Here is a 57,671-nt window from a genome sequence, read left to right as displayed (position 1 = left end):
AGGTGATTTTCTTGAATAGAAAATCAACAGTACTATCAGTATTACTTGCTACAACTATTTGCTTCACTAACATAATTGGATCATTTTCAGTTTATGCTGATGATTTAGATGATGAAAGACAAGCTATCTCAGAAAGCAAGGCCCAATATGACTTACTAGATGAACAAATATTGTCCCTTAATTCTGAAATTGCAAATATAAATATAGAAATAGACAATATCAATACTAAGCTAAAAGATAACCAAACACAAATTGCAAATACAGAAACAGAAATTAAAAGTACAAAAGCTTTATTGGAACAAACAGAACTAGAAATATCAGAAAAAGAATCTATTTTAAGCAAAAGACTTAGAAATATCCAAAAAAGTAATCTAATGTCCAATATGCTGGCATACTTGCTTGCTTCTGAAAGCCTAACTGATATTTTTGACAGATTTGATGCTGTAAGCAAGATAGTATATCTAGACAAAGAATTAATTAGTGAAGTAAAAGAAAAAAAAGAAACTTTAACAGTTACAATGGATGAGCTTAGCAGTAAAGAAGCTTCTTTACAAGCTCTAAAAGAAGAAACTGAAAGTTCTTTAAAAGAATTAGAAAGCAAGAAATCTGAACAAGAAACAAAAATAGCACAACTTAATGAAGAGCAAGCTAAAGTTTCATCTGTAATAGAAGCAAATGAGCAAAAACTTATTGCGTATTCTGTATCTATTATAGAAAACTCTAATACTATATCTGAATTACAAGAATCAATTTCAACTTTAACTTATTTAATACCTACTTTAAATAGCTCTACAGTTATTGAAGCTGCTAATAATAGTATTTCTCAAGGTAATCTTAAAGTTGAAAAAATTAATGCTGAAGAAAAGGCCAAAGCAGAAGCTGCCATTCCATCAAGAGGTGAATCAATGACTGTCACATTTACACCTGGGGCAAGCTCAGGTTCTACAGCATTATCAACATTAACTATGCAATCAACAGCTTATACTGGTGGTACATTAACAGCTACTGGTACTAAACCGGTTTATAATCCTGGTGGTATAAGCACCATTGCTGTAGACCCTAGCGTTATTCCTTTAGGATCTAAAGTTTACGTTTCAGGATATGGAATAGCCATTGCTGCTGATACAGGGGGAGCTATAAACGGAAATATTATTGACCTTTACTTTAACTCAGAAGCAGATTGCATTGCTTGGGGAAGAAGAAATGTTACAGTTGAAATACTAGCTTTACCTGGTCAATGGTAATTTTTTAAAACTTTGCCGAAGTTTCATTATGAATTTCAGCCTTTTACTATAAAGTAAAATGGCATTGGATTACAGTCCAATGCCATTTTATCTTAACTATTATTTCTTTAATATATTTAAATATTCTATGAATCCATCTCTAAGGTCTTCTCTTCTTAATGCATACTCTACAGTTGCTTTTAAAAATCCAAGCTTATCTCCCACATCATATCTTGTTCCTTCAAAGTCATATGCATACATAGCTTCTTCATCAATAAGCTTTAATAATGCATCTGTTAATTGTATTTCTCCACCTTTTCCTGGCTTTGTTTCTTCAAGAATTTTAAAGATTTGTGGTGTAATTATATATCTTCCTAAGATAGCTACATTACTTGGTGCTTCTTCCACTGGTGGCTTTTCAACAAGACCTTTTACTTTATAAACTCTATCTTCAATATGAATTCCATTTACTATTCCATATTTATTAACATCTTTTGCTTCTACAGTTTGAACACCTAAAACAGAAGTTTTATACTCATCATAACAATCAATAAGTTGCTTTAAACAAGGTTTTCCTTCATTGTATACTATATCATCGCCTAAAAGAACTGCAAATGGTTCATTACCTACAAAAGTCTTTGCACAACTAATAGCATGTCCAAGCCCCTTTGGTTCCTTTTGTCTAATAAAGTGAATATCTACCATATCCGAGATTTCTCTTACCATTTTTAACATTTCTTCTTTTCCACTTTTTTCAAGTTCTAGCTCAAGCTCTACAGATTTATCAAAATGATCTTCAATACATTTCTTACTTCTTCCTGTAATAATAAGTATCTCTTCTATTCCTGAAGCTACTGCTTCTTCTATAATATATTGAATTGTTGGTTTATCTACTATTGGCAGCATTTCTTTAGGTTGTGCCTTTGTTGCTGGTAAAAATCTTGTTCCTAGACCCGCTGCTGGAATTATAGCTTTTCTAATCTTTTTACTCATAATTATTCCCCTTCTAAAAATATCACTTATAATTATACCGTATTTAATATTAAATACGCAATTATATTCTTCATAATAATATTTATTATGATATAATGAATATTATTATACATTATTATATTTAGTAAACATTTTGTTATACTAAATGATATAAGAATATAGCAAGGAGTTTTAAAATGAATAAAGATAAAAAAACAAAAAAACTTCCTAAATGGACAAAGATAGTATTATGTATATTTTCAGCAATTATTCTAACTATAGCCGCCTTATGTACTTATAGCTATTATACTGTTAATAATATAGTTAATAAGTCTGAAAAAATTGATCTTAAAGAAGATGAGTTAGGTGTAGTTGATGAAGAAGAACTAAAACAATATGATGATTATACAGAAATAATTAATATTGCTCTTTTAGGAATAGATAGTACTGATAGTACATCAGGAAGATCTGATTCAATTATGGTAGCTACTTTAGATCCAATCCATAATAAACTTAAACTTACATCTTTTATGAGAGATTCATATGTAAATATTTCTAACTATGGATATGATAAATTAAATCATGCTTACGCTTATGGCGGAGCTAACTTAGCAATTAACACTTTAAATACAAACTTTGGTTTAAATATAACTGATTTTGTTGCAGTAGATTTCGCTTCTCTTCCTAAAATTATAGATAGCCTTGGCGGAATAACTATTGATATAACAGAAGAAGAATTAAATTATATAAATGGATATATAAACAATATAAATTCTGTTAGTGGTACTAACTCTCCTATTATAACAACGCCTGGAGCTCATCATGTTGATGGCGCTCAAGCACTTGCATATTCAAGAATAAGATATACATCCGGAGGAGACTTTAAAAGAACTGAAAGACAAAGAACAGTATTAACTGCTTTATTTAATAAAGCTTTAAATGTACCTGCTACTCAATATCTAGATGTTATTTCAACTTTAGCTCAATATGCAACTACTAATTTAAATACTAATGAAATATTAAAACTTGCAACAAAAATAGGATCTATGGGCTTAAATGGAGTAACTATTGAACAAGAACGTTTCCCTATTGATGGCTATTGTGAAGGAACTATGATTGATGGAATATATTATTTGACTTTTGATGCTACTGCTACAAGAACTCAAGTTATGAATTATATATTTAATGATCAGTTACCTCAATAAAAATAAAATGATGTGTCAAAGTACTCTTTGATTCATCATTTTTTATTTAAACACTATAACGAAAGAGGTTCATACATTATGAAAAAATTAAAGAAAATCTTATTACTCTCATCTATTGCAATTATTTTAATAGCTTTATCAATATTTGCTTTTATAAAAACACTTAGTTCTAAAGTTGAACGTATTGATATTGATAGATCTTCTATTACTGAAGTTTCTAAAGGAACTGTTCCTGAAAATAGCGATGAAGTTATTACAATAGCTTTACTAGGTGCTGATTATAGTAATAATAATGGTGCAGCTGATGTAACTATGCTTTTATCCATTAATAAAAAAACAAATGAAATTAATTTATGTTCTTTGATGAGAGATATGTATCTTGATCTTCCTGATGGTGGAATGTCAAATTTAAACTATACATTAAATGATGGTGGTGCAGAACTCTTACTTAAAACTATAAATTATAATTTTGGCTTGGCTATAGATAAATTTGCACAAGTTAATCTCCACACTCTTCCTATAATAATAGACAAGCTAGGTGGTTTAGAACTTAATATTTATAGTGATGAATTAAACTATATAAATAATTATATTGATAATATAGATTCAGAAAATAATACATCTACAGAACATATAACTACCACTGGAACTCAACTTTTAAATGGTACCCAAGTTGCAGCATACTGTAGAATAAGATATACATCTGATGGTGATTATAAAAGAACTGAGCGTCATAGAACTGTTATAAATACACTATTTAATAAATTTAAAGATATATCATTAACTGAAGGATTATCTTTAGTTAATGATATTTTAGGACTTGTTTCAACAAACCTTACTGACAGTGAAATCATTTCCATAGGATCAACTCTTTTATCTATGAACTCTGCCTCTATTAACCAAGGAAGATTTCCTGAAGATGGCGATCACTATACTGAATGGACAGACATGTATCATATGATAATAGATAAAGAAACTACAAGAGAAAAACTTCAGTCTTTCCTTTATGAATAACTATTTTAAGATTTAAAGGACTGTTGAAAGAATTGTGTAATATCACTTCTTTAAACAGTCCTCATAGTATATTATATATCTTCCTAATATGGCTACATTTGTTGGTGCTTCTTCCACTGCAGGCTTTTCCACTAAGCCTTTTACTTTATATACTCTATGTTCAATATGTAATCCATCAACTATTCCATATTTATTAACATCTTTTTCTGATACTGTTTGCACACCTAAAACTGATGTCTTATATTCATCATAACAATCAATAAGTTGCTTTAAGCAAGGTTTTTCTTCGTTATATACAATATCATCTCCAAGAAGTACTGCAAATGGCTCATCTCCTACGAAAGTCTTAGCACATTGAATAGCGTGTCCAAGCCCCTTTGGTTCCTTTTGTCTTATAAAGTGAATACCCACCATATCTGATATATCTCTAACCATTTTAAGCATTTCTTGCTTTCCACTCTTTTCAAGTTCAAGCTCTAATTCAACAGATTTATCAAAGTGATCTTCAATGCACTTTTTACTTCTTCCTGTTATTACAAGTATTTCTTCAATTCCAGGGGCTGTATCAAAATAATATTTGATACAGCCCCTCATAATATAAATTACTAAAAGTTAAAATTACATGTTTTGAATTTTTCTAAAACTACTTTATTGCAATTGTCACTAATATATAACTTGCTAATAGCTAACTCTATATTTTTATGTAACTGATCTTCATCACTTTCCATAGTTACATACTTAGTTAATTCATTGCTTATTTCTATAATAACTTCACAACATCTAGATTTCATACTTTCTTCAATTAAATTAAGTATTACTGATCTATAAATTATATAGCCATAAGTTGAACATAATTTTAAGTAATCTATAATTTCTTGTGATTTTATCTTCTTAAATCTATATTTGATTCTCATAATATCAGCTTGACTACAATTATCTTCGTTAATTATAAAATGTATAGCTGCATTTATAAATTCTTCTTTTATTTCTTCTGTTATATTGTTTTCTACGTAATTTAATATTAATTGTTCCATATTTAAACTCTTCATATCTCTACCCCATTAAAAAATTTCTCCAGAAAAAAGTTAGTGCTTAAATTTTTCTGGAGAAGTTATAAAATTATAGTATAGTTTTTAAATACTCAATAAATCCCTCTCTTAACTCTTCTTTTCTAAGAGCATATTCAACTGTAGCCTCAAGAAATCCAATCTTATCCCCTACGTCATATACCAGTTCTTTAGCTTTGTATACTCTATCTTCAATATGCAGTTCATCATGTAGTTCATCAACTATTCCATACTTATTAACATCTTTTTGAGCTACTGTTTGAACTCCTAAAACTGAAGTTTTATACTCTCCATAACAATCGATTAATATACTTAATAAAAATTGTCTATAAAGTTTTCTTCATCTTTTAGTCTATCTAATCATTATCTCTATTATTATTTTTCTTACCCTTAATCTTACTTACATACCTTATCATAATATCATCTTTAATAATGAATAGAATTAGTATATAGATAATTATTCCTACAATTACTTGTATAACAGTACTAATAAATGATACTGAAATATATTTTCCTACTATTTCTACAATAATAGTCATAATTATAGCCGCTATTAATGGTTTATAAAGCTTAGATAGTAAATACTTAAATGATATCTGTTTCTTTACAAATATAAAATTAATAATAGACATTATTGCCATAGAAACTACGGAAGCAATTACAGCACCAACTGCTTTAAATTTAATTATTAATATAATATTTAAAATAATATTTATAATAGCTCCAATAGAAACTGAAAAAATAAAATCTTTTTCTCTTTTAACTGATAATAAATACTGCCATCCAATAACACTATTAATTCCTAAAAATACAACTGTTGGTGCTAAAAGTTTTATTAAAATTATAACTCCTTCATAACCTTCACCAAAAAACCAACCTACAAAATTATCAGATATAGATACTAATCCACACATTATTGGAATAGCTATTATAAAAATAAACTCAAAAGACGAATGTAAATATCTTCTTATCTGTTTGTTATCACCTGTCGCAAAACTAGATGCAATTCTAGGACTCATTACTAATCCCATAGATGTTACTATAGTTACGGCCATTTTTATTATTTTATCTGCTTGACTATATAATCCTACTTGGGTTATAGTTGATATTTTACCTAACATTATCTTATCCATAATCATATATACAGAATCTATACACTGTGGTAAAAACAGTATCAGAATCGGTGTAAAATGCTTCATAACTGTATTAAATTTAAATATAGGTTTTCCTATAAATTTTTTTGCACTAATCCATAATGATAAATTTCCTAATAGTAAAATTAAAACATGACACCAAATATATATATTTAAATCTGTACTACTTCTAACAAAAATGAATATACATCCTACTCCAATAATCTTAATAATAAAATTTCTTATAGTAATTACTTTAAATTCTTCTATCCCATAATATAACCAAGATATATCAAATATATTTGCAATTAATTCAAATAAAAATATAAATAAATATATTTTATATTCTGATTTTGGAAAATAGAAACTAAAAATTAATATACTTGTCCCTACTGTAATTAATCTAATAAAAAATAACTCCCAAAATACTAAGTTTGTTTTTTCTTTGTCATTTTGCACATACGCAATTTCACGTTGAGCATATATCGTTGACCCTAACACTCCAAACAATACAAAATATGATATTATAGAATATGTATAATTATATATTCCAACATTATCTACTCCAAGCACTCTAGCTATATAAGGAGTGGTTATCAATGGAGTAATTAATGTTAGAATTTTATATGATACATTATATAAATAATTTTTTGTAATTGATCTATCTTTCTTCATAATTTTATCCTCAGCCTATTATCTTTAATTTATATAAAAAATTAATCAATTTTTCTAATCTATAATAATATTTTTTACTTTAATTTTTATAAATATTTTATTCATTAATTTATCAATACTATTTTGTTTTATAATATCTATAAGTGATGAAAAAATTAAAATTATTAAGGCTACTATAAAAGCGTATATCCATAGTAAATTAGAATTGAAGAATTGATTATTTTTAAATATATCATTCCATAAAACATTTCTCATTAGAGGATTATCATGTATTAAATATACACCAAATGTAGCACTTCCTAATAAATTTATATATGGTTTATATTTAAATTTCCAATCCTTAAAAATTAAGAATACACTTAGTGAAAATAGCACTGTTGGTATTCGATTTCGTCTTTCAAAGAATGTAATATATTTATTAATAACTGAAATCTTATCAGCTAAACTTGTTAACACTATTACTGATATTAAAATTGTTAAAAAACTTATAACTATTATACTTACCTTTACTTTTAAACTACTAGTAATCTTAGGCTCATAAATCTTTATATAAGAGATAAGTATATACAAAGTAATAAACCAACTCAATTCATTATACATTAGCTCAAAAGGAGTAATTGTAGGAATTATGCACCATAAAGTTAAGCAAATACATAAAATCCTAAAATGAATATTTCTATTAATACTTTTAATGAAAATATTTATAAATGGTACTAGTATATAAAATATAATATATGAAGTTGCAAACCAATATAAATTGCTCAATATAGGAAATATACTTTTTATCAATGTATACAGATCTTGATTATAAATTTTAAAGGTCACAAATATAATTATAAATCCTACTGAGTAACTCCATACTTTATATGATATCTTTATTACTCTCTCTACTTTGAAATTCCATTCAACCATGAAATAACTTGAAATCATAACAAAACAATTTATACCAAAATCTCCACCAAACTGTACAAACTCTAAAAAAACCTTATTAATTGAAAAAGAATGTTGAGATAAATTAAAATTACCATGATAAGAAAAATGCCCCAATATTATAGCAAACATACTTATTACTCTTAAAAGTTCAAAATTAGAATTTCTTTTTAACTTATTATGCTGTTTCATTGTTTTTTCCTCTTATACCTGATATTTTTTCTCTTTTTGTCAATAATTGATTTCTTCTTTTCTTATGAATAGTAATAAATATTGATAAAGGTAAATACCTATATATTCCTCTTAATATTTTGTGTCTTATTGATGAAGGCTTAACTATTTTAGTAAAACTATCATCATAAGGAGATTTCGCTTTCATTTCTTCCCAATACCTTGAATAATCATTTATATTATCTTCATACCATGGTCTTCCTACAATACTATCAACATAATGGATAATTATAGGTTCTTTTAAAGCATTTATTAGTTCTTCATTCGAATAATATTCATGATTAAACCCGTTTAACCAACGTATATTTTTTTCTCCCCACTTATATTCTGGATAAAACACCATATATTTAGGGCTTAATGTTAATATTTTATTTTTACATATTATATTAATTAAATCTTGATCATGAAAAGAATAATTACTTTTAATATTTTTTATATGCTCTATAATTTTATTCGTATAATTTTCTTTTTTCCATATCTCACAATTAAATAGTAATACTCCAGAATTATAATAATTATCTTGCTCTGAAAAATTTATATATTTTTTATGAAACTGAGGTAAAATATCTAAAATTCCCGCCAATGCATATTCCTTCATGTCAATGCTAAATAATTCATTTAATGAATTTACAACACAAGTATCACAATCTATATATAATATTTTATCAACATAGTCTGGTAAATATTCAGTAATAAAAAATCTAGAATATGCTGCATATGATCCAAATTTCCCTTGAGAATTCACATTCATTTCCTTTAATTTTTTTAATTTATTTGTAACATCCACAAAAAATATTTTTCTTTGATATTTTTTTGTTAAAGATCTCATAATATTCTTAGTTTTTTCTTTTATTCCACCATCTAATATGTATATCTCAATTTCTGTTGCATATCTATTTTTTTCGAAAACTGACGTAATTGCTACTGTTGCTAATTGAGCATAATTTTCATCTGTAGCTAAGCAAATATATAATGGTCTCATTGTTTTCCTCCTAGAATCCACCTTTTGAAAATTCGTAAGGTTTAATCTTTAAAATTTTTATCATTTTAAATCGAAAAATACGATTTTTCCAATAAATATAAGAAAAAAGTTTTTTAAAAAAACTTTTTTGTCTATTTTTAGAAATCTTTTCTCTTAATTCTTCACAATAATACTTATTTTTATTTAAATCACAAATATCAATTATTTCTTCATTAGATAAATCCTCTTTATTGATAAACTTATTAGGAACAATCATATATTTATCGTTACAATTGTCATTATTTTGCATACTCCTTTTTTGGAAATGAACATATGCAACCTCTTCTTCAATTCTTTTATTATCTTGTAATATTATATTAAATAACTTTCCTTTATCCCATTTAAATACTTGAATGATTTCTTCTGAATCATCATCTTTACTTAAATATGAGTATAGCTTTCTAAACGTAAAGAAAAAACTATCTAAATCAGCAAATATCCCTTCATTATAAACTTTAATATTCTCCTTATTAGCAATTCTTGATATTCCATAAGGATATTCATCAAAATTATTAAATAATAGGCCAGCTGAAAAGGCATCTTTATAGTTTATACAATCGAATTTTTTAACTTTATATAACTCATTCATTTTTTTGTTGTTTTTTAATAATGTAAGATGTCCATGTGATAATATTTTTTCATTATTAGTAAGAATATCGTCAGTCAAAAACTTTCTTAAATCTCCAAATATTAAATCAATATCGCACCAACCCCAAAAATCATATCCTCTAATTTCATCTTGAAATATATCTCCATATGCTGGTTTAAAAGTGGAAAGTCTATATGGAGTTGGAATTTTTATTTTAAATTTATAGTTTTTTTGTATTCTATTTACACATTCTTCAAAACTTATATTAATTATTTTTATATTATTAGGTTTATCCGTTATATCATTATCTGTAATTAATAAAAAATCTATATCTGAATTATATTTAACAGATTTCATCCACAAATCAAAATAATTTGGGAATTCACCAAAATAAGGTATTATTATAATAATTTTTTTCATTTATTTTCTCTCCGTTAGAATATTATAAATATTACTTAATTTAATTGAATTTTCCTTCATATCACATCCACTACTTTTAATACTACTTGTTATATTTTTTAGATTTCTATCATGGGGAACTTTACATTCTAATATTTTCTTTGCCCATATCTTCTCACTATTAACAATAGATATAAAATCTGAATTTTCTGTTACATCAACTTCTCTAGTAATGGTATTAGAGAATATACATTTTAATCCATTAGCCTGAGCTTCAATTCCTACAATTGGATTCCCTTCAAAACAAGACGGTAAAATAAATAGATCCATTGTAGATAATAAAGGAGCTATATTTTTACTAATACCATAAAATATAAACTTTTCATAAATGCCTAGTTCCTTTGCTTTTTCCTTAACATCATCTAAAAGCTTTCCTTCTCCCACCCATAAAAACTTAAAATTATCATTTAATTTATTTAGTTCTGATATAATTTTCACTATATAAAATGGATTCTTTTGTTGTGTAAATCTACCTATCGTTCCAATTACAAATTCGTTTTCTATACCCAATTCTTTTCTAATTTTCTCTCTATCGCTTTTATTATATTTAAATTTTTCAATATCAATACCGCAACTAAAAACAGAATATGGCTTGTTTTTTAATGTACTTTTCTTAAACATCCATGATAATGTTATATCAGAAACAGCAATACAGTAATCGACATTATTTCCATAAATAAACTTACAAACTTCATGAAATGCTCTCTTTAATATTTTTTTTGGAGCTTCTACATTACTACCATGGCAATGCATTACTACTTTTATATTTGGCAACTGTTTCTTAACACTATGAGCAAGTATAAAAGCATCTGCAGTACCAGCATTAATATGAACAATTTCATATTTATTCTTATTAATCAATTTGACTAATTCTTTTTTTCTAGAACTAGTTCTTTCAAAAATATTTCCTTCTACTTGGTTAAGAGAGAAAAACTCTCCCCCCCTATCTAAAATTGGTTGAGTAAAAACAGATTCCTTTTTACATTTTCTAATAGTAAGTATATCAAATATATATTCATCCATTTCATTTATATAATTACTAATATACCTCTCTACACCGCCAGTTCCCCAACTAGAAACAATATGTAATATTTTTTTCATTAATAATTCCTCACTTTACTTCTCCCAAGCATAAATGGAAAATATCTATTTATAATAATTGTTACTGGTATTAATAAAATTACTTCAAGTATTAAGTATATAATTAATAATAAAATCATCTTTCCATTTATAACTTGTTGTGATAATACCTCACTTTTTTTTAATACTACTAATATTAAGCTTTCAACTTTCCCATGAAATGCATAATAAATGAACGAATTTCTTCCTATAAAAGATAATAGCTTTATATTAGGAATTAAATTCACAATTTGGAGTATCATAGCCAGACCAAGCCCAGATATTGTAAAATATCTCAATATACTTTGTCCGTAATTATAAAATACAATTGGGTCTCCCTGTTTATATACATATTGCATTGATACTATAATAAAATACATTATTAAAGTAAGCATTAATGAATAATAATTTATAAACTTTCTTAATTTATTTTCATTTTGTTTATATAATGATCCTAGCCCCATATAAAAACATGCTGATCCATACATTTGAATATGCCATGGTAATGGTATACCAATTGTCTTATCATAAATTATGCTACAAAAACATAATAATAAAATAGTAATAATAAAAATCTTTTGCTTATTAATTAATTTATTAACAAAATAAAATACAATACTTGCTCCAAATATGCATGCTATAAACCATAACTCATCATTTTTCCCTCTAATCTGAAAAAAACAATCCTTAATGTCTTGACTTATAGTTTGGTCATTATTGAATGTTAATAATAACCTACTTCCAATATTTATTAAACTAAAAATAAACATCGGGACTAGTAAAGTCTTAACCTTATTTATAAAAAATTCACTAAAGCTTCTCTTATTATTAAATGTGTAACCTGATGCAAAGAGAAATGCAGATAAAAAAAATGGGCCATAAAAATAACTCCATTGACTAGGACAAAAATCAATATGTCCTAACATTACAAATAACATTGATATAGCTTTAAGTAGATCTATCCATAGAACTCTCTTTTTTATATTATCCACCAAAAATCCACTCCTAACTAATAGTCTTTACTTCCTTAATTCTTATCAAAAATTAATATTAATATTATAAAGCTAAATAAATACTGTTGTGCTCCATAAAATCCATTAATATTTGCATTCCATAATATATATACAGCTATTAAACTTAACTTCATTATTATACTCTTATCATTTTTAAAAAATAATTGCCTTCCAAATTTGAAAAATAAATTTAAAATAATCAGTATATATCCTATAAGTCCTATCCAGCCTACAGATAATAATATATTTAAAAAATCATTATGAGCACCAATTTTTAATCCATAAAACTGTTCATTTATCTGATAAACAAATGCAAATCCCTTTCCTAAAATCTGTTCTATTATGCTTAACTTTGCGAATTCTTGTATATCAATTTTCCACCAAATTAATCTACCACTGGATACAGCTTCCCAGAAATTACTGGACACATAAGTATTATTCCCCATAGATATAAACCTTTCTAGAACATTTGAATTAATAATTAAATACACAGTTGCCACCAAAATAATAGGTGTAATTATCCATTTTGTTCTTAATTTCCCAATGTTAAATTTATAATATACAAATAATAAGATTATTTCTGGTATACAATAAGTTCTTGAACCTGTCATTAAAAGTATCATAAATAATATTCCAAGAATACATACCTGGTATAGTTGAAATTTTCTTTTTTGATATATAAATATAGTTAATGCTGTAACAAAGCAAATATTTCCTGCTAATTTATGACCACTTTCTGCAAATCCATAGTATAGATTGTCACCATTAATATACTTATAACAACTTGGCATAATTAACCCAATTAACAACAAACCTACTATAAAAAATACATATCTATTTAATAGTTTAATTTTATTAGATAAAACTTGCTTCAAATTAATACGTACATTGCTTTCACACAATTTCCATATAAGTGATGTAGTTGATATAAAAAACATTAAATGTTCAATTGTAATAGAATGCTCTACTGAGTGTAAAATAGCTAACCCTGAAAATATCCCCAAAAATATACAAAAAAATATATCTTTTATTTTTAAAGTTTCTTTAAAAATTATTGCAATATTTATTAATAATAATCCACCCAAAATTTTCCCTATTTGCAAAAAACCCGGATAAAATTTATTTGTAATTGAAATAAATGAATTTATAATTATTAGATATACTAATAATCTGTAACATGATTTGTTCATTATACCACCTTTATCTAGTATATATATTATAAAAATGCTTCTCTAATTTTCTATTTATTTTTTTTATATTAAAATATTTATCTATTTTAGCAATATTATTTTTAGATATTTTCTCTAAAATCTCTTCATTTTCATAAACATATTTTATTACTTCTGCAAGTTTTTTAATATCTCCCGGTTCTATTAAAAAACCATTTTCCTCTTCTATAATGACTTCAGGTATTGCTCCAACCGTAGTACTAATTATAATTTTTCCACTTGCCATTCCTTCTAAAATAGTCATTGGTAATCCTTCATTATAAGATGGTAACACTATGACTTCTATGCTTTTTAACAATTTCATTTTTTTCTTTGTATCAATCCATCCTGTAAATTCTAGTTGATTCAATACTCCTAATTCTTCAGCCAACATTTTAGCTTTTTCAATTTCGCCATCTCCAGCAAAAATACACTTAACTAGTACTCCCATATCTTTTAATGCTTTAATCGCATAAATTAAATCATATGTACCTTTCCTTTTCCCTAATCTCCCCAAAAACAGCAATTTATTTACTTTTTGATTCCTATTAATATTTATGTTTTTAAATTCTTTGGTATCTACAGCATTATTTAATACTACAACATTTTTAAATTTTATCTCATTTTCAAAAAAACATTTCCATGTTTCTGATAATGCAATCACCAAATCAGCTTCATTAATTGTGTCAGTTATCATTTTTTTTCTTTTATCATTTAACGCTCTGTAAAACTCCATATATGCTGCACCATGCACATGAACTATTACTTTTTTATTATTTCTTTTTAAAAATTTTATGTACTTAATCTTACGAAAAGTACTCCCATATGAAGCCATATGAATATGAAAAATATCGTATTGCTTATATAATAAATGAAATTTTATATAAGCATATATACAAAACATTAATCTCTTCAATTTATTTCCATCAATAAATGAATCAAATAAATCAATTTTATATCCTTGAAAGCTTACCTTATCTTTATATATTCCATCAATAACAGTTGCCATTCCTCCTTTAGATCTAGTTACACTAGGTCCTATTTCTAATACTTTAATCAATTTATTATTCATATATTTAGTCCTCATCTTATATTCTAATACTAAAAAGTATTCTTATTATATTTATATAATTCATCATTTTAGCTACTTATAAATTTTTTCATCAAGTTCACATAATATACGATCATTATTAGATATAACTCTTACTTCTTCAAAATATACTTTTCCATTTGAACAATCTAAATCAACAACCCTGATGAATTCAAAATCTCCTGATAGCAACTTCACTACTGATAGCATATCAATATTTTTATAATAATTATCTAATACTGTTCATATTTATAAAAATACTTTATTATAATGCGCCACTATTATAAATATACTGATACAATTTACCTTCAAAATATTAACTTTAAATTCTTATTCTTAAAATAATATTTATTTCTCAGATAGTTTAATCATACTTCCTAACATATTTAGACCATTTTCATTATAATATCTTGCTGCACACCCAGCCGGTGTAAATGTCATTTCACCTAAAATTGGTTTACCATTTAAATCATAAAAATCCACTCTTACAAATGGAAATGGCTTGGATAATCTTTCAGCTATTTTTAACATTTCATCATAACACTCTGGTTTATTAGGATATTCATCACTTAAGAAATCTGGATTTCCTATATTCATTTCTTTCCATTTCAAATCCATAAACTTCATTTTTACTTCTTTAGCTCTTTCCGTACATACTAGTGTTAATTTAGGTTTACCATTAAAGCAATAAATCTTATAATCATTAGGTAATACTCCATCTTTTGTTTCTATATATTCTTCACATATTATTCTCGGTATCATTTTATCGTATTGACTTTCTAATGCTTCAAATACATATCTAGTTTTTAACCATTTTTTCAACTTCTCATTTGCTTCATTTATATTTAATTTCGACTTATCATCACAGATTATATTAAATCCACATCCATGCGTACATTTTATAGCAAATTTTTTAGGAAACTTACTCCACTCTATATCTTCACTTTGCTCATAAATACCATATAATTTAGGTAATAAGTTTTTATATCCTAAATCTTCTACATACTTTCTAACTTCATATTTATCTGCACACTTCACTACTAATTCGTTATTATCATATAATTTAAGCCACATAAGCTTTTCATTAAATGTCTTCGGTTCTTTCAAATTTAGTTTTTTTCCTGTTGAAATTCTAAATAATATTTTTGATGAAAAAACTGGAGAAATATTATATATTATCGGTGTAATCCTTCTCCACACGAATTTAACAAGTCTTCTAACTCTCTTATTCTTCATACATCCTCCAATTTGATATTTACTATACTTTATCTATAAATTCTTCAATATATTTCAAAATACTTTTAGTATTGGAAACATATGAATTAAATTTAAGTTTATCAATTTTAGTTAATGCTCCTTCTAATTCATCTATTCTCTTTATACCTTTAATAAAATTCATTTCTTCAAACTGTTCAATAATCTGTAACTGATGATCATCAACATGTTCTCCAAATTTAGATAATCTAGATACAGCTATAACTTTCTTCTCTTTTTTAACTGCACCAATTATAGCTCCAGTTCCACCATGAGTAATAACCTTATCACACTTCCCCATAATATCGCTAAATTCATCTCTATCTAAGAAATTCTTATATTCATAATTTTTTGGTTCATAATCGCTATATCCTGTTTGAGCAAATACTTCTTCTGTTATTTTTCCTTCTTCAACTAATCTATCAATTTCAATTAATAATCTATTAAATTGAAATTTTTGAGATCCTAAAGTTACAAAAATCAATATATTCCCCCCTCATATATAGCCTCTGGATAATATTCCTTCATTTGCTCCCATTGAACATAAAATTGATCAGCAAATTTATAAATTAATTTACCTGTTAATGTAGGTGAAGTTACCTTTGCAAAAGATTCAATAAATATAATCTTTTTCTTTAAAACCTTAGCAAATATACACATAGGTATTGTTGCTAATGCACCTGTTGATATAATTACATCTGGTTTTTCTCTAAGAAATATTTTAAAACTCTTAAAAGCATTAGTTATCATCTTAAATACGAAGGTTTTCTCATGTCTATTTACTTGATTTAAGTAATAAATTTTTCTATTGTCTTTTATCACCGAATATCCTGTTTTTTCTGTTACAATAAAACTATCATACTTATCCATAAGTGGCTTCAACATCATTAACTGTTCAAAGTGTCCTCCAGTTGACGCAGTAAAACAAACTTTCTTCATTCCTATTGCCCTCTTTAATATTTATTAGTCTATACCAAATAAATCCCTAGTATAAACTTTCTCTTCTACATCAAATAACTCTTCTGCTAATCTATTAGAAACAATAACATCACTAATAGTCTTAAATTCCTCTAAATCTCTAATAACTTTAGAATTAAAGAAACTTTCTTCCTTAAGAACAGGTTCATAAACTACAACTTCAATTCCCTTAGCCTTAATTCTCTTCATTATTCCTTGAATTGATGAAGCTCTAAAATTATCTGAATCAGTCTTCATAGTTAATCTATAGATACCAACTACCTTTGGATTTTTCTTAATTATTTGTTCTGCAATAAAGTCTTTTCTTGTTCTATTAGCTTCAACTATAGCTCCAATAATTTCATTTGGAACATCTTCATAATTAGCTCTTAATTGTTTAGTATCCTTTGGTAAACAATATCCACCATAACCAAATGAAGGATTATTATAATAATTTCCTATTCTTGGATCTAATCCAACACCTTCAATAATTTGCTTAGTATTTAAACCTTTCATTTCAGCATAAGTATCTAATTCATTAAAATAAGCAACTCTTAATGCTAAATAAGTATTAGAAAATAGCTTAACAGCTTCTGCTTCAGTACTATCTGTAAATAATACTGGAATATCTTCCTTAATAGCTCCTTCTTTTAAAAGATTAGCAAACTTTTCAGCTCTTTCAGATTGTTCACCAACAATAATTCTTGAAGGATAAATATTATCATATAAAGCCTTTCCTTCTCTTAAAAACTCAGGAGAGAAAATTATATTATCAGTTTCAAACATTTTCTTAACTTTTTTTGTATATCCAACTGGCACTGTAGATTTAATTACCATTGTTGCCTCTGGATTAATTGAAAGCACATTTGCAATTACATCTTCAACACTTGTTGTATTAAAACAATTCATTTCTGGATCATAATTTGTTGGCGTTGAAATAATTACAAACTCAGCATCTTTATATGCTTTATAAAAATCTGTTGTTGCTACTAAATTTAACTTCTTATTTTTTAAATAATCTTCTATTTCTTTATCTACTATAGGTGATACTTTATCATTAATCATATCTACCTTTTCTTGAATTATATCAACTGATACTACTTCATTATGTTGAGCTAATAAAATTGCATTAGACAATCCAACATAACCTGTTCCAGCCACTGCTATTTTCATTTTCAATTCCCCCATTTTTATACTATTTTATATAAAAACTAAGATGCATTTTTATCTCCCAAAAGCACTAATACAGTTTTTAATATAAGTTTCATATCTAATTTAAAGCTTCTTTCCCTTACATATTTAATATCAAGCTTCATCCAATCCTCAAAATCAATATTATTTCTTCCACTTATTTGCCATATACATGTTAATCCTGGTTTAACTTCAAGCCTTTCCATCATCCATTGTTCAAACTTTTTAACTTCCTTTGGAAGACTTGGCCTAGGCCCAACTAAGGACATATCACCCTTAATAACATTAATAAGCTGAGGTAATTCATCTATAGATGTTTTTCTAATAAACTTACCTACCTTTGTTATTCTAGGATCATCCTTTATTTTAAACATAGGTCCTGACATTTCATTTTGACTTTCCAGTTGTTCTTTAAGTTCTTCTGCATTAATTACCATTGATCTAAATTTATACATATAAAATTCTTTTCCATTTAAACCTACTCTTTTTTGCTTAAAAATCACTTCACCTTTAGATTCTAATTTGATTAACATTGAAACTATTAAAATAAGTGGAGATAGTAATATAAGTCCTGTAAAAGATGCTACTATATCAATTATTCTTTTAATTACTTCATATAATATATTACTTCTTTCATTTTCGATTACTTCACTCATTTAACCCCTCCATTTAAATATTTATTGTTATTCCCCGTAATAATAATAGTTATTCTTCTTATTTTCTACCCCATTTAAAACAGTACCAATAATTTTTCCATGTACCTTTTTAATTAAATCCACAGAATTTAAAACCATTTCCCTTTTAGTAGATCCAGCTCTTACCACTAGCAGTACCCCATCTGCTTTAGTTGATAATACTTGTGCATCTGTCACTGCTTGTAGTGGTGGTGTATCAAGAATGATATATTTAAATTCCTTCTTCATTTCTTTAATAAAAGCTGTCATAGCTCTAGATGATAACATTTCTGAAGGGTTAGGTGGAATTTTTCCTGCTGTTATAATTGTTAAATTTTCATTATAACAATTGGCAACATCTTCAAAAGATTCCTTCCTTAATAAAAGTTCCGCAGTTCCAGACATATTTGATATTTTAAATTTTTTATGTATTGAAGGTTTTCTCATATCACAATCTACTAATAAAACCTTATTACCACTTTGTGCTAAAGAAAGAGCTAAATTCCCACTGGTCGTTGATTTCCCTTCCCCTGGCACTGAACTTGTTACTACAATTGCTCTATATTCATCATCAAAAGAAGAATATTCAATATTACTTCTTAAACTTCTGTAAGCTTCAGCATCAATTGACTTTGGTGCTTTTTCCATTACAAACATTATATTTTCCTCCTAATCTAAATCAGACATTGGAATAACTCCAAGTACAGGTATATCTAAATCTTTTTCTAATTGTTCTTTGTTTTTATAAGTATTATCTAAATATTCTAATAAAAACACTATACCAAGGCCTACCATCATTCCTAAAATGAAAGCTATAGCTATATTCATCTTTTTATTTGGTGCTACTGGTTCTTCTGGTAATTCTACAGTTTCTAGAACTCTCACATTACCATTAGGTACTAATTCTTGTGCTGTTGTAATAAATTCATTTGTTATATTCTCCAACATATTTTTTGCTATATTGGGACTTGTACTTTTATATGCTATTTGTATCATTTGTGTATCAGCCACTGTTGTAATAGATACATTATTTAATACATCTTCTACCTCCAATTCATATTCACTATTAGTTATAGATCTATTAATTAAATCCTTAGTTTTTATAAGCTCTGAATATGTTTTTAAAAGTTTTTGATACATTGTTATATCATTATAGTTATAATTTTCTACACTACTTTCTTCTTTACCTATAAAAACTTTTGTACTTGCTTCATATGTAGGTGCTATTATAAAAAAGGTAAAAATCCCTGATACCAATGTTGCTATTAAAGTACATAAGGCTATTATTTTCCACCTTTTCTTTACTGCATCTATTATTTCAGATATACTAATTACTTGTTCTTCCATATACTTTTCACACTTCCTTTTTATAAATATTATACGACTTTTTCTATTATATAACTTTAAATCATAAAAATACTACACAAATTTCAATTTATTATTAAATTAAATTAAATCCACTGTGATTTTGAATGTTTTTATTTGTCACTTTACATAATATTTTATATTATTTCTTTATTATTTTTAAGTATTTTTTATTTCTATTAAAACCAATTTAATGTATTTGTACTAAATAATTTAGATTTAAAATATTCCAAATAACTTTTTTCTTTCTTTTATAAGTGCTAATTTTCTTATTATTTCTTTATCTTCTAATATTAATTGTCCATTTTTACCAAATTCACATTTATAGTCTCTTAAAACTCCTGAAATCACTTCTGATATATCTGTGTTTCTATTTACATTAGAATGAGCATCTGAACCAACAACAGAATACACATTATTTTCTAAATAGTTTAATGCTAATCTTTTTACATCCTTACCAAAATCACCAATTACACTTCCTGTATTTAATTGAAATAAATATCCTTCTTTTATAAAATCATTAATTAAACTAGGATTTTTAATAAATGGTATATACCTTTCGGGATGAGCAATAATTGGTATAATTCCCTTTAATGTTAGCTCATATAAATTGTCAATAACACTATTAACATCAAACTCCATCATTGGAAGTTCAATTAACATATATCTGCTATCATTTATAGTTCCAATAGCACCTTCCTCATAATACTCTAATATATTTTCCCTATAATAGACCTCTTGTCCACAGTATATTTCTATATCTAATTTTTCTTCACTTACCATTTGTCGTAATTCATTTACTTTATCTTTTACCTCACTATATTCAACATTAAATCTTCCTTTCATATAATGTGGCGTTGCCACTATTTTTTTTACTCCACATTCAATAGATAACTTTAACATTTCTAAAGTCATTTCCTTACTCTTAGACCCATCGTCTATTCCATAAATAATATGTGAATGCATATCTACCATAATCTTCCTCCATATAACATATTATTAAATTATAAGCCTCTTAAATAATATATCATATTTTATATTTTTTTGTATAATTACATTCTTAGTAATTTTAATAACCCTAAATGAAAAAATACCCTATATTTATACATAGGATACCTTTATTCATTTATCTTTATTCATAATAGTTATATTTCTTTTCTACAGTATTTTTAACTGCATTTAATACTGTTCCCATTACTGTTGCATTTACTTTTCTTAATAATCCCACCGATGAAGCAACTTGATTTTTCTTGGTAGATTCTGCTTTCACAACTAATAATGTTCCATCAGCTTTACTGCCTAAAATTTGTGCATCAGTTACCAATTGTACTGGTGGTGTATCTATAACTACATAATCAAAATTTTCTCTAGCTTCCTGTAAAAATATATTCATAACTTCACTTGCTAATAGTTCAGATGGATTTGGAACCTTAGAACCTGAAGTGATAACTGTTAAGTTTTCATTATATTTATAAGAAACTTCATCAAAAGATGATCTACCCCTTATTAACTCAGTTAATCCTTTTGAATTAGATATTTTAAATTTTTTATGTAAACTAGGTTTTCTTATATCACAATCTATTAGTAAAACCTTTTTTTCAGTATCAGACATAGAAATAGCTAAATTCCCTGCTGTTGTACTTTTCCCTTCCTCAGGAAAAGAGCTTGTAACAACAATTACTTTATATTTATCATCAAATGATGAATATTCTATATTAGTTCTCAATCTTCTATAAGATTCTGCTTCAGTTGATTTAGGTTTTCTAGCTATTGCAAACATTATAAGCACCTCTCCAATAATAATTCTTCATAAATTATATATCACCTTCTCCATTCTGAAAAGATTGGCATTTTATATTTATTACGACAAATAAGTTATTTTTTTCCTTATTTAATCCTTCTTATTTTTATGTTATTCTATTTATTATTAAATTTATAAATTAAAAGTGCTTATAATCTTTATTTTAAATATAATTTTTAATAATTCTTAATAATTCTTATAAAACCCTTAATATTTCATTGTCATTTATTGTCTTAATTTTTTTTATTATCTCTTATCTACTATAATACATTTATGGATTTTATTTTTAATTTTTATATTGATTTTATGCATATTAATAACGATAATAAATATAGTTAATAATTAATTTTTTATAAATACATACCAATGGGAGGAAATATAATGAACTCAAAATTTTTAAATAAAGCAATTTTGATGCCACTATTCTGTGGAATTTGTTGCTTTACTTTAACCTTTTTGCTAACTAAAGGTATTAAACATGATGAAGGTAAATATCTTGAAATAACAAGTAGAAACAAAAAATTATTATCAAATTTGCAAAAAATAGACTTGGAAATCTCATCTTTAGAAAAACAAATACTTGATGCTAATGAAGATATTTCTAAACTAAAATCTCAAAAAGAAAGTCTTCAAATTTCACTTGGATTAGACATTGAAGAAACTACAGAAAATGAAAATGGTGAAGGTGAAAATGTGAATTCAAATTTAGCTCTTCCATTACAAGATACTGAAAAAGATGTAAGCTATCCTAGCTACTCTGAACAAGAAACTTCTTATTCAACTAATAATTCATATAGTAGTAGTTTAAATGGTGGAAACTCATCAATAGTTGAAAGTACTCCTCAAACACCAGAGCCTCCAGTAGTTGTTCCTCCAGAAAACAATAATCCAATTGAATCCAATACCGAGCCGGATAATAATTTGGATACTGACTCTATTCCACCTACATCAGCTGAAGATGATATACCTTCTGATTCATCACCTGATAGTGATACAAACTAAATATTATGAAATTAAAAAAATATATGCTAAATTAGTAGTAAACATGTAATAAATAAAATATAGAGCGGAGGTGAAAACTGTTATCAGTTTAAAAAATATATACTTATAAATGTTTATGCATTGGTAACGGTTATTATGGATACAAAAAAAATAATACGCAAAAGAAAAAATATAAAACTAACTAATTATTTAACAATAATTATAATATGCATCATTTCCATCTTTGCTGGTTTCTTTACAGAAAAAATATATTCATCTTTTTCAAAAATTTCTTCATTAGAGAAGTCTAATATAAAAAATGAAGAATCCCTTAAAGAAAAGCAAACTGAGCTTTCTAAATTAAAAGAAGAACTTCAAAATAAACTTGATTCCATTAAAGAGTTAGAAGAAACTATTTCTAAACTAAATTCTCAGTTAGAATAATCATACTCTTGGGAGGAGGATTATTATTTAGAATAAACTTTATACTCTTATACTTAATAAATAAAAATGAGTTATATCAAATTTGATTTTGATATAACTCATTTTTATTTATTGCTCCATTTGTAAAATACATTTATAGCTGATTGATAATTATATAAAACTCCATCAGAACCTAGCATATACTTTTTTACTGTATTATTTGCTTGCCCTAAATGTACTGTAAAATAATATATATCTTATTGTTGTATTTTTTAAGTTATAATTTAAACTTTTTAAATATAGCTGGGTATAGTCCAATACCGAAGAATACAACCATAAAGTATCTGATGAAATCAAATACTAATTTTTTAGGTAAAATTGCTTTTAAACCAACCTTTAAAATAATTAATATTGCAAGTCCAATTACTACTCTTAAAATTTTATTAGATAACTTTCCTTCCACAGAAAAATTAATATACTTCTTTTCCACATAAATACCTAGAACAAAGCCTAAGAATGTTCCCATTCCCTTAATAAAATCTGCTGAATGAGCATAGAAAAATGCTGGTAGAAAAATTGTAAATGTAGCAAAATATAAAGCAATCCTATTATTAATTTTACCAAATAACTTATATGTAATAAAAGATGTCAACAAACCAAAGATAGCTCCAAACAAAACATCTTTGGGATAATGTACTCCTAGATATAATCTTGATATTGCTACAGAAACTATAATAATACCTGAAATAGCATACATATAATTCTTCTTTAAATAAATAGCTATTGCTCCCCAAAAAGAAGCTGTCCCTTGTGTATGTCCACTTGGAAAAGAATATCCAGTGGCAGTTTCAACTCTTAGTGATCTTATGCCTGGCTCTCCTATAGGTCTTTTTGCTTTAAAAACATCCTTAACAGCTCCATTTATCAATACACTAGTTAAAGAAGAATAAGCAATATACTCGCCCATTTTCTTATTAAATGTCCAATAAATAACAGCAATTAAAGGAATTAAAATTGCTTCTTCTCCAAACATAGTTATTAATTGAAATAATCCATCCAAAAACGGACTTGCTATACTTTGTATTGACCTGATAATATTTAATTCAAACTCCATAATTATCCCCCCTTACAATTTAATAACAATATTATATCACTCATTAAGAAAAATTTTTAATTCACTTACCAAAATTTTCTTAAAATTATAAAGCTAATATTTTTAGATAGACATATTAATCTTATGATTAATATCTAAAATACTTACCTCAACCTTCTTGCTTACAATTAATCTAAAGTTCTCTTACACCATATTATTTAAATTATTTTTTATATTTATGAATAAATTACTAATAATATACCTATAATAATTAATGAACGTTTATCCTTTTAAAAATCAATATTTATACTTGTGCTAAACTAAAAGAAGATGCTGCATCAAATGTTATTTTGATACAGCATCTTTCTGAGTTCTAAAGTATTTTATTTATACTAAATACTAAATTTCAAACTTAGTTACTTTTCTTTCAGTTACTTGTGCTGCTGACTTAGCTACAAAGTTTCCCTTAGAAGTTTGAAAAATATCATTTGCTATTATAGCATCCATAAGTGTCACTGCTTCATCTTGTGTTAGATTCTCCTTCACATTAGAAACTGACATTGTTGTTTTTTCCCCTGTAGAAGTTAAAAAAGTCATTGATAAAGTAAATTCCATAAAAAACACCCCTTTTTAATTGATAATTAATGAAAAAACCCCTTAATTTTTCATTTTCAATTTTCCATTTTTATTGTTCTGATTTTAGTAGTGATACTTCTGTTAAGTAGTAGTATCTAGTGTTTGCCCCTATAACACCTTTGATTGCTTCTGCTACTGCATAAACCTTTTCTGGATCTGCCCCATCTTTTACCCCTGAAAAGCTCTTTTTGCTGTAAGTAGCATTACCACTTGAATCCACCCCACTTTCCACTTCAATTGCTAATGATGTTGTTGAAATTTCCTTGCTTACTGCCATTTTACAGTCCCCCTTTTTATTTATCTTGTAAGTCTTTCGCCTTACATATAATAAATATGCACCTAAAAAATTTTGTGAAATTTTTTTAGGAATTTTTCAAATTTATTTGAATATTTTTCATATAGATGTAAATACTTATAATACCCTTTTAATTTAAAACCTTCGTGTTTTTAAATTCATTTTCCTTTTTATTTTTTGTTTTATTTAGTGTCATTAAACTTAAAAAGCTGATTACATAGAAACCTAACCTTCCATGTAACCAGCTTTCTGCTTAAATTAGCTTATATCATTTACTTTAGTTTTTTAAAAATTGGCTGATGAAATGAGTTCTTGCCGAGTACACTGATTTTTAAATTCTTATTTGTATTTACTTCATTTAAAAACAACTTATCAAGACTAAGTTTAGTACCAACTGTCATCCTATTCCAAGTATATCCTTTGAACAAATCTCTTACTAAAAACTCTTCACCTTCATTTAAATTATTAACCTCGGAAATAGCTTGTTCTAAATATTCATTCATATCTATTCCTCCAAAATAATTAATATAAATAAAATATAATTTTAATGTACCGGCTTTATATCCATCTATTTTGTTTATATTAAAAAAATAATAATTTTATTCCTATAATATGTCTTATTCTCACTAAAATAATTTGTCGATAAGATTTTTTTACAAATTGGTAAAAACTGAATATTTATATAGTATAATAAACACATGTTCTATTATGTGTTTTATTTTTTAAAAAGGGGGAGTTAAAAATGGATAAGACCATAGTAAAAAAATTTAAAGAAGGAAATAAAGATGCAGCTCTAGCTGTACTGCACAAATATGAACCACTTATTAATAAGTATTGCTTAAAGACAAACTTAAAGGGATTTGATAAAAATGATCTTAGGCAAGAAGCTAGCCTTTCAGTACTTAAAGCCTTAAATGCTCTAGATTTAAATAAAGACAGCATAACATATGATGCTTATATCATGAATACCATCAGAAATACCTTTAATCTACTTATCCGCAATCACCACAAATCTAATTTAGAATCCAGTCTCAATATTAATGTAGTAGGTGATTATGATATCATTGATTTATTAGAAGATAGTGTAAATCTAGAAGAATTACTAATTTCAAGTTCTATACACACAACACTAAAAGAAGCATTATCTACCTTATCATCAGATGAACTAGAAGTACTTTATCTTATCTTTTACAAATTCAAAGGAAAACTTAGGCCTTATTGCTTAGAAAAAGAAATCACACGATATGAAGGAAAAAAGAACTTAGATTTAATATTATCCAAGCTTAGAAAATTTTTCATATAATATATTATTATATAAAAAATGCGTGTTGGCACTTGCTCAATCACGCATTTTTTTATTAACTTAAGTTACATTATTGTCCTTTTTTCTTCTGACAAATTTAAAGCCTATTAAAATAGCTGTAAGTGCCACTACTAGTGCCACAGCCTTTGAATTCCCCCCTGTATTAGGAAGGGTTCTTCTATAATTTTTGCTGGTGTTAGTACTTAACTTACTAGCCATAGAAAGTCCGCTTAATTTGTTAATAGTGCTTCCACTGCTGACATTACCATTACCACTTGGAAAAGTTAATTTTGGCATAAGTGAATTTTCCTTAAATACCAAAACAGGTCCCTCATTATCTTTCGAAATAGTAAATTTAACTGGAATCATATCCAAAACATAACCTGCTTCAGGTGCTATTTCTATAAAGTAATAATCTCCTTCAATCAAATTATCAACAGTAATTTGCCCTTGTTCATTGGTGGTGTAGATATCTCCCATCTTATCTAGATTTTCATCAAGTAAAATGAACATAGATCCTACAAGAACCTTTTCATTATTTCCTCTTTCAACATTGGTTAATACTACAGATCCCTTATAAAACTCCTCTGCTGGTTCTTCTGGATTAGGCTCTGTATTAACTTTTGGAATAGCTGTAATGCTTGCACCAATTAAAGCTGCTCCATTTACAAGTACTTCTGTGCCTTCAGTAACACTTTCCTCTGTATGTGCTATAGTACCACTTATGGTAATTTTCCCAATGTATATTGATCCTACATCTAAAATTCTTTCTTTAAAAATAAGTTTTACAGTGCCATCATCTGCAACACTTTCTTCACTGAAATCAGTTTTTTCATATTTTATATCTTTTACAGTGATAAATGTAGGAATCTTAATCTCTAATGTATCTCCAGCCTTTATTTTATCCTTAGTACAGTACATTACACTTAAATCAATATCATCGTCTTCATTTAAGCTAATATTGTCTTCATAGTTTACTTCTTCATCATTAATTAATAATGATATCTTCATTTGTTCAGTATCTTCTTCATCTTCTTTAGGCTCTTCACTTTCAGTGTCACCTTCATTTAGTTTTTCTGTAGATTCTCCAGGCACTATAACTTCTTCTTTATCTTCAGTTATAGCTCCTTCAGATTCTTTTTCATATTGAAAAATTTCTTCTTGTTCATTAGCTTCCTCTGCAGTAGGAAGTTCTTCTTTTGTTTCTTCAACAAACTCTTCATAACCATTACTTACATTAACTGTCGTAACCTTATGATTTTGGGTATCTTCATATTCTTTTATTTCTTCTGTAATAAGAAGTTCATTTTCAGCATCAAATTCTTCATTACTTTGAATTTCTGCCTGCTCTGAAACTACTAGATTAACTTCTCCATCTTCTAGCTCATCTGCTTTTACTGTAATATTAGAAAATAAGCTTATAAACATAAAAATGCTTATAAATATTGCTATGCTTCTAACATTTGCGAATCTTCTTTTTACCCCTTTCATATATTCACCCTTTTTGTTGATATATTTATAAGTATACTTATATCTAGATTATATACCAAATAAATACTCTTTTAAATTTATTTTCATAAATTTTATTAATATTACTTATACTATGAATATATATCTTTACTTATATTTCACTAATTATATACTCCATGTACTTTTCTTTAAATTCTTTATACTTTCTTTTTGAAAAATATATTATCTCACCAGTGGATAGTTCCAATAACTCCTTGTTTATCTTTGATATGTATTTTAAATTTACTAAATAGCTACTATGTGGTTTATAGAAATTATATTTTGTTAATACTTCATTCCAGTATGATAATGGCCTCATAGAATAATACTTACCTGAATTACAATGAAATACTACTTTTCTATTTTCAATTTCCAAATATCTTATATTACTTATAAAAATCTTATTTATTTCATTATTATAATTTAATATTATATATTTGTTATTTCTTTTAATTTCATTAACTACAGTAGATATTTCATTATATAGTTCCTTTTCCTTTACAGGTTTAACTAAATATCTAAATGCATTTACTTTAAATGCTTCTGCCCATAACTCCTTTGATGCTGTTAGAAAAATTATCTTAACCTCTTCATTGGTTTCCCTTATTTTTTTTGCTGTGTCTATGCCTGATATTCCATTCATTTTTATTTCTAAAAAAATCACATTATATTTACTATGGTTACTATTTAATAACTCTTCACCACTGATAAATTTATCTATCATAAAATCCATATTCTCTTTTATTGAATACTTCTTAATCACATCTACTACATATTTTATTTGCATTGCATTATTTTCACATATTGCTACATTAATCATTAGTTAATACCTCCCTAAATTCAAAATCTAACACTTAAAACCTAAATATAAAAGAACCCTATAAAATAGATTTATTTAACACCTATTCTATAAGATTCCTCCATAATATAATTACCAATACATATCCTTTATAATTAACTTTAATTTATACTCCTATAATACTCATTAATAAGTTTGTCCAATCTAACACTTAATTCTAAAATCTTATTGTCACTTAAAGAACTACTTTTGTCAATTTCATATTCTAGAATTTCTCTTATCTTATCAATTTCATCATATATCTCCATAAAACCACCTCTTCAATAATATTATTCTAAGATTACAACATAAATTTATTTAAATGTATCTTTTTGTAATATTGTTGTTTTTTTTTGTTAAAATGTATGGATATATTTTTATTCTCTTAATTCATATTTTCAACTTAATTGTTTAAAAAAGTATACTGTAAAGAATATAAACGAAATCTATAGTTTAGGATTTTTCTTTAAAATTATTTTAAATTGTGTACTAAATTTCTTAAGAGATTCTGGTTCAAGCTCTATGGTTCCTTCATGAAGATCAACTATTGTTTTAGCTATAGCAAGACCAAGACCTGATCCCTGTTTGCTATTTCTTGATTCATCACCTACTGTAAATGCTTCAAATATATTATTTGCTATATCTTTTGAAATTCCCTTTCCATCATCAGCAATTATTATTTCATAAATATCATTTTTTTCTTTCAATGATACATATATATTAGTACCTTTTTCATTATGTTTAATGCTATTGCCTAAAATATTATCAAATACCCTTTGTAACTGAACCTTATCAATTTTTATTTCCATTTCCTCTTCTGGAATATCCACTTCTATATTAAAGCCACTTTCAACTATATCTTCATATTTTAAAGCAATATATGCTCTTAAATATTCACTTAAATCAACTTTTTCAAAAATAAGATTAAAGTCTGGATGCTCTAGTTTACTGTATTCATGAAAAATATTAATAAGCTCTGTAAGCTTCTTTGATTTTTCATAAATAATCTTTATATACTTATCCTTATCTTCATCAGAAATTATTCCATCTGAAAGCGCTTTAGCGTATCCTTGAATACTTGTTATAGGTGTCTTTAAATCATGTGATATATCTGCCATCATACGTTCTTTATCATTCATCAACTTCTTACGTTGATTTTCACTATCTTCAAGCTTACTTACCATAATATTAAATCTATCACATATATCTACAAACTCACGAGGTCCACTATAATCTACAGGTTTTTTTCTTTTTCCTTCTGTTAAAAGTTCCATTGCTTTATTAAGCTTTTCTAATGGCTCATAAAACTTACTTCTAAGAACAAATACAAATATCACTACTAAAATTATATAAGCTATTCCAAACACAACAAAATCTATCTTAGTTAATATATTCATTTTTTTAAAGAAACTATTTGTGTACAACTCTCTTGATTTAATAATAGCTGTTCTTTTTATGCCGTCATTATTAATATATTGATACTTTTCAATAAATAGTCCATTATTATAATAACCTCTCATATAAATAATTTCTTTTTCAGTATAATTTTTTTTTGCTGGTGCATTATCACTTTCTAATATAACATTCAAATTTTTATCTAATACTTTAAACCATTTACTAGTAGATTTTAATGAATTGCTTATAACACCTTCTGAATAATATGATTCAGCAATAATTAGCTTATAACTTTCCCCATTTTCACTATAATAATCATATATATTTAAATATGTATCATCCTTTCTATAGTTTGGTATAGCATTTATCTCATCTTCATTATATTTTTCCTTATTAATATCCTTTCCTAAAGAATAAATTAAATTATAATTTTCATCTAATATTTCTATAGTACCATCTTCACCTGTTATCTCTTTTAGATTTAATTTATTAAATTTTTCTTCCTTCAAGTAATTTTGATATTTCTTAGTTAATCCTAAAATAGCATCATAATCACCAAATATTAAATAATTGCTAACATTGTTTATTAATATAGCTGAAATTATAATAATTACTGTGAATAATATGTAATTATTAATTAGAAGGGAAAATATACTTCCCCTTCTATTTGCCTTTTTAGATTTTTTCAATTTTATAACCAAGCCCCCTTACTGTTTTTAAATACATTGGGTTCTTTGAATCATCTTCTATTTTTTCTCTAATTCTATAAATATGCACCATTAATGCACCATCATCATTTTTGAAATATTCTCCATTAATATTTTCATAAATTTGCACCTTTGTATATACTCTTCCTGGATTACTCATTAAAAGAGCTAATATCTTAAATTCAGTTGGAGTTAGTTGAATTTCTTCCCCATTCTTAGTTAAAGATACTGTTTCTTCATTTAATACTAATTCACCAACTTTTAATATTTTCTTAGATTCTTCTACATTATCTAACTTAAATTCATAACACCTTCTTAAAAGTGACTTTACTCTAGCTACTACTTCCAATGGATTAAAAGGCTTTGTAAGATAATCATCAGCACCTAAGTCAAGACCTAGTATCTTTTCACTATCAAGAGTTTTAGCTGATAAAATTATAATGGGAATATTTGTTATCTCTCTAATTTTTTTAGTAAGTTCATAACCATTCATCTTAGGCATCATAATATCTAATAATGCTAAAGATATTTGACTATTTTTTACTATTTTAAAAGCATCTTCTCCATTATCTACAGATATAACTTTATATCCATCCTTTTCTAAATATAATCTTAATAAACCAACTATATCCTCATCATCTTCTGCAATTAATATATTTTTTGTCATATAATTAATTTACTCCTCTTTACTCGTATCTTAATGCATCAATAGGATTCATCTTTGCTGCTTTACTAGCTGGATAATATCCAAAGAATATCCCTATGGCCATACAGAAAGCAACTGAATATAAAATTGCATAAATATTAGCTTTAACACTATATCCCATGATTTTTGCACCTATTGCTCCAAAACAATTTCCTATTATAACACCTATTATACCTCCTATTATACATATAATTACCGCTTCCACAATAAATTGTATAAGTATAACCCTCTTTCCTGCTCCTAATGCTTTACGAATGCCTATCTCTTTTGTTCTTTCTGTAATTGAAACCATCATTATATTCATTACACCAATACCACCTACTAAAAGTGATATTGCTGCTACAGCACTTATTCCTAGTTTAATACTATTAATCATCTTATTTGTAGATTCCATCATTGATTCCATACTATATCCAGTTGGTTCAAATTTTTTATTTGATTTATAGGCTTCAGAAAAATAGCTGTTTGTCTTATTTAAAAACTCATTTAAATCTACATTTTCTTTAGGTATAATAGTAAAATATTCATACCCCTTACTTTTATTATTAATTTTTTTATAAATTGACATAGGAATAAATACTTTTGTACTTGTTTTTCCATCTGATGAATACATACCTTCTCCATCATTTTTATTATACTTATATACACCACATATATATAGCTTTACTGTATTCTTTCCTATATTTGCTTCAAAAGATTTACCTAAAACTTCATCATATGTATATTTACCTTTAAAATACTTATCAACAAAACTATCACTTACTACAGTAACAGCTCTTAATTCATCATTATCTTTTTCCGTTAAGGCTCTTCCAGATATTATTTTAACATTTTCACCTTTGAAGTAATCTGCATTTACAGCATATACCTCTATATCAACTTTGATTCTTCCATTTAAAAGAGTACTACTTCCAGCACTTTCTGAAAGAGGTACTGCTAATAAATCATCAGCAAATTTTTTTTTATAATCACTTATTATTTCATCTGTAACAAAATCCTTTTCTGTGGGTGCTTCATATTCAGAATAAATTTCTTCTCCATTTTCATTATATGTAATTAAATTTTTTTGTTCTAAGTACATATTAATATTTCTAGCACCAAAACCTGACATTTCACTATTTATTGATGCAGCCAGTGAATCTCCTATGGTAACAATGGTAATTACAGAGGCAATACCTATTATAATACCTAACATTGTAAGTAACGCTCTAAGCTTATTTGCTTTTAAACTGCTGATAGCTAGCCTTACATTTTCCATTAATCCCATTAACTCACCACCTCTTTGCTATCATTTATAATTTTTCCATCTTTTATGGTTACAATTCTAGGACATTGCTCTGCTATTTCTTTACTGTGAGTTATAAGAATAATTGTTTTTCCTTGATTTTTATTTAAATCATTAAAAATATTCATTACCATAGTACTAGTTTCACTATCAAGTGCTCCTGTTGGCTCATCCGCAAGAATTATTGCAGGATTATTAACTAAACTTCTAGCAATGGCAACTCTTTGCTTTTGTCCTCCTGAAAGCTCATTAGGCATATGATTCATTCTAGATTCCATTCCAACTTTACTTAAAAGCTCCTTAGCTCTTTTTGTACGCTGTTCTGCTGGTACACCTGCATAAAGCATAGGTAATTCCACATTTCTAAGAGCAGATGTTCTTCCTATCAAATTAAAATTTTGAAAAACAAAACCAATCTTTTTATTTCTAATAACATTCATTTCTGATTCATTGGCATTTTTTATATCTATACCATCTAAATAATATTCACCTTTAGTTTGTTTATCTAAAACCCCTATAATATTCATTAATGTAGATTTACCTGAACCTGATTCACCTACAATAGCCACAAATTCTCCTTCATAAATTTTCAAATCTATACCATGTAGTATTTCTATTTCACTTTCTAATCCAATATTATATGCCTTAATTATTTCTTTCATTTCTATTAGTGGTTTGACTTTATCTATCATTATGCTTCACCTTTACTTTCATTCTCAACACCTTCTGTTGTTTCATTATAATTTGTAAGATCAGCAAGTATTTCACTACCTTCTTTTATGCCACTTCCACTTACTTCAACATAATAATCATTTTCTTCTCCAAGAGTTACTTCTGTTTCAATAAATTGATTATCTTTTCCTTTTACCATTAGGAAATATTTTCCTCCCACCTCTTTAACTGCATCTTTAGGAACCATAAGAATATTTTTCTTTTCTGAAACTATTATCTCTGCTTTAGCATTTGTTCCAATATATAAATCTTTAGCATCATCTATAGATATATCTGCTGAAAAACCACTTGTTTCTCCAGCATTAGCTGTAGGAGATATTCTTGTAAGCTTTCCTGAAATCTTTTTATCACTAGAATTAGTAGTAATCAATGCATTCATACCTACTTTTGCATTTTTAATTTCATACTCTGGAATAATAGCACTTATAATAAGCTTATTATCAGATTGAATTGTAGCAACTTGTCCCTCTGGTACTGCCCCTACCTTTACTTTTAGTTCAGTTACCTTCCCATCTGTTTCAGCCTTTAATACAGTTTTTGATAATCTTTCTTCTAAATTTTTTAATTCTTCATTATCATCAGCTTTTTGTAGTTGTTTATATGCATCATTAACTGATGATTCAAGATTAGATATTTCTCCATCAGCACTATTAATCACACTTAAACGATTTGCTACTGCTGCTTCATATTGTTCCTTAGCTAAATTTCTATTGCTTATTTTTTCATTAAATATTGCCAGTGCTGCATTATAGCTTTCTTTTATTTCTTCATAATTATAAAGTTGTTTTGCTTCTTCTAATTCTCTTTGTTTATTATTTAAATTTTCTTCTGCACTTTTATAAGCTACATATTCATCAGAAGAAGCATTTCCTCCACTAGCTATCCAAGCATTATAAGCAGAATTTTTAATATTCTCAGCTTCATTATAATTATTTACTTTACTTTCTATTGCACTTAACATTGTGTTATATGTATTTTGAATCTTTTTATAAGTTCCATCATAATTATTTAAATCATTTTCTGTGTTTTCATAGTTACTTTTTAAATTTGATACTACATTATCTTGTGCTGATACTGAAGATACTTTAACATTTTTTGCTTCTTTTAACTGATTAGATAATTTATTATAATTAGCTTCTAATTCTTTCTTATTTTCAGCTATTTCAGATTTTTTCTTTTCAATTTCTTTTGTTATATCACCATCATCTAAAGTACAAATAACATCTCCAGCTTTAACATAGTCTCCAACTTTTACATTAACAGACTTAACTTTTTCCGTTAATGATGTTGAAACCATTGATACTTCTGCACTTTCAATTTTACCATTTACATTTATTGACCTATTTATTTCTCCCTTTTCAACAAAAACAGTTCTAGCATAATTTTCAGAATCTATTGTTTGTTGTGATTTATAAGAATTAATTTTAACAATAACAATTCCCCCAGCCAAAACAGCTAAAACCATAAATATACATAAACTCTTTTTATTTTTATATGTAAATTTTTTAATAACATCCTTAATCTCTTTTCTCTTCATAAAGCAGTTCATCCTTTCACTATTATATAAATTTATTTTAAATATTAGATATTAATTTTATACATAATATAACCTTAATATAACCTTAATATATTATAGTGACTATAAAATATTCATTTATAATAAGAAAGAGTCTTTTCTAACTCTTTAACTTAGAAAAGACTCTTTTTTTATTTTTAAATGCTAAAATTAATATTCCCAATGAAAATATAGAAATCCCTATGCCTAATCTTAAACCTGGTAACTTATATTTAAATTCAATTTTATGTTGTCCTGGCTGAAGTTTTACACCAATTAATCCATTTAAAATTTTAAAATAATCATACTCCTCACCATCAACTTTTAAATTCCAACCTTCATCATAAGGAATTGAAGTATACATCAATGTCTTATCTGCTGTTACCTTTATATCACCTTTAATATATCCATCTTTATATATTGTATTTTCTATTATATTATAAGATAAATTTTTATAAATGTCTTGGAATCTATCCATATCACAATAATATAATTGTACTTCATCTAAACTAAAGCTATCATTTAATACAGAAATTTCAATGGTTATTTCTTCATCCTTATCATAGGTGCCAATAAATTGAATATTATAACCATAACCTGTAAACTGATCATACTTTACATTATTATTTACTGTTATGTTAACACTATTTTGTGAACTAATATTACTTTTCTTGCTACTAAAACCATTTTCATATTCACTGGATTTTAAAAACATATATATTGGTGCATATTGCTCAGCCTTTACAATAAACTCTATGGTAGCTTTTACACCCTTAATTTCCTTTTGATATACTGTTTCATCATCATATTTCACTTCTGATAAGTTATTTAATTTAATATCAGTGATATTTAATACTTTATATATATCATAATTTTCATTAACCATTAACTTTAATATATCGTTACTATAAACAAATTTATTTTTAACTTCATTGATATTGGTAGACTCTAATCTTTCATTAACCATAAATGCTATAGGTAAAGCATAAGGATTTTCATAAACAGCATAACTCCCTTCTGTTTTAACCTTTTTATAAAACATATTTTGCTTATATTTATAGCACTTAAAAAATTCTGGCTGCTCCATGGAAATCAGATATTTAATACCTAAAATTGAATCTATGGGAATTGTTGAACCCATATTATAAACATTATTAATGACACTGGTTTTAAAACCAAAACTCTTAATTAACTTAGCTGTGTTTTCCTCATTAGCTGAGCTAGAATGACCAAGACCATTATAATTTAAAAGCATAGAATCATTTAAGGTATTTCTATAAACTTGTTCAATTCTATAAAAATTATCATTTAGTGATTTTACTTCTTCAATTAATGGTGAGATGGTTTCAATATAGCCTCCAATATGCTCTTTATCAATATATTTAATATTTTTCATGGAAAGATAAGAATTTAAAGTAAGCTCTGTGACAAGTAGTACACTAATTAAGGGCAATATAATTCTGTTGATATCATTAAATTTAATAAAAGTAGTTAAGATAATAACATAAGAAACACTAATTACAAATGTAACTACTATTTTATTTATATCTAAATAATCATAATCTCCATAACTTACTAAGATACTTATCATTGCAAAAAAAAGCGTTACTATAAACAAACTTTTAAAGTTAGTGCTTTTAATTTTTAACCAAGCTTCATATGATAAAGTAATTACAAAAAAGCAAAATATAAATGAATTTCTATATTGAAATCCTATGGGATAATCAAAGCCATGCCATAATAATATAAATGTGCTTATAAAAAAGCTTAAAGCAATAAAACCTAGTACTATTAAAGAAGTAAGTTTATTTCTTAGCTTAATTTCCTTATTAAAAAAATATAATATTAATAATTCTGCCACCATAACTGAACAATAAATATTGGCAGGTGACTTCATTACTTGTCCCATATTATAACTACCAATAAATAACTTGCTTAAGATGCTACTTAAATCCTGTTTAATGGTTATAGCTTCACTAAACAAATTAAAATCAGCCTTACCAGTACTTAAAGATATTGCCACTGGAATAAGTAAAAAAGCTGCTAATCCTCCAGTAATAATTGATGAATAAAAAAACTTAACTGTCCCTGACAAAGTAATTCTTCTATAAATACTGGCTTTATAGAAAAAGTATAATACTGAAAAAATACATATCATATAGCCTATATAATAATTGCTTACAATAACCATAAATAAAGCTATCATATATAATTTATATTTTTCATTAACTATTACTTCTTCAATACCTAATGCCACCAATGGTAATAGCATCATCCCATCCATCCACATTATATTCATTTGAAAACATATGTTATATCCCATAAGTCCATAACATAAGGAAAAAATCACTACTGATAAATCCTTCTTTTTATAAACCTTGCTTATATATATGGAAAAACATAAGGAAGCTAACCCTATCTTTATTAAATAAATACTAAAGATAAACTCACCTATAGCTGACTTAGGAAAAAATATCAAAAGCAAATTTAATGGACTTGCTAAATAGTAAGCAAATAACCCTATATTATTTCCACCAAGAGATTTATTAAATGAATAAAATATACTGCCATCTCCACTTAAAATTTCTTTAAATTTACCAAAATAAGCAACATATTGAGTATACATATCACTGGACACTATAGTCTTTTCACCAATAAAGCCTACTCCTAAGACTGTAAATATTATAAACAGTAGAACTATTGGAAGTATAAAGGATAAAATAAAGATATAGTTTTCTTTAATTTTCTTCATATGACCTAACTTCATCCTCAACTACATTTATTACTATCACTATTTTCTTATTTCTCTCTAAATTACTATTACTTATATAACCATTATTTATTCTCCATACATTATCCATAATTCACCTCTAAGTATTATTTACATTTTTCACATATTTATTTTACTATATTTGTCAAATAATACTTAAATTTTCATACGTCAATTTTCAACATTTCCCTACAATTTATTTTTATAATATTCTCTAAAATATCACTTTTATTAATTGGTTTTAATTTCTTTTTATGTTAATATATTCTTAGTATTTTAAAAAGGAGATTACTAGATGAACTGGAAAAAACTAATAAATATTCATGATTTAAAAGAATTTTTTATAAAAATAAAGTGGATTTTATCCCATGCTAAACCTGTAATACCATTTTTAATCTTTACTACTGTAATAAGTTCAGCTTCCTCTTTAATCAGCGTTTATAATACGTTAATTTCCAAATCATTAATAGATAATGCTATAGGCGGTAACACCTCGCAAGTGATAAAGTATCTTATTATCATGATCAGTATTACTTTAGGTATGATGTTATTAAATCCTATAACATCTTTATTAAGCACCCATGCTTCTACAAAGCTTAATCAAAATATTCAAAATAAAATGTTTGAACATATTGAATATAGTAGCTGGCTTGAACAAAGTAAATTTCATAGTGTAAGTTTATTGACAAGAATAACTTCTGATGTAGCAACTATAAGTTCTACTTTGCTTAGTACCATTCCTAACATTATTTCAATTTTAGTAACACTATTAGCTTCTTTTTCTACGCTTATTTATTTAGCTCCCTCCATTGCTATAATTGCAATATTTATTGGACCATTTCTTGTGTTAGTAAGCAGATATTTTAGCAAAAAGTTAAAAGCTCTTTATAAGAAAGCTCAAGAAGAAGATGTTAAATATAGAGCCTTCATTCAAGAATCTGTACAAAATATAATGATTGTAAAGACTTTTTGTATGGAAAAAATAAATATGGATAGATTAATACAAATTCAAAATAATAAATATAATATAGCCATGAAAAATACTAAACTTTCAGCTATGACTGGATTAGCCATGTCACTATGTTCAAACTTAGCTTACTTTACAATCTTTTGCTGGGGTGCTTTAAATATTTCTACTGGAGTAACTACTTATGGTACCTTTACAGCCATGCTACAGCTATATGGAAAGGTACAATCTCCATTTTCTTCATTGGCATCTATGTTTCCTGGATTAATATCAACTATTGCCGCTGCCGAAAGATTAATGGAACTTGAAGAAATACCATTGGAAAAATCATCAGAAAAAGAAGTTATTGATTTTATTAATCCAGAAATAACCTTTGAAGATGTATCTTTTGAATATAAAAAAGGTACTAAAATTATTAATGATATTAATTTAACTATTCCTTATGGTGAAACCATTGCTTTTGTAGGTCCATCTGGTGAAGGGAAAACCACTTTAATTAGACTGATACTTGCGCTAATAAATCCAAGCAGTGGTAAAGTTTATTTAAAAGAAAATAATAAAAAGGATTCCTTTAATAGAGATTACAGAAATTTAATTTCTTATGTTCCACAAGGAAATACTTTATTTTCTGGTACTATTGAAGACAACTTAAGATATGGTAACTTTGAAGCTACAGAAGAAGAAATATATGAAGCTTTAAAAAACGCCTGCGCTTTAGATTTCGTTAATGAATTAGAAAATGGCATTGAAACAGTAATTGGTGAAAAAGCTACTGGCATTTCCGAGGGACAAGCTCAACGCTTAGCCATAGCTCGCTCATTCTTAAGAAAGAAACCAATATTAATCTTAGATGAAGCAACTTCTGCTCTTGATCCTGAAACAGAAGTAAGTGTTTTAAAATCAGTTAAATCACTGCCCCATAAACCAACTTGCATCATCATAACTCATAGACCTTCAGCCCTTAATATTTGTCATCGTATAATACGACTGGAAAAAGGTCATTTAAAACAAGTAAGTAAGGAAAGTATCTTAGAAGTTGCCACTGAACTAGTATAACATTTTATAAAAAAACACCTAACAACATAATAAACATGCTGTTAGGTGTTTTTTATATTTATTCAAATTCACTTCTGATTTTCTTAAGTTCATTTAATAACTCATAAAAATTATTAATATAATCAATATATTCTTCATGAGTTAAAATTTCATAATCATCACTGGCATATCTTCTACTAAAATAAAAATCTTTTAAATCTCTACAAAGACTCTTATACTTTTTTAATTCTGGATAACCTTGCAAATATAATACTTCTAATAGTTTAACAAGATTATGTTCTTTTGATATCACTCCGTACTTCTTCTGAATAATAGCTTTTAAATTTTTTTCAATACATTGCTGACAATGAACTAGCACTCCATCTTCTAATCCTTCATTATCTTTCGTTGAATCTATAAATTTTTCATCAATATCTGCAAAATAAAACATATCTCTCTTAACCATAATTCCACTTCCTTATATCTATTAAATCTTTTATTATATCTCCTTCAAAGCTTATTTCCTTACTTAATTCAATATATCTATTTTTATTATATAATTTAATATCTACACTTCTACTTAAATTTAGGTTATCTATATCATCTTCTAATTCATGTCTTAATTTTCTTAATTCACTAACACTTTTATTATCATCAATTAATATTAATATATCAATATCACTACTATTTTTATATTTTCCCTTTGCTATAGAACCAAATAATAATATATCTGCATTTTTTAATCTATAAATACATATATCTCTAATCTTAATAATCTCATTTCTTATGTTTTTATCAAGAGAGTACTCAACATCATTTTTTATATTACAACCATAAAACATGATTTAATCACATCCTAAATAATATCATTTTATAATATTATATCCTAAAATTTATTTTTATTATATATATATATTGTTAAAATCAATAAGTTTAAAATTGAATCTATACTTTTCTATTTAAAATAAAAAATAAGCTTAAGGTCATATTTATCCTTAAGCTTATTTTTTACTAAATTACATTTTTAATATTATGAGCCACTTACTGTTGAATCATTTGAACCATGATTTTTTGGATGCCATCTATTATGCTTATTACACCATACCCAATCTGGGTGCTGAGTAGGTTTTTTATTTGGATCTGTGTAGTCTTCATTGCCTAATCCAATAACTTCTGTACCTACCCAATTACAATAATCTACATACTCTATATCATTTGTTAAGTTTACTGATAAATCTCTTAATTCAGGTTTTACAAATTCTTTTTTCATTTTCCATTCTCCTTTTAAGTTAATATTTATTTATTTTAAGACTATAATAAGTCATAGATACTAACTAGCAAATTTGGCAACTACGGCATATCCATGTCTATTGCCTCCACCTGTAACAAAATAATCTCCACATCTGATCCAAGCATGAGCTAACATTTGATTATTATTGTCTTTCTTTACTCCTAAATAAAGAGTTGTAGATACTCCCTGTTTCTTTAACATTTTTTGAGCCGTTAATGCTTGTACTAAACATTTACTTTCCCATGGTGTATGATAAGATACTATTCCTACTATCCTTGCTATTCTTACAGCTTTTTTATAGCATTCATCATCTACTTCCTGTGGTGACTCCAACTTAATCTTACCCATACGCTTTCTCAATTTATTAAATGGTACAAATAATATAAAAGATCTAAAGTAACCCATATATATAAATGCTTTTATAAAAGCTAATTTATCCTGATTTTTTATTTTGAAAAATGTTTTTATTTTTTTAAAGAACTTTAATAAGCTCTGCATCTTTTAATCTTCCTAAAAACTCCATTACAGTATTTTCACAAGTTTCTTCATCTACTTGATATTCATTAGTTAAAGTTTCTATTATATTTACTATAGAAGTATTTCCCTCAATAAGTTCCCATATTCTACTTCCTACTTCATTCATCATAAAGTATTGACCTTTATCTAGGTTCATCATTACTTTTTCACCATCAAGATCCGTATCATCTATTTCTTCATTTTTTGAAACAACAGAATCAAGATTAACTCCATAATCCTTTTTTACTTCTCCAACTTTTCCTGAAAACTTTTTAAAATCTAACATATGATTCACTCCTTCTTAATTTATACTTTGTAATGTTTTAATTTTTTCTTCCAATAATTCTATCTGCTTATCTACTGTAAATTGACCTTCTGGTCTTATAATCTTATAAAATTTTATGCTCTTGGCAATTTGTAGTAAAGTCTTGAAAGCAATTGGTGATATTCCCCCCATTGCTTGTACAAATTCTGCTCTATATCTATTGGTTATAAGTTTATTTAGTTTTTCACTACCTTTTATTTCTTCAATTTGAACCTGAGCAGTATCACTTACTGACAATTCACATAAAGCAAAAAGCCTAGTATCCTCATATATAAAATCATCATGAGCATCCACTAAATATTTAATTTCAGTATCACTCATAAATGAAAAATATTTTTCTTTATCATATTCTAATTTATCCATAGCGCTACTGCATAGCTTTTGATAAGGAAACCCATGCTTCACCATTGGAATATTATTTTTCATTTCTAAAGCAGCTACATCATCAGAAATAAATTGATATCCTTTTAATCTTAAAGCAGTGGTAAGTGTTGATTTTCCAGCCCCTCTATCACCTGTTAAAATTATAGCTTTATTATCAACAACAATAGTTCCTCCGTGAATAGCTATAATATCCCTTTGTATCATTATAAAACCTAAACAGCTACACATTAAAAACACTCTTAAAATGTACGGGTCTGCCTTTTCACAAGGTTCAAATTCAATGAACTCCCCATTAGTCACTCTATAAGTAGCCACTTCATCAATATGAAACCACACTTCTTCTTTAGAAAAAAAAGCTTTTTTATTATCTTCTATACTTTTTTTTATATTGGCTGGCATTTTACTATATATCATATTAACTTTATTATCAGTATTAATATTTTCAATTGGTACAAACTCATCTATTTTTATTTCTGATTCAATATCTAAGCCATATACTTCATAATAAAACTTACTTTTTCCTGAATTCATACTTTCTCTCCATTTTAAATATAATTTTTAATTTTTTCATAATATATGAATAAACAAGGTAGAAATTAATCTACCTTGTTTATTCATATATAATTTCTTTTTAAAATTAAGATATTATACATGACTTAGTATTTTCATCATATTTAGGACAAATTGGTAAATGATTTGTGCTAAAATCATAACGTGCTAAAGATTCTGTATTAAATATATATTCACTATTCTTTAAACAACAAGGACAATGCCATCCATATAATGGTTCCATTGAACGTGGTGAACTTATAGTTGGTTCTATTACTTTAGTTCTTCTTACATCTAATTCTTTTAATTCTGGATTCATCCATTTTTTTATCATTTTTACCTCCAATATGTTTATAATTTAATTAAGGTTTATTATATATTTCAAATAAAATGTATAACCTTATATTATATTTTACCATATTTTCCTATTTTTTTATAATTAATCGTATTACAAATTTCTCTTCTTTTCGCAATTAACTATATTTCTTTATTAATATTTAATATCTCACTTCTTCCGATAGAATAGTAATCTATATTATATTCTTCTACTAAATCAATATCATAACAATTACGACCATCAAAAATTATTGGTGTTTTCATTAAATTTTCATAAAGTTTTAAATCCAAATTTTTAATTTCTTTCCATTCTGTAAATATGAACACTACTTCTGCATTTTTTAATGCTTCCTCTGGACAATTTACATATTCAATTCCTGATTTAAATATTTTTTTAAAATTTTCTTCACCTATAGGGTCATAAGCGACTATTTTTGCTCCTTCCTCTAATAACCTATTAATATTAGGAATAGATGGAGCTTCTCTTAAATCATCTGTTTCAGGTTTAAAAGTTAATCCAAGTACTGCTAATTTCATTCCTTTTAAAGTTCCAAATCGTTTTTTTGCTTTTCTAAACATCTTATACTTTTGATTTTCATTAACTTCTATTGTAGCTTTAATAGTTTTTATTTCGTATCCACTATCATTAGCTAACCAATGTAAAGCTTTTGTATCTTTAGGAAAACATGATCCTCCATAACCAAGACCAGCTTTTAAAAACTTGTCCCCAATTCTTTTATCATAACTCATACCTTTAGCTACATCTTCTATATTAGCTCCAACAATCTCACAAACATTTGCCATTTCATTTATAAAACTTACTTTTAACGCTAAAAAATCATTAGAAGCATACTTAATCATTTCAGCACTTCTTCTATTAGTAACTACTATAGGTTGTTTAAATGCTTCATAAACGTATCTTAATTTTTCTTCTGCCTTTTTACTTTCAACTCCAATAACTATCCTTGATGCGTGCAAAGTATCTACAACTGCAGTTCCTTGTGATAAAAACTCTGGATTTGAAGCCACTTCAATATTCACATTATTTATTACATTTTCTCTTAAATACGCTTCTACTCTATCATTAGTTCCAATTGGAACAGTTGACTTAACCACTACTAAGCAATCATTTTCAATATTTTCAGCAATTTCTTTGCAGACAGTAAAAACATAATCAAGATTAGCTGAACCATCTTCTCTTTCAGGAGTTCCTACCCCTATAAATACTATCTCTGCATTTTTATAAGCATTTTTATAATCTGTTGTAAAATTTAATCTTCCTTCATCATGATTTTTCTTTAATAATTCATCTAATCCAGGCTCATATATAGGAGAAATTCCTTCCTTCATCATTGTAATCTTGTTTTCATCTATATCTACACAAGTTACATTATGTCCTATTTCCGATAAACAAGCTCCTGTAACTAATCCTACATAACCTGTTCCTGCTACAACTATTCTCATAATTAACTCCTTCCCTTTAACACCACATTAATTATAAATATATTTTAAAGTTCTAACCATCTTACAACCTTATTTCTACTTTTTGCATTACTAATGGTTGAGGTTAAAAATTTCTTTTTACTTTCCTTGTCATATTCTTTAGTAGTAATTCCTACAAATATATGATGTATCCATGCAATTGGAAGCAATATTTTATATTTCTTTGCATATCCATATCTATCAGATAATTTATTTACTGGAGGTAATATTATTTGTATATATCTTTTAACCATACTAAAGGTATTATCTTTATCTATATCGTACCCCACTTGAGCTCTAAAGGTATAAGATAAATCTCTTTGCCCATAAACTCCTCCTGTGAATATATCATCTACAACTAAATCTATAACATCATCATCATTATTATTATCTTTAAGCTCTTTTGGTATCTCCATATTAAATAAATAATTACATACTTTAAACATGCCTATAGAAAATCTTAATAATCCACTTCTTTCTGCTTTTAATAAAAAATTATTCCAATTAATATTCTTTCCCTCATGTTCAACTAATAAAACTAAATCTGCTAATTGTCTAACACCAAAGCCTGATATAGCCATATGAGATGCCATATGTGCACAAAAATGTAAAGCCTGGTCCTCAAGTGATAATGCCAATGTATCAATTCTCCCAACTTTAATCTTCCTAGCATCATTCCAAATATATTCTTGAAAGCATTTTTGCCCATTTCTAAATGTTTCATTTGCTAATGTCCAATGAACTTCTAAATTAAATCCATGTTTTAAAAATGCAATATGATGCCCTGCATCCTCTTCTTCTCTAAAACCTTCATTTAAAAGAAGTTTTCTCACCTTTGGCAGATCTTCTTTATGAATAATTATATCTGAATCACACATTGTCCTTAAATCTGGTTTTGGGTAATAATACCTAATAACTAGTCCTTTCAAAACTATTACTGATATATTATTTTCATTAAATAATTTTAATATTTCCTCTGTATCTTTAATATGCTTACTTTGCTGAATTGCAGATATAAGTGTAATTCTTTTTAATTTATTTATAATTTTATTATCTATATTATCTCCACTATTTTTTAGTGCTAGATATAAAAGTCCATCTATACTATGAGCATTACATTCTTCAATGATTTTATCCCAATCAATATTGTTAGAATAATTAAATTTTGGCTTACTATCATGTATAGATGCATTTAATAAATCAATTATCTGTTCTTGATACTTTTCCATCCTTCTCCTCCACAGTGATAAAATTAAGCTTTTTGTTTATTTCAAAATAAAAGGATACTCCTCTTTTTTGAAGTGTATCCAAATAAAACTCTCTATGTATATTAAAATTACTCTTAATAACATCTTCTGCATCTTAGTGTACTATATTTATATTATCATATTTCCACTTAATTATTATCATCAATCGTTCATCAAATTCTACCATTTTTCCCTTTTATATACAATCAAATTTTTTACTTAACTAAACTTTTTAATTTTTCTTCAAGTTCTTCTGCTGTGATTTTATTAGACATTTCTTCACCATTAATATATACAGTAGGTACTGCATGAATATCTAACTTTTCTTTTTCTTTTCTTATCCTCTTCAAATCACTAATATTATTTTTATTATCATCTTCTTTTAAATTTAATAGTTTAATAACATCTTCATCATTTTCATAAGCTATCCATTGACTTTGTTTTTCATATATTTCTGATAACTTTTCAAAATCATTTATTTGTTCATCATTCATTTTTTTATAAATTAAATCATCAAATTGAAATCTTTCTATATCAATTTGCTTTTCTATATATTTTACATCACCATTATCTATATATTTTTTTAAAACATCATGTAATTTTAAGTGTAACTCAGAACAATCTGGACATTGAAAGCTTGTATAGTTTTTTATTACTATAGGCGCTGACTCAACTCCATATACTAATCCTACTTCTTTATCTTTACTACAACTTATATTTAAAACTGTAATAAAAAAAACAATAGCAATACTAAATATATATTTTAAGTGTTTTTTCATATACTTCTCCTAATTAACATAATATTTATTATATAAAAAGGAATATACTATTACTAATATATTCCTTTTTAGGTTATGCGCTAAATAAATTTACACTTAACTCATACACCTGTCATGTACTTTATCATACTTAGGGCAATTTGGTAAATGATTTGTTTTAAAATCATTTTGTGCTTCACCTTCTTGATTAAATATATATCCACTTTCCTTTTTGCAACATGGACATTTCCAACCTATAAATGGTTCTAAATCCATAGTTACTAATTCTGGTGAACCACTCCTATACATAATTATTGCTTCTACTGCTTTTGTTTCCTCTAAATTTAATTTCTTTACTTGTGGCGTTTTCCATTTAGCTTTCATAAAAAATACCTCCATATAATTTTATTATTAAAATTTTAATTCCAATATCATTATACCATTTTTTACCAATTAAAACTCAATATAATACTAACTTTCGTTATAAAAATTAACTATTTTTTTTACATATTATTTATAATATCTTCATACTATTTTGCTCTTTTTGTCAAAGTAAGTACATTAATTTCTGGTGTGTTAAACAATCTAAATTGTAATAACTTATATGGTGCATTAGCACCAAGGCCAGCTGTTACATATTGATTTGTATTTCCCCATGTAATTAAACCTTTTACTTCTTTTTGATCTGGGAAAAAATATACTGGTGCAAAAACATCTGGAATAAATAATGCTCCATAGAAAGGTATTCTAATTTGTCCTGCATGATAATGCCCTGCTAAAACAAGATTGTAATCTGGTATATTTTGATCTGTTGCATAATGATTTTCATGTCTTGGATAATGAGTAACTACAACTTTAACTGAATTATCATTATCCTTATCTACACCTGTTTCATTATAAAAAGTTGTTCCATTAATAAATCTAGATACCCATAAGGTACTTTTGCCTCTTGTAATAGCATAAGGCTTATCTAAAACCTTGCATCCCTTTTCAATTAATAGTTGTCCATCACTAGTTATTTCTCCAATATTCTCATTAACAGCTTCCAATCCTGTATCACCTTTTACATAAAAAATATTCTCCTTATTTTCTAAACCATCTAATATATCAAAGAAAGGCTTATTATCTTCAGTATGCTTGTCCATCATATCTCCACAAATAGCAATCATATCATAATCTATGGCATTCATTTTTTTAAGTAATCTCTTTTGATTCTTTCCAAAAGTTTTACCATGTAAATCTGCTATTTGAAGTATCTTAAATCCTTCAAACTCTTCTGGTAAATCTACCACTTTAACTTCCTGCTCCACAACTTTTATTCTGTTATTATCAAAAATATTGTAAATTACAATTATCAATATCACTGATAAAATAACCAATGCTAACCTTTTAAAAAACTTTCTCATAAATTTCATCATCTCCTTCCACCTTTAAACAGAATTTTCACTTTTATATTTTACCATATTTTACTTTTATTGTATTTATTTTTATAAAATAAAAAAAGTTGACCTCTAAATCATTAGAAATCAACTTAATATTAAATTTATATATGCTTTACCCCATAACAGCATTATTTTCTTTATGTACAATACTTTTTTCTCTTTTCTTTCCCAACATAAAAGGTAAATATTTATTTATAATTTTTATTAATGGATATTCCAGTAATAATATTATAAAAATAATCATTATATTATTTAAATATTTTATTAAAGAACTTTTTAATATTGCTTGTAAAATCAACTGATGGGTTGCCATAATAATTAATGTGTTTTGACCTAAGAATTTTAGTACTTTACTATGGTTAATTTTTTTAGTAATGGCTATTATTAAAAGTGACCCTATAATTGAGTTAAATACATATAGAGGTAAATTATTAAACTGCACTCCCCATAAATCAACATATCCATTTAATGTAGACAATATTATACTTATAGCTGCTAAAATTAAAATTTGATATATTTTAAAATTAATTTTACTTATTACCTTATATAGATAATATCCAATATTAATAAAAAATAAAGCTACCATACTACGTATTAATACAATAGTTAACTTTCCAATTACATTAGTATAATTTCCCTTACTAACAAAGATAAATATGGCAATGATAAAAACTATACTTATATAAAATAAAGCTTTATATTTATTTTTACTTATATTATTTTTTTCAAATAAAAATAGAGTCTCTGATATAAATAGTGCTGGTAAAAACCATAACGCCCCTATTCCAAATAAAGTTATAGTATTAAAAATGTTCCCTTTAAATACTTCATATGATAAATCCTTTATTAAATAAAATCCTACTATATTAATTATACTAAATAATATATACGGCACCATCAGCGATTTAAATTTTTTTAAAATCATACTTTTTGTATCTTTATTTTTATTAAGCTTTAATAAAAAACCTGATATTATAAAAAATAATGGCATATTAAATGAATAAATCCAAGTAGTGGCTATATTATTTCCAGAATAAACATGTCCAAATATTACAAATAATATTGCTATTCCTTTTGAGTAATCAATATAATTAATTTTTTCTTTCATAAATCCTCCAAAATTACTAAAAATTAAATCTATATTATTTTATAAAAAATAGATATTTCTATTTTTAAAATTCTCTAGTTGTGTCTTTATCTAGTAGCAACTCTTTCATTAACATTATTTCTATTTACTATTACTTGGAAAGCTTTAGTTAATAATATAGGAATAACTATACTTACAATAAAACATGCTAAAACAAGAATTGTTGAATTTATATTTTTACTAGCAATATATGATAAGATAATAAAAATTAATGGTTCATGTAATAAATAAATATTAAATGAATACTTATTTAAAAATTTCATACATTTATTAATATTACTTTGTAGCTTTCTACTTTTTAATTTATTATTTAATAAATACACTGCCAAAAATGTTTCTGTTATACCTATTAAAGCTATAATTACATTAATTAATGAAAATACTCTACTTAAAATTATGTTATCTATTGTTATTTTACTTACTAAAATTAATGCTAATGAAATTATTATTAATATTGGTATTAAAATAATAATTATTAATGTTTTTGTAGAAACCATTTTTGAATATATTTTATCTTTACTTCTAAAGCATTCATAACCTAAATAAAAAAATATACTATATTGAATTGCTCTATTGATTAAAAATAAACTAGTAAAAAATCCTGAACAAACATACATTAAAGTAAAAACAGCAATATTTACTATAACTGAATATTTTTTATTTAATATAAATTTTTCATATAAATAAAATAATATAAAAATATCAAAAAGCATTAATAAGTACCATAAGTGCCCAGTATTTAATCCTATAAGAAAATCTCTTATGCTATTAAGTAATGTTCCTTTTTCTATATTTCCTATAAGATACTTAATTGGAATTGAGTAAAATAAACCTACTGTTAAAAATGGCACTATTAATCTTTTAAATTTATTACTTACTAACCTTTTTAAACTTTTATACTTTTCTTTATTTTTTCTACAATAATAGTAAATAGAGCCTGAAACAAATACTAGCATAGGAACATGAAAAGTATATACATATGATGCTATTAATCCATATATAGGTGCATTTACTGATGATTTATATACCCATCCCCCTGTATATATGGAAGTACAATGACCTATAACCACTAAAAGTATTCCTATAACTTTTAAATAATCTAAATCCTTTAAAATATTCTCTTTACCCTGCATTAACTACTCCCCTTTTATTATTTATTTTACTGATTCTAAATGATATTACATTTTAATAATTTTTAGAAATTTTACTGCCCTATTAAATTTTATTATATTTTTATATATTTTAAATTATATCACATACTTTACTTTTTATGTCTTTATCTGATATAATAACTTTACTATATCTACAAAGAATTACAGAATTTTAAACATGAATATTAATATATTATTAAGTATACCAAAATCGTTATGCTTTAACTTATATGCTTTCCCATTAAAAATATCGGTAAAAACTTCTATTTTAGTTTCTTATTTGATATTAAGTAATAGTTTTTAAGCAAATAAAATTTCACTATTTTTGGGAACGATACAAATACTATTGGAAATGATGTATTAGTTGGATAGAATGTTAATATTAGAAGTTCTGATGATCACTATATTTATGATACAGTTATTAAAATTAATAATCCTATAGTTAAGCTATATACAGTTGGTAATCTCATCTAGATTGCACCAAATGTTGGTGCATCAAAAAGAAGTGATATCCCTAACAACTGTGTTATTACTCATAGAAGTTACGTATTATCTAAATTTACTACTCCACACTATATTGTAGGTTGTTATCCAGCTAAAGTTTTAATAGAGAATATTTCTAAGAAATATTAAGAGGAAGTACTCAATTTAAGTACTTCCTTATTAAAATTACTCTACTACATATACTTCTACCTTACCCATATTAGTTATATATAACAATTGAACATCTCCATTTATATCTATCCCATCTATATGCGTTGGTATAACTTCACTTAATTTTCCTGAATTAATACAATAATATAAATTATCTTCTGTATACACAAATGCTCCCTGTTTAATATCTGTATTCTTAACAATATTAAAATAAGTCTCTTGATTCACAAATCCCCAATTACCTATAGATGGTATAAATCCTGTTTTTACACATCTTACTCCTAACCTTTTAATTCCATTAATATTGCAATAAGAAGTAATATTATAATTATATTTTTTAAAATCCTTAATAACATCATCATTACTAAAAAAATACGTCCTTGCTACACCAACAACCTCAGCATTTGTAGTTATAATCTCGCCAGTATTATAAATTCCACCTCCACTAGCAACTATTCCTGATTGAGAAAATGTAGGGTTTGAAAATTTAGCACCTCTTGCAAGGAAATCTCTTATATCATTTTTATTTATTTGATTAGGATCAAATAAAATTTGATTTTTAATAAAAAAATTAAATTTAAAAGTATTTGAAGTATTATTCTCAATTATAAAATTAATATCATAATTTAATGCATAATTACTATTTTTAGGTATATCTCCATATATGCCTCCTATATTGTCTCTAAAAATAAACTTACATTTCTTTTCTGTATTTGATAAATAGGTCGGTTCATTTAATGAATCTATACTTACTAACTTCTGAAGTGGCATAAGACTTGTATTATTTTCAAAAATTATATCCCCTGATATAGATAATAGTCTAAAATAAGATAAAATTCTATTTCGCCTACATTGTAAATTATGAGTTGTATATCCTAGTTTTAATGCTGCATTACCACTAAAATAATTATCCTCTATTACTACATCCTTTACTTGTGCAGAATACCATTCAAAGATATATGGGTATCCACCTCCAATATGCTCCCAATGATTATTTTTAACTTCTATATTTTCACTAATTTTACTATTTCCATTAAAAGCCCAACCTGCTGTGCCTATAATATTATTATTGCTTATTTCTAAATTAGTAAAACATTTCCTAGATTCAAAATCAATTAAGCCTAATGCCCTCCATTTCCAAGTATCATCACCTACAACTTCAGCTCTATTGGCTCCTAAACACTCATTTCTATTAAATTTTACATTATATAATCTTTCACCATTTCCACCTAAATCAATAGCAAATACCCATCTTCCCCAGTTATAAAACTTATTATCTTCAACATATAAACCATCCAATTCAGTTGGATTAATTATTAATATAAAATCTCCACCATAGTCTCCAGCTTTTTTGTACATTGTTCCTGCATCATTAAATTCATTATTATGAATATTTAATTCTTTAATTACTGATGGCTTAAATGATGCATTGGGCTCACTAGTATTATAGTTAACATCATATTTATAATGCTTATATCCTATTTCACCTAAAACATTTAAATATAATTGTCCTGGTGAATAAAATAATGTATGGTTACTATTTTTATTTACTGATGTCATAGTTTTTCCTTTACCATCAAAATTGAAATTCTTTATCTCTAAATTTTCAATATCTTGAGCAAAATTAAAAATTCCCATACCAGAATCACCAAATTGATTATCAGGTAAAGTTATTAAACAATCATTTCCATCTAAAATCAAATTATTTACATTTGCCATTATAGGTTTATAAAAGGCTTGTCCTCCTAATAAGGTTCCACACATATATAGTCTATATGGATTATCTTCATTTAATCCTAGTATATACGTAGCCTTATTTCTAAACTTTATTTCACCAGTTTTAACATAAGCAAACATATGAATAAATGACCAATTATCATTGCTTTTTCCATCACCTTTTGCTCCCCATTGCTCTGGTGTATAATTATCCCCTTGAATAACAGCAATTAATTTATTATTTAAAGTATGATTTCCATATTCGTCTACAGGTGTTTTAACAAAAGTATTTCCCTTTTTAATATATAAAATATCTTTAGGCAATACATTATTGTACCAATTATCATAAGTCATTATTTTATACTTAGCTGCACCATTATCTCCTGCTATATAATATCCTTTTGTAGATACAATTGAACCTTCTTTTAAATCTGCCTCTTTTAATTCTACAATATTGTCAAACTCAAGAGTTTCTTCACTTCCTGAATTTGCATAAATAACGTCCAATATAAAATTACTGATATTTTTATTAATTCTTCCTTTTTCTATTGATACTCTTATATATGATACTCCTGCTGAAATACTATAATTTAAAGCATCATCCAAATCAGCTGGAATAATTCCTTTTATATATTTTTTATCTGCATCATAACATGCTCCTAAGGAATTTGGTGCCTTCATAGGAAATATAACAATATCCCCTTCACTAACCTTTAAATATCCAGTACACCAATAATACTCAGGTAAATCTCCTATAGTTCCATTTCTGTAATTGACATATCCATCAAAATATTCATCCTTACTTCCATTAAATAAATTTTCTTCCATAATACCCCTCCTTATAAATAACTTTTTATACTATAACTTATGTGAATTACCCTAGAATGTTCTATTTACTATAAATATAGTCACAAAAAAAGGACAGTGCTTTATTAACTTAATAAAACACCATCCTCATTGTTTCATTTATATATTTTAACTTTTGCTATATTAGCTAAATGCACTAAATATACATCACCACTTAAATATCGATTATCTTCTTTGATTATTTCAGTTCCTAAATTTCCATTATTACAAGCCATATATAAATCTGAATCAGTATATATATGTGCATATTTATTTACATTTAATCCTGATTTAAATTTAATATCTGGGGATGCATAAACAAATTCGCCTCCCGTAGGTAAATAACCATCTTCTACACACTTAATGGTACTAAAGCCATAATTATTATAGCTATAATCATAATTATTAAAATTATTTATTCCTAATTTTGTTCCATCATAATAATACTCGACTCTTGAAACTCCTGCATCTTTTAAATTATCAACTATAATATCACCTTTTGAATAATATCCACCACCACAAATAGGATTATTATTTAAACTATATGTTTTATTAATAAATTTTGCTCCCCTAACACTAAAAGCATGATTTCCAACAATTTGTGAAGTGTCAAATGTAAAATCTTTAGCATCCCATGCAACTAAATTTATATATTCCATTTTATTATTTTCTATATTAAATTTTATATAATTATATTTTCCCGGACTATCTGGATCAAAAAACATAGCTTCTCCACCATGATATCCAATCCCCCCTATGTTATTTGTATATATAAAATTGCAAAATTTATAGTCATCTTCATCTATATATTCAGGGTAATCTACGCCTTCAACTTGAACTAATTCTTTTCCTGTTGTTGTATTATTATCAAAAATTATATTTCCAAAAACACCAAGAACCCTAAATGAACTATTTGAAAACTTATTATTTTTAACTGTAATATTATCCAATTTATATCCTAATTTAATACTTCCTATGTCATCAGTAAAATCATTATTTTTAAATTTTAAATTTTTCATTTGAACACTATAAAATTCAAAAGTATATGGATATGCAGATTTATAGTTATAATTAGGTCGTATAAATTTATTATTACTTATATCTATATTATTGGATATTTTACTATTTCCATTTATCGCAAATCCTGTTATACCATTAATGTAATTATTTTTAAACTCTAAATTAGTAAAACACTTTTTTGATTCAAAATCAATTAATCCTAATCCTCTTTGTTGTTTATAAGGAACTTTATCTGACTCATCTTCTTGAATACATATATTATTATTAAACTTTATATTATATAACCTTTCTCCATTGCCACCTAAATCAATGGAAAAGACCCATCTTCCCCAATTAGTGAATTTATTATTCTCTATAAATAATCCATCTAGTTCTGTTGGATTTACTATTAAAATAAAATCTCCACCACTATCATTAGAATTCACCATAGTACCAGCATTTTTAAAATTACAATTATTTATACTCCACTTTTTAATATATGATGGTTTAAATGACTCATTTAAATTCTCCGAATTATATTTTGAAGAATATTTATAGTGACTTTCACCAATTTCATTTCCTAATACATTTAAATATAATTGCCCTGGTGAATAGAAAATTGTATGATTGGAAGTTTTAACATTATCAATCATTGAATAACAATTTCCATCAAAATTTAGATTTTGTATTGTAAAATTCTCTATATCTTGAGTGAAGTTTAAAATCCCCATACCTGTATCATCCCAGCTATTATCTAATAATTTTATAGTAGCATTATTTCCTTCAATAATTAAATCTTTTACATTTCCCATAATAGGTTTATTAAAATTTTGACCTCCCAATAATGAACCACACATATATAATCTATACGGATTATCCTCTTTTCCTTTTCCTATCATATATACTGAATCTTTTTTAAATTTAATTTTTCCAGTCTTAATAAAAGCAAACATATTTATTAAAGCATCATTATTATCTGTTTTTCCATCTCCAATTGCTCCCCATTGTTCAGGAGTAGTTTCATTATCTATAATTAATTTAGCTACTAATCCATTTTTCAAAGTGTGATTTCCATATTCATCTACTGGTGTTTTAATTAAACTTCTATTTTTATATACATATTTTATATCATTTGGTAATTCTTCACACCATTCATCATATGTTATAATCCTATATTTTGCATAGCCATCAATGCTCCCTTCATAATAACCTTCAGTATAAACAATATCACCAACATCATAATCACTATTTATCATTTCATTAACAGAACTAACTTTATTAATATCTATTTTATTAATGTAGAAAATATTAACTATTAATAATACTATAAAAATTATTAATTTTCGTATTTTATTATGTATAATTATCACTCCTTCATAAATTTATAATAGTTTATTTAAATTATTAACGATAAATAAAACATTTAATCTAAATAATATAAAAAAAGTTATCTAAATTAATTTAGATAACTAAAAATAATTCCTAATTAAAAAAAACATTTTGTTTTCTTTCATTTTTTATTTCTTTTATTCTATAATATATTTCACTTAACAAGGTAGAAATAGTAACACTTAAAAGCATACATGTAGATGAAACTATCATTGGACTCAAACTATCTTTATTAATGTTACTTAATATAATAAAAATAATGGGCTCATGTAATAAATATATATTAAATATATGTTTCCCAATAAATTTTATTATTTTATTAATAATAAAATATTTTTCAATTAAAAGTATAAACGTATATATATGTGCTACTCCAAGTATGCCAATAAAAAAATATAATATTTTCTGTACCATAATAGTAAAAATAAAATAATATTTTAAATTTTTTACCATATATAATAAGCCAGCTATTAATACAAATGAAAAAACAAATACTTTATTTCTATTTTTATTTAAATATATATCAACTTTTTTAAATCCTTTTTCACTTGTAACATAACATTTATATCCTACATAAAAATATATGCAATAATAAAATACATTTGAAAGTTCAAAATAATCTGGTAATTTTGTGGAAATAATATTAGCTACAATCATTAAAATTATTAATATCTTCTCTTTTCCTTTCCTAAGTAATATTTTCTCCAGCATATAAAATATAATAAATAATATAAAAAGCATCATTAAGAACCATAAATGTCCATTATTATGGTCTTATGTCAATATTTTGGACACAAAAAGTCAAACTTTTTTATGCTGCACTTCTAGCTAATAATTCACATTGTTCTGGTGTCATGTAATTAATAGAAGAGTGTATCCTTTTTTTGTTATACCAACCTTCAATATATTTAAATATAGCTATATTGGCTTCTTCGAAGGTGCGATATGTATTTCTATAGATTTCTTCCTTCTTTATTGAAGAATGGAAAGATTCTATACAAGCATTGTCATAAGGACA

General features: G+C 25.9%; 58 protein-coding genes and 3 pseudogenes. 7 read left to right on the top strand and 54 right to left on the bottom strand.

The window, feature by feature from the left end:
• The first annotated feature begins 11 nt into the window (after nucleotides 1-11).
• Nucleotides 12-1,244 (top strand): 3D domain-containing protein, encoded by a 1,233-nt coding sequence (locus BHW04_RS04740; RefSeq protein ID WP_302699077.1) that lies wholly within the window; start codon nucleotides 12-14, stop codon nucleotides 1,242-1,244.
• 99 nt (nucleotides 1,245-1,343) lie between these two features.
• Here BHW04_RS04740 and galU read toward each other — a convergent pair whose 3' ends face one another.
• The gene (gene galU, locus BHW04_RS04735; protein WP_302699076.1) at nucleotides 1,344-2,216 is read right to left on the bottom strand and encodes a UTP--glucose-1-phosphate uridylyltransferase GalU; all 873 of its coding nucleotides are present in this window, start codon (nucleotides 2,214-2,216) and stop codon (nucleotides 1,344-1,346) included.
• Nucleotides 2,217-2,392: 176 nt separating this feature from the next.
• On the opposite strand from galU, the gene BHW04_RS04730 reads away from it, so the two are divergent.
• Both BHW04_RS04730 and BHW04_RS04725 read left to right on the top strand, forming a co-directional pair.
• Nucleotides 2,393-3,400 (top strand): LCP family protein, encoded by a 1,008-nt coding sequence (locus tag BHW04_RS04730; protein ID WP_302699075.1) that lies wholly within the window; start codon nucleotides 2,393-2,395, stop codon nucleotides 3,398-3,400.
• A gap of 78 nt (nucleotides 3,401-3,478) precedes the next feature.
• Complete coding sequence (locus BHW04_RS04725) at nucleotides 3,479-4,414, top strand: LCP family protein (RefSeq protein WP_302699074.1); 936 nt, start codon at nucleotides 3,479-3,481, stop codon at nucleotides 4,412-4,414.
• A 69-nt stretch (nucleotides 4,415-4,483) separates the two neighbouring features.
• Here BHW04_RS04725 and BHW04_RS04720 read toward each other — a convergent pair.
• The 21 genes and pseudogenes from BHW04_RS04720 to BHW04_RS04620 all read right to left on the bottom strand — a co-directional run.
• Nucleotides 4,484-4,975 (bottom strand): annotated as a pseudogene (locus tag BHW04_RS04720) (UTP--glucose-1-phosphate uridylyltransferase); the annotation flags it as partial.
• 44 nt (nucleotides 4,976-5,019) lie between these two features.
• The gene (locus tag BHW04_RS04715; protein ID WP_186834431.1) at nucleotides 5,020-5,463 is read right to left on the bottom strand and encodes a hypothetical protein; all 444 of its coding nucleotides are present in this window, start codon (nucleotides 5,461-5,463) and stop codon (nucleotides 5,020-5,022) included.
• A gap of 70 nt (nucleotides 5,464-5,533) precedes the next feature.
• A pseudogene (locus BHW04_RS04710) lies at nucleotides 5,534-5,797 on the bottom strand (hypothetical protein); the annotation flags it as partial.
• Nucleotides 5,798-5,837: 40 nt separating this feature from the next.
• Entirely contained in the window at nucleotides 5,838-7,289 is a 1,452-nt protein-coding gene (locus BHW04_RS04705; RefSeq protein WP_186834430.1) for a flippase, read from the bottom strand.
• A gap of 54 nt (nucleotides 7,290-7,343) precedes the next feature.
• Nucleotides 7,344-8,411 carry an acyltransferase family protein gene (locus tag BHW04_RS04700; protein ID WP_186834429.1) on the bottom strand — a complete coding sequence of 356 codons (1,068 nt, stop codon included), beginning with the start codon at nucleotides 8,409-8,411 and terminating at the stop codon, nucleotides 7,344-7,346.
• Nucleotides 8,398-9,432: a glycosyltransferase family 8 protein gene (locus tag BHW04_RS04695; RefSeq protein WP_186834428.1), complete on the bottom strand. Its 1,035-nt coding sequence runs from the start codon at nucleotides 9,430-9,432 to the stop codon at nucleotides 8,398-8,400. The genes BHW04_RS04700 and BHW04_RS04695 overlap by 14 nt, the downstream gene beginning before the upstream one ends.
• Before the next feature lie 10 nt (nucleotides 9,433-9,442).
• On the bottom strand, nucleotides 9,443-10,480 hold the full coding sequence (locus BHW04_RS04690) for a DUF6625 family protein (protein ID WP_302699073.1): 1,038 nt from the start codon (nucleotides 10,478-10,480) through the stop codon (nucleotides 9,443-9,445).
• The gene (locus BHW04_RS04685; protein WP_186834426.1) at nucleotides 10,481-11,620 is read right to left on the bottom strand and encodes a glycosyltransferase; all 1,140 of its coding nucleotides are present in this window, start codon (nucleotides 11,618-11,620) and stop codon (nucleotides 10,481-10,483) included.
• Complete coding sequence (locus BHW04_RS04680; protein WP_302699072.1) at nucleotides 11,620-12,630, bottom strand: acyltransferase family protein; 1,011 nt, start codon at nucleotides 12,628-12,630, stop codon at nucleotides 11,620-11,622. The genes BHW04_RS04685 and BHW04_RS04680 overlap by 1 nt, the downstream gene beginning before the upstream one ends.
• Nucleotides 12,631-12,665: 35 nt before the next feature.
• Nucleotides 12,666-13,736 carry an O-antigen ligase family protein gene (locus BHW04_RS04675; RefSeq protein ID WP_302699071.1) on the bottom strand — a complete coding sequence of 357 codons (1,071 nt, stop codon included), beginning with the start codon at nucleotides 13,734-13,736 and terminating at the stop codon, nucleotides 12,666-12,668.
• 115 nt (nucleotides 13,737-13,851) lie between these two features.
• Nucleotides 13,852-14,931, bottom strand: coding sequence for a glycosyltransferase family 4 protein (locus tag BHW04_RS04670; RefSeq protein WP_302699070.1), 1,080 nt, complete (start codon nucleotides 14,929-14,931; stop codon nucleotides 13,852-13,854).
• A 72-nt stretch (nucleotides 14,932-15,003) separates the two neighbouring features.
• Nucleotides 15,004-15,147: a hypothetical protein gene (locus BHW04_RS04665; protein ID WP_186835683.1), complete on the bottom strand. Its 144-nt coding sequence runs from the start codon at nucleotides 15,145-15,147 to the stop codon at nucleotides 15,004-15,006.
• Nucleotides 15,148-15,297: 150 nt separating this feature from the next.
• A complete protein-coding gene (locus tag BHW04_RS04660) occupies nucleotides 15,298-16,185 on the bottom strand; it encodes an ATP-grasp fold amidoligase family protein (RefSeq protein ID WP_186834421.1) in 888 nt (295 codons plus the stop codon).
• A gap of 22 nt (nucleotides 16,186-16,207) precedes the next feature.
• A complete protein-coding gene (pssE, locus tag BHW04_RS04655) occupies nucleotides 16,208-16,687 on the bottom strand; it encodes a PssE/Cps14G family polysaccharide biosynthesis glycosyltransferase (RefSeq protein WP_302699069.1) in 480 nt (159 codons plus the stop codon).
• Entirely contained in the window at nucleotides 16,684-17,142 is a 459-nt protein-coding gene (gene pssD, locus BHW04_RS04650) for a PssD/Cps14F family polysaccharide biosynthesis glycosyltransferase (RefSeq protein WP_302699068.1), read from the bottom strand. The genes pssE and pssD overlap by 4 nt, the downstream gene beginning before the upstream one ends.
• A gap of 24 nt (nucleotides 17,143-17,166) precedes the next feature.
• Complete coding sequence (locus BHW04_RS04645) at nucleotides 17,167-18,333, bottom strand: nucleotide sugar dehydrogenase (protein WP_302699067.1); 1,167 nt, start codon at nucleotides 18,331-18,333, stop codon at nucleotides 17,167-17,169.
• Nucleotides 18,334-18,371: 38 nt separating this feature from the next.
• Complete coding sequence (locus BHW04_RS04640; protein ID WP_302699066.1) at nucleotides 18,372-19,007, bottom strand: sugar transferase; 636 nt, start codon at nucleotides 19,005-19,007, stop codon at nucleotides 18,372-18,374.
• A 27-nt stretch (nucleotides 19,008-19,034) separates the two neighbouring features.
• Entirely contained in the window at nucleotides 19,035-19,682 is a 648-nt protein-coding gene (locus BHW04_RS04635; protein WP_302699065.1) for a CpsD/CapB family tyrosine-protein kinase, read from the bottom strand.
• Nucleotides 19,683-19,694: 12 nt separating this feature from the next.
• The gene (locus BHW04_RS04630; RefSeq protein ID WP_302699064.1) at nucleotides 19,695-20,372 is read right to left on the bottom strand and encodes a YveK family protein; all 678 of its coding nucleotides are present in this window, start codon (nucleotides 20,370-20,372) and stop codon (nucleotides 19,695-19,697) included.
• A 237-nt stretch (nucleotides 20,373-20,609) separates the two neighbouring features.
• Entirely contained in the window at nucleotides 20,610-21,365 is a 756-nt protein-coding gene (locus tag BHW04_RS04625) for a tyrosine-protein phosphatase (protein WP_302699063.1), read from the bottom strand.
• 157 nt (nucleotides 21,366-21,522) lie between these two features.
• The gene (locus BHW04_RS04620; protein ID WP_186834413.1) at nucleotides 21,523-22,170 is read right to left on the bottom strand and encodes a CpsD/CapB family tyrosine-protein kinase; all 648 of its coding nucleotides are present in this window, start codon (nucleotides 22,168-22,170) and stop codon (nucleotides 21,523-21,525) included.
• A 402-nt stretch (nucleotides 22,171-22,572) separates the two neighbouring features.
• Here BHW04_RS04620 and BHW04_RS04615 point away from each other — a divergent pair, with 402 nt between their 5' ends.
• On the top strand, nucleotides 22,573-23,193 hold the full coding sequence (locus BHW04_RS04615; protein ID WP_302699062.1) for a hypothetical protein: 621 nt from the start codon (nucleotides 22,573-22,575) through the stop codon (nucleotides 23,191-23,193).
• Nucleotides 23,194-23,328: 135 nt separating this feature from the next.
• Nucleotides 23,329-23,616 carry a hypothetical protein gene (locus tag BHW04_RS04610; RefSeq protein ID WP_302699061.1) on the top strand — a complete coding sequence of 96 codons (288 nt, stop codon included), beginning with the start codon at nucleotides 23,329-23,331 and terminating at the stop codon, nucleotides 23,614-23,616.
• Nucleotides 23,617-23,872: 256 nt separating this feature from the next.
• Here the strand turns inward: BHW04_RS04610 and BHW04_RS04605 are convergent, their stop codons facing one another.
• The 4 genes from BHW04_RS04605 to BHW04_RS04590 form a co-directional block, all read right to left on the bottom strand.
• Complete coding sequence (locus tag BHW04_RS04605) at nucleotides 23,873-24,709, bottom strand: phosphatase PAP2 family protein (protein ID WP_302699060.1); 837 nt, start codon at nucleotides 24,707-24,709, stop codon at nucleotides 23,873-23,875.
• Nucleotides 24,710-25,087: 378 nt separating this feature from the next.
• Nucleotides 25,088-25,303 carry a DUF2922 domain-containing protein gene (locus BHW04_RS04600; protein WP_022212167.1) on the bottom strand — a complete coding sequence of 72 codons (216 nt, stop codon included), beginning with the start codon at nucleotides 25,301-25,303 and terminating at the stop codon, nucleotides 25,088-25,090.
• Between the two features lie 70 nt (nucleotides 25,304-25,373).
• Nucleotides 25,374-25,601 (bottom strand): DUF1659 domain-containing protein, encoded by a 228-nt coding sequence (locus tag BHW04_RS04595; RefSeq protein ID WP_302630681.1) that lies wholly within the window; start codon nucleotides 25,599-25,601, stop codon nucleotides 25,374-25,376.
• Nucleotides 25,602-25,891: 290 nt separating this feature from the next.
• Entirely contained in the window at nucleotides 25,892-26,122 is a 231-nt protein-coding gene (locus tag BHW04_RS04590) for a single-stranded DNA-binding protein (protein ID WP_022212169.1), read from the bottom strand.
• Nucleotides 26,123-26,361: 239 nt separating this feature from the next.
• Here BHW04_RS04590 and BHW04_RS04585 point away from each other — a divergent pair, with 239 nt between their 5' ends.
• Entirely contained in the window at nucleotides 26,362-26,922 is a 561-nt protein-coding gene (locus BHW04_RS04585; RefSeq protein WP_302699059.1) for an RNA polymerase sigma factor, read from the top strand.
• A 60-nt stretch (nucleotides 26,923-26,982) separates the two neighbouring features.
• Here BHW04_RS04585 and BHW04_RS04580 read toward each other — a convergent pair whose 3' ends face one another.
• From BHW04_RS04580 to BHW04_RS04535, 10 genes are all read right to left on the bottom strand, one after another.
• The gene (locus BHW04_RS04580; RefSeq protein ID WP_302699058.1) at nucleotides 26,983-28,413 is read right to left on the bottom strand and encodes a SpaA isopeptide-forming pilin-related protein; all 1,431 of its coding nucleotides are present in this window, start codon (nucleotides 28,411-28,413) and stop codon (nucleotides 26,983-26,985) included.
• Between the two features lie 130 nt (nucleotides 28,414-28,543).
• A complete protein-coding gene (locus BHW04_RS04575; RefSeq protein ID WP_302699057.1) occupies nucleotides 28,544-29,251 on the bottom strand; it encodes a LytR/AlgR family response regulator transcription factor in 708 nt (235 codons plus the stop codon).
• Between the two features lie 140 nt (nucleotides 29,252-29,391).
• Nucleotides 29,392-29,538 carry an aspartyl-phosphate phosphatase Spo0E family protein gene (locus BHW04_RS04570; protein ID WP_022212173.1) on the bottom strand — a complete coding sequence of 49 codons (147 nt, stop codon included), beginning with the start codon at nucleotides 29,536-29,538 and terminating at the stop codon, nucleotides 29,392-29,394.
• A 177-nt stretch (nucleotides 29,539-29,715) separates the two neighbouring features.
• On the bottom strand, nucleotides 29,716-31,353 hold the full coding sequence (locus BHW04_RS04565) for a sensor histidine kinase (RefSeq protein ID WP_302699056.1): 1,638 nt from the start codon (nucleotides 31,351-31,353) through the stop codon (nucleotides 29,716-29,718).
• Nucleotides 31,340-32,038, bottom strand: coding sequence for a response regulator transcription factor (locus BHW04_RS04560; RefSeq protein ID WP_022167042.1), 699 nt, complete (start codon nucleotides 32,036-32,038; stop codon nucleotides 31,340-31,342). Before BHW04_RS04560 ends, BHW04_RS04565 begins: the two co-directional genes overlap by 14 nt.
• Before the next feature lie 19 nt (nucleotides 32,039-32,057).
• Nucleotides 32,058-33,344 carry an ABC transporter permease gene (locus BHW04_RS04555; RefSeq protein ID WP_302630674.1) on the bottom strand — a complete coding sequence of 429 codons (1,287 nt, stop codon included), beginning with the start codon at nucleotides 33,342-33,344 and terminating at the stop codon, nucleotides 32,058-32,060.
• Complete coding sequence (locus tag BHW04_RS04550; protein ID WP_302699055.1) at nucleotides 33,344-34,054, bottom strand: ABC transporter ATP-binding protein; 711 nt, start codon at nucleotides 34,052-34,054, stop codon at nucleotides 33,344-33,346. Before BHW04_RS04550 ends, BHW04_RS04555 begins: the two co-directional genes overlap by 1 nt.
• Nucleotides 34,054-35,631 carry an efflux RND transporter periplasmic adaptor subunit gene (locus tag BHW04_RS04545; protein ID WP_302699054.1) on the bottom strand — a complete coding sequence of 526 codons (1,578 nt, stop codon included), beginning with the start codon at nucleotides 35,629-35,631 and terminating at the stop codon, nucleotides 34,054-34,056. Before BHW04_RS04545 ends, BHW04_RS04550 begins: the two co-directional genes overlap by 1 nt.
• 139 nt (nucleotides 35,632-35,770) lie before the next feature.
• A complete protein-coding gene (locus tag BHW04_RS04540) occupies nucleotides 35,771-38,401 on the bottom strand; it encodes a YfhO family protein (protein ID WP_302699052.1) in 2,631 nt (876 codons plus the stop codon).
• Entirely contained in the window at nucleotides 38,388-38,510 is a 123-nt protein-coding gene (locus tag BHW04_RS04535) for a hypothetical protein (RefSeq protein ID WP_022212180.1), read from the bottom strand. The genes BHW04_RS04540 and BHW04_RS04535 overlap by 14 nt, the downstream gene beginning before the upstream one ends.
• A 204-nt stretch (nucleotides 38,511-38,714) precedes the next feature.
• On the opposite strand from BHW04_RS04535, the gene BHW04_RS04530 reads away from it, so the two are divergent.
• A complete protein-coding gene (locus BHW04_RS04530; RefSeq protein WP_022212181.1) occupies nucleotides 38,715-40,442 on the top strand; it encodes an ABC transporter ATP-binding protein in 1,728 nt (575 codons plus the stop codon).
• A 58-nt stretch (nucleotides 40,443-40,500) separates the two neighbouring features.
• Here BHW04_RS04530 and BHW04_RS04525 read toward each other — a convergent pair whose 3' ends face one another.
• The 18 genes and pseudogenes from BHW04_RS04525 to BHW04_RS04445 all read right to left on the bottom strand — a co-directional run.
• The gene (locus BHW04_RS04525; protein ID WP_022212182.1) at nucleotides 40,501-40,887 is read right to left on the bottom strand and encodes a HEPN domain-containing protein; all 387 of its coding nucleotides are present in this window, start codon (nucleotides 40,885-40,887) and stop codon (nucleotides 40,501-40,503) included.
• A complete protein-coding gene (locus BHW04_RS04520) occupies nucleotides 40,880-41,263 on the bottom strand; it encodes a nucleotidyltransferase domain-containing protein (protein WP_022212183.1) in 384 nt (127 codons plus the stop codon). Before BHW04_RS04520 ends, BHW04_RS04525 begins: the two co-directional genes overlap by 8 nt.
• 188 nt (nucleotides 41,264-41,451) lie before the next feature.
• Nucleotides 41,452-41,691, bottom strand: coding sequence for a hypothetical protein (locus BHW04_RS04515; RefSeq protein WP_022212184.1), 240 nt, complete (start codon nucleotides 41,689-41,691; stop codon nucleotides 41,452-41,454).
• A gap of 60 nt (nucleotides 41,692-41,751) precedes the next feature.
• Nucleotides 41,752-42,210, bottom strand: a complete 459-nt coding sequence (locus tag BHW04_RS04510; RefSeq protein ID WP_022212185.1) for a lasso peptide biosynthesis B2 protein — start codon at nucleotides 42,208-42,210, stop codon at nucleotides 41,752-41,754.
• Nucleotides 42,185-42,514, bottom strand: a complete 330-nt coding sequence (locus tag BHW04_RS04505) for a lasso peptide biosynthesis PqqD family chaperone (RefSeq protein WP_022212186.1) — start codon at nucleotides 42,512-42,514, stop codon at nucleotides 42,185-42,187. The genes BHW04_RS04510 and BHW04_RS04505 overlap by 26 nt, the downstream gene beginning before the upstream one ends.
• Before the next feature lie 15 nt (nucleotides 42,515-42,529).
• Nucleotides 42,530-43,468, bottom strand: a complete 939-nt coding sequence (locus BHW04_RS04500; protein WP_022212187.1) for a hypothetical protein — start codon at nucleotides 43,466-43,468, stop codon at nucleotides 42,530-42,532.
• A gap of 106 nt (nucleotides 43,469-43,574) precedes the next feature.
• The gene (locus tag BHW04_RS04495; protein ID WP_022212188.1) at nucleotides 43,575-43,820 is read right to left on the bottom strand and encodes a hypothetical protein; all 246 of its coding nucleotides are present in this window, start codon (nucleotides 43,818-43,820) and stop codon (nucleotides 43,575-43,577) included.
• Nucleotides 43,821-43,963: 143 nt separating this feature from the next.
• Complete coding sequence (locus BHW04_RS04490; RefSeq protein ID WP_302699048.1) at nucleotides 43,964-45,286, bottom strand: UDP-glucose dehydrogenase family protein; 1,323 nt, start codon at nucleotides 45,284-45,286, stop codon at nucleotides 43,964-43,966.
• A 44-nt stretch (nucleotides 45,287-45,330) separates the two neighbouring features.
• Entirely contained in the window at nucleotides 45,331-46,533 is a 1,203-nt protein-coding gene (locus tag BHW04_RS04485) for a nucleotidyltransferase domain-containing protein (RefSeq protein ID WP_302699046.1), read from the bottom strand.
• A 233-nt stretch (nucleotides 46,534-46,766) separates the two neighbouring features.
• Entirely contained in the window at nucleotides 46,767-47,330 is a 564-nt protein-coding gene (locus tag BHW04_RS04480) for a thioredoxin domain-containing protein (protein WP_302653667.1), read from the bottom strand.
• A 96-nt stretch (nucleotides 47,331-47,426) separates the two neighbouring features.
• On the bottom strand, nucleotides 47,427-47,693 hold the full coding sequence (locus BHW04_RS04475; protein ID WP_302699045.1) for a hypothetical protein: 267 nt from the start codon (nucleotides 47,691-47,693) through the stop codon (nucleotides 47,427-47,429).
• Between the two features lie 146 nt (nucleotides 47,694-47,839).
• A complete protein-coding gene (locus BHW04_RS04470; RefSeq protein WP_302699043.1) occupies nucleotides 47,840-48,727 on the bottom strand; it encodes a metallophosphoesterase in 888 nt (295 codons plus the stop codon).
• A 136-nt stretch (nucleotides 48,728-48,863) separates the two neighbouring features.
• Complete coding sequence (locus tag BHW04_RS04465) at nucleotides 48,864-49,859, bottom strand: acyltransferase family protein (RefSeq protein ID WP_302699041.1); 996 nt, start codon at nucleotides 49,857-49,859, stop codon at nucleotides 48,864-48,866.
• 86 nt (nucleotides 49,860-49,945) lie between these two features.
• Nucleotides 49,946-51,031 (bottom strand): acyltransferase family protein, encoded by a 1,086-nt coding sequence (locus BHW04_RS04460; protein WP_302699039.1) that lies wholly within the window; start codon nucleotides 51,029-51,031, stop codon nucleotides 49,946-49,948.
• 687 nt (nucleotides 51,032-51,718) lie between these two features.
• The gene (locus BHW04_RS04455; protein WP_302699037.1) at nucleotides 51,719-54,247 is read right to left on the bottom strand and encodes a hypothetical protein; all 2,529 of its coding nucleotides are present in this window, start codon (nucleotides 54,245-54,247) and stop codon (nucleotides 51,719-51,721) included.
• Between the two features lie 134 nt (nucleotides 54,248-54,381).
• On the bottom strand, nucleotides 54,382-56,634 hold the full coding sequence (locus tag BHW04_RS04450) for a hypothetical protein (RefSeq protein ID WP_302699035.1): 2,253 nt from the start codon (nucleotides 56,632-56,634) through the stop codon (nucleotides 54,382-54,384).
• A gap of 112 nt (nucleotides 56,635-56,746) precedes the next feature.
• A pseudogene (locus BHW04_RS12250) lies at nucleotides 56,747-57,409 on the bottom strand (acyltransferase family protein); the annotation flags it as partial.
• A 55-nt stretch (nucleotides 57,410-57,464) separates the two neighbouring features.
• The coding region (locus BHW04_RS04445; RefSeq protein ID WP_302699033.1) for an IS3 family transposase at nucleotides 57,465-57,671 on the bottom strand (207 nt) is incomplete at its 5' end.

This window comes from Clostridium sp. 29_15 (assembly GCF_001916075.1).
Taxonomy (GTDB): Bacteria; Bacillota; Clostridia; order Clostridiales; family Clostridiaceae; genus Clostridium; species Clostridium lentum.
Note: the sequence above shows the minus strand (reverse complement) of the source record. Positions and strands in the feature narration are given on the sequence as shown.

Excerpts from the sequence above, each read along its gene's own strand:
- galU (WP_302699076.1), bottom strand. The coding sequence starts at position 2,216 with ATGAGTAAAAAGATTAGAAAAGCTATAATTCCAGCAGCGGGTCTAGGA.
- BHW04_RS04730 (WP_302699075.1), top strand. The coding sequence starts at position 2,393 with ATGAATAAAGATAAAAAAACAAAAAAACTTCCTAAATGGACAAAGATA.
- BHW04_RS04725 (WP_302699074.1), top strand. The coding sequence starts at position 3,479 with ATGAAAAAATTAAAGAAAATCTTATTACTCTCATCTATTGCAATTATT.
- BHW04_RS04715 (WP_186834431.1), bottom strand. The coding sequence starts at position 5,463 with ATGAAGAGTTTAAATATGGAACAATTAATATTAAATTACGTAGAAAAC.
- BHW04_RS04705 (WP_186834430.1), bottom strand. The coding sequence starts at position 7,289 with ATGAAGAAAGATAGATCAATTACAAAAAATTATTTATATAATGTATCA.
- BHW04_RS04700 (WP_186834429.1), bottom strand. The coding sequence starts at position 8,411 with ATGAAACAGCATAATAAGTTAAAAAGAAATTCTAATTTTGAACTTTTA.
- BHW04_RS04695 (WP_186834428.1), bottom strand. The coding sequence starts at position 9,432 with ATGAGACCATTATATATTTGCTTAGCTACAGATGAAAATTATGCTCAA.
- BHW04_RS04690 (WP_302699073.1), bottom strand. The coding sequence starts at position 10,480 with ATGAAAAAAATTATTATAATAATACCTTATTTTGGTGAATTCCCAAAT.
- BHW04_RS04685 (WP_186834426.1), bottom strand. The coding sequence starts at position 11,620 with ATGAAAAAAATATTACATATTGTTTCTAGTTGGGGAACTGGCGGTGTA.
- BHW04_RS04670 (WP_302699070.1), bottom strand. The coding sequence starts at position 14,931 with ATGAATAATAAATTGATTAAAGTATTAGAAATAGGACCTAGTGTAACT.
- BHW04_RS04660 (WP_186834421.1), bottom strand. The coding sequence starts at position 16,185 with ATGAAGAATAAGAGAGTTAGAAGACTTGTTAAATTCGTGTGGAGAAGG.
- pssD (WP_302699068.1), bottom strand. The coding sequence starts at position 17,142 with ATGAAGAAAGTTTGTTTTACTGCGTCAACTGGAGGACACTTTGAACAG.
- BHW04_RS04645 (WP_302699067.1), bottom strand. The coding sequence starts at position 18,333 with ATGAAAATAGCAGTGGCTGGAACAGGTTATGTTGGATTGTCTAATGCA.
- BHW04_RS04640 (WP_302699066.1), bottom strand. The coding sequence starts at position 19,007 with ATGAGTGAAGTAATCGAAAATGAAAGAAGTAATATATTATATGAAGTA.
- BHW04_RS04635 (WP_302699065.1), bottom strand. The coding sequence starts at position 19,682 with ATGTTTGTAATGGAAAAAGCACCAAAGTCAATTGATGCTGAAGCTTAC.
- BHW04_RS04630 (WP_302699064.1), bottom strand. The coding sequence starts at position 20,372 with ATGGAAGAACAAGTAATTAGTATATCTGAAATAATAGATGCAGTAAAG.
- BHW04_RS04625 (WP_302699063.1), bottom strand. The coding sequence starts at position 21,365 with ATGGTAGATATGCATTCACATATTATTTATGGAATAGACGATGGGTCT.
- BHW04_RS04620 (WP_186834413.1), bottom strand. The coding sequence starts at position 22,170 with ATGTTTGCAATAGCTAGAAAACCTAAATCAACTGAAGCAGAATCTTAT.
- BHW04_RS04615 (WP_302699062.1), top strand. The coding sequence starts at position 22,573 with ATGAACTCAAAATTTTTAAATAAAGCAATTTTGATGCCACTATTCTGT.
- BHW04_RS04610 (WP_302699061.1), top strand. The coding sequence starts at position 23,329 with ATGGATACAAAAAAAATAATACGCAAAAGAAAAAATATAAAACTAACT.
- BHW04_RS04605 (WP_302699060.1), bottom strand. The coding sequence starts at position 24,709 with ATGGAGTTTGAATTAAATATTATCAGGTCAATACAAAGTATAGCAAGT.
- BHW04_RS04600 (WP_022212167.1), bottom strand. The coding sequence starts at position 25,303 with ATGGAATTTACTTTATCAATGACTTTTTTAACTTCTACAGGGGAAAAA.
- BHW04_RS04595 (WP_302630681.1), bottom strand. The coding sequence starts at position 25,601 with ATGGCAGTAAGCAAGGAAATTTCAACAACATCATTAGCAATTGAAGTG.
- BHW04_RS04590 (WP_022212169.1), bottom strand. The coding sequence starts at position 26,122 with ATGAATGAATATTTAGAACAAGCTATTTCCGAGGTTAATAATTTAAAT.
- BHW04_RS04585 (WP_302699059.1), top strand. The coding sequence starts at position 26,362 with ATGGATAAGACCATAGTAAAAAAATTTAAAGAAGGAAATAAAGATGCA.
- BHW04_RS04580 (WP_302699058.1), bottom strand. The coding sequence starts at position 28,413 with ATGAAAGGGGTAAAAAGAAGATTCGCAAATGTTAGAAGCATAGCAATA.
- BHW04_RS04575 (WP_302699057.1), bottom strand. The coding sequence starts at position 29,251 with ATGATTAATGTAGCAATATGTGAAAATAATGCAATGCAAATAAAATAT.
- BHW04_RS04570 (WP_022212173.1), bottom strand. The coding sequence starts at position 29,538 with ATGGAGATATATGATGAAATTGATAAGATAAGAGAAATTCTAGAATAT.
- BHW04_RS04560 (WP_022167042.1), bottom strand. The coding sequence starts at position 32,038 with ATGACAAAAAATATATTAATTGCAGAAGATGATGAGGATATAGTTGGT.
- BHW04_RS04555 (WP_302630674.1), bottom strand. The coding sequence starts at position 33,344 with ATGGGATTAATGGAAAATGTAAGGCTAGCTATCAGCAGTTTAAAAGCA.
- BHW04_RS04550 (WP_302699055.1), bottom strand. The coding sequence starts at position 34,054 with ATGATAGATAAAGTCAAACCACTAATAGAAATGAAAGAAATAATTAAG.
- BHW04_RS04545 (WP_302699054.1), bottom strand. The coding sequence starts at position 35,631 with ATGAAGAGAAAAGAGATTAAGGATGTTATTAAAAAATTTACATATAAA.
- BHW04_RS04540 (WP_302699052.1), bottom strand. The coding sequence starts at position 38,401 with ATGAAGAAAATTAAAGAAAACTATATCTTTATTTTATCCTTTATACTT.
- BHW04_RS04535 (WP_022212180.1), bottom strand. The coding sequence starts at position 38,510 with ATGGATAATGTATGGAGAATAAATAATGGTTATATAAGTAATAGTAAT.
- BHW04_RS04530 (WP_022212181.1), top strand. The coding sequence starts at position 38,715 with ATGAACTGGAAAAAACTAATAAATATTCATGATTTAAAAGAATTTTTT.
- BHW04_RS04525 (WP_022212182.1), bottom strand. The coding sequence starts at position 40,887 with ATGGTTAAGAGAGATATGTTTTATTTTGCAGATATTGATGAAAAATTT.
- BHW04_RS04520 (WP_022212183.1), bottom strand. The coding sequence starts at position 41,263 with ATGTTTTATGGTTGTAATATAAAAAATGATGTTGAGTACTCTCTTGAT.
- BHW04_RS04515 (WP_022212184.1), bottom strand. The coding sequence starts at position 41,691 with ATGAAAAAAGAATTTGTAAAACCTGAATTAAGAGATTTATCAGTAAAC.
- BHW04_RS04510 (WP_022212185.1), bottom strand. The coding sequence starts at position 42,210 with ATGCAGAGCTTATTAAAGTTCTTTAAAAAAATAAAAACATTTTTCAAA.
- BHW04_RS04505 (WP_022212186.1), bottom strand. The coding sequence starts at position 42,514 with ATGTTAGATTTTAAAAAGTTTTCAGGAAAAGTTGGAGAAGTAAAAAAG.
- BHW04_RS04500 (WP_022212187.1), bottom strand. The coding sequence starts at position 43,468 with ATGAATTCAGGAAAAAGTAAGTTTTATTATGAAGTATATGGCTTAGAT.
- BHW04_RS04495 (WP_022212188.1), bottom strand. The coding sequence starts at position 43,820 with ATGATAAAAAAATGGATGAATCCAGAATTAAAAGAATTAGATGTAAGA.
- BHW04_RS04490 (WP_302699048.1), bottom strand. The coding sequence starts at position 45,286 with ATGAGAATAGTTGTAGCAGGAACAGGTTATGTAGGATTAGTTACAGGA.
- BHW04_RS04485 (WP_302699046.1), bottom strand. The coding sequence starts at position 46,533 with ATGGAAAAGTATCAAGAACAGATAATTGATTTATTAAATGCATCTATA.
- BHW04_RS04480 (WP_302653667.1), bottom strand. The coding sequence starts at position 47,330 with ATGAAAAAACACTTAAAATATATATTTAGTATTGCTATTGTTTTTTTT.
- BHW04_RS04475 (WP_302699045.1), bottom strand. The coding sequence starts at position 47,693 with ATGAAAGCTAAATGGAAAACGCCACAAGTAAAGAAATTAAATTTAGAG.
- BHW04_RS04470 (WP_302699043.1), bottom strand. The coding sequence starts at position 48,727 with ATGATGAAATTTATGAGAAAGTTTTTTAAAAGGTTAGCATTGGTTATT.
- BHW04_RS04465 (WP_302699041.1), bottom strand. The coding sequence starts at position 49,859 with ATGAAAGAAAAAATTAATTATATTGATTACTCAAAAGGAATAGCAATA.
- BHW04_RS04460 (WP_302699039.1), bottom strand. The coding sequence starts at position 51,031 with ATGCAGGGTAAAGAGAATATTTTAAAGGATTTAGATTATTTAAAAGTT.
- BHW04_RS04455 (WP_302699037.1), bottom strand. The coding sequence starts at position 54,247 with ATGGAAGAAAATTTATTTAATGGAAGTAAGGATGAATATTTTGATGGA.